We start from the raw sequence: 57059 nt of genomic DNA, 5'->3' as shown, positions 1-57059 counted from the left end.
CTCCTCACGCGGGGCCTGGTGAGTGTGCTCGAGCACCGCGTGGACGAGCGTGCCTTTGACCTGTGCCTCGGTCTTGAGCTCCGGCAGGCGGTCGATGGCGCGGAAGCGGTAGAGCAGCGGGCACTGCTTGTAGTCGCTCGCGCGCGAGGGGGACAGGGCCAGGGGGCGGGGTGTCGAAGAAGTCATGGTGGATCTCTACTCTAATGCGCTGCCAAACGTGGCAAGCTAGAGGGCATGAGTTACGCAGAGGATTTTATTGATTTCATTGCCGCCTCGCCGTCGAGCTACCACGCCGCCCACGAGGTCGCGCGCCAGCTCGTCGAGGCAGGCTTTACCCAACAGGACGAGGCCGCCGAGTGGTCCGCCGCACCCGGCGGGCACTTCCTCATCCGGGGCGGCGCCGTGATGGCGTGGTTCGTCCCGTCCCATGCCTCCCAAGACAGCGCCTTCAAAATCGTCGGATCCCACACCGACTCGCCGGGCCTGGCGCTCAAGCCCACCCCGGACTTCCAGAACGCCGGTTGGTCCCAGGTCGCCGTGGAGGTCTACGGCGGCGCGCTACTGCACACCTGGTTCGACCGCGAGCTCACCGCCGCGGGCCAGGTCGTCACCAAGGACGGGACGCAGCACCTCGTCACCACCGGCCCGGTCCTGCGCCTGCCCTCGCTGGCCATCCACCTCTACCGCTCCGACGAGTTCAAGCCGGACCGCCAGGCCCACATGCAGCCGGTGCTCACAACGGCTGAGGGGTCCATCCTCGACGTCGTCGCTGCCCAGGCGGGCATCCAGCGCGAGGATATCGCCGCGTTCAACCTCATTACTGCCGATGCCGCCCGCGGCGCCGTCTTCGGTCCCCGCAACGAGTTCATCGCTGCAGGCCGCATGGATAACTTGAGCTCGGTTTACGCCTCGCTCGTCGCGCTGCTGAACGCCGCGACGTCCTATGACGGCACCGACGTGCTCGTCATGGCCGCCTTCGACCACGAGGAGGTTGGCTCGTCGTCGCGCTTCGGTGCGGCGGGCCCCATCCTCGCCGACGTCCTCGACCGCACGGGCCGCGCTTTAGGGGCAGATGAGGAGGCGCTCCACCAGATGTACGCGCGTTCCTCGTGCGTGTCTGCCGATGCCGCCCACTCCGTCCACCCCAACTACGCGGGCAAGCATGACCCGGGCCACCATCCCATCATCGGCGGCGGCCCCGTGACCAAGGTCAACGGCAACCAGCGCTATGCTTCCGATGCCACCACGGTCGCCTTGTGGGAGTCCGCCTGCGCCCGGGCCGGGGTTCCGGTCCAGCGGTTTGTGGGCAATAACGATGTGCCGTGCGGCTCGACCATTGGCCCGATCACGGCGACGCGCCTGGGCATCGACACCGTGGACGTGGGCGTGCCCATGCTGTCCATGCACTCGGCGCGCGAGATGGTCGGCGTCGACGACCAAGTGTGGCTCTCCCAGGGCCTTGAGGCATACTGGGTAGGTTAGTTTCACCCATCTCGAGGAGAGAACCGCCCATGCCTTATTCCGGCCCGTTCCACTACGGCGACCGCGTCCAGCTCACGGACGCCAAGCGCCGCCACTACACCCAGGTCCTGGAAGAGGGCGGGGAGTTCCACTCGCACAAGGGCCTTATCAAGCACTCCGACATCGTCGGATTGGACGAAGGTTCCGTGGTCCGTTCCACGCTGGGCTCGGACTTCCTGCTCTTCCGCCACCTCCTCGTCGACCACGTGCTGTCCATGCCCCGCGGCGCGGCCGTCATCTACCCGAAGGACGCGGCGCAGATCCTCGTCGAGGGCGACATCTTTATGGGCGCCCGCGTCTTCGAGGCTGGCGCTGGCTCCGGCGCGCTGTCGATGTCGCTGCTGCGTGCCGTAGGTCCTGAGGGCCACGTCTACTCCTACGAGATTCGCGAAGACCACCTCGAGTTCGCCGTGAACAACGTGCAGGAATACTTCGGCGAGCAGCCCGAATGGTGGACCCCGCGCTTGGGCGACCTCGGCGACGTGAAGGTCGAAGACTTGGGCGGCCCCGTCGACCGCGTCATCCTCGACATGGTCGAGCCGTGGCACTACCTGGACACCGTGCGCGACATCCTCATCCCGGGCGGCGTGTTCATGACCTACGTGGCGACGGTGCCGCAGCTCATGAACGTCATGGAGGGCATCCGCGAGCTCAAGTGCTTCACCGAGCCGAAGGCGTGGGAGTCCCTCGTGCGCGAGTGGAAGGTCGAGGGCCTGGCCACCCGCCCGGAGCACCGCATGAACGCACACACTGCGTTCCTCGTGTGGACCCGCCGCCTGGCCGACGGCGTCACGCCGCCGCGCCCGCAGCGCCGCGCCCGCAAGTAGTCCGGCACGCCGGACGACGCAGAACCCGTAGAACCGCCGCCTGGTCTGCGGGTTTCGCGATCCTGGGCCGCCGGTCCGCCACGATAGGGGTGCCTTACCAGGGTGACGCAGCCGCGCGCTAGGGTGGAGATATGAATGACGCCACTTCCTCGCATCAGAGTAGACACGTCAGAGAGGCACGCACGGCGACCAACCTGCGCGAGTCCGCCGAGCTTAAGCGCCACATCGAGCAGTTATCCACCCGCAACACCAAACTCGCGGGCCTGCTCCACGAGGCCCGCACGAAACTGGGCGAGCTCGCCGCGGACTTGAACGCGCTGGCCGAGCCCGCTTCCACGTACGGCACGTTCCTGCGTTATTCCAGCGCACCGCGTGGCGAGGACGGCCGCCAGGACGCCGAGGTCTACACCAACGGCCGGCGGATGCGTCTTAAGGTCGCGCCCCAGGTCGAGCCGGGCAGCCTCCAGCCGGGGGAGTCCGTACGCCTGGGCGACGGCTTCATCGTCGTGGAAGCTTGCGGCATCGAGCCGACGGGCACGCTCGTGAGCCTCGTCGAGGTCCTCGACACCGAGCACGCTGTCATCGCCACCCCCTCGGGCGACGAGCACGTCGTGCTGCTTGCCCAGCCACTGCGCGGCGCCGCCCGCGCTGGGGACAACGTCCTCGTGGATCTCAAGGCTGGCGTCGCGTTCCAGGCCATTGAGAAAACCGAGGTCTCCCAGCTCTCGCTGGAGGAAGTCCCGGACGTCCACTTCGAGGACATCGGCGGCCTTGACGCCCAGATTTCCCAGATCCGTGACGCCGTCGAGCTGCCTTTCCTCCACCCGGACCTCTACCGCGAGTTCGACCTCCACCCGCCCAAGGGCGTGCTGCTTTACGGCCCGCCGGGCTGCGGTAAAACGCTCATCGCAAAGGCTGTCGCGAATTCGCTCTCGGCGTCGCTCGGCGCGTCCGCTCCGAGTTATTTCATTAACGTCAAGGGCCCCGAGCTGCTCAACAAGTATGTGGGCGAGACCGAGCGCCGCATTCGCCTCATCTTCGAGCGCGCCCGCGAGCTCGCCAGCGGGGGCGACCGCCCGGTCATCGTCTTCTTCGACGAGATGGAGTCCATCTTCCGCACCCGCGGCACGGGCGTGTCCTCGGACATGGAGACCACCGTCGTCCCGCAGCTGCTCACGGAGCTCGACGGCGTGGAAGACCTGCGCAACGTCATCGTCATCGGCGCGACCAACCGCGAAGAGCTCATTGATCCGGCGATCATGCGCCCGGGCCGTCTCGACATCAAGATTCGCGTCAGCCGCCCGACGCGGCAGGGCGCCCGCGAGATCTTCGCGCGCCACTTCCCGGACACCGTGCCGCATGCCCAGCCCGTGGACGATCTCATCGACGCCGCGGTGGGAGAGCTCTACGCCGACCGTCCCTTCGTCGCCCTGCACTTCGTGGGCGTCGACGAGCCGGGCGTGCTGCACTACCGCGACTTCGTCTCTGGCGCGATGATCGCCAATATCATTTCGCGCGCGAAGAAGCTCGCCATCAAGGAGGCCCTCGGCGCTGGCACGCCCGCCGCCATGTCCAGCGCGCACTTGCACCAGGCCATCGCCGCCGAGCAGGCCGAAAGCGAGCACCTGCCCACCTCCACGAACCCGGACGAGTGGGCGCGCATCGCGGGCAACGGCTCGCGCAGCGGCCGGTCCATTGAACGCGTCGAACTACTCGGATTCAGGAGCCCGACATGGCACAGCAACTAGAGAGCACGCGCGTCCCGCGTTTTATGGGCACGGAGACCGAATACGGCATCTCGTGCACCACGAACCCGGCGCTGTCACCCATCGTCACCTCAACGCACGCCGTCGTCGCCTACGGCGCGCTGCACACCACCGCGCGCTCGCGCTGGGATTTTGCCGAGGAACACCCGCTGCGCGATCAGCGCGGCTTTGATCTCAAGCGCTACCAGACCGTGCCCGTGGTCGATCCCAACGCCATCGGCGTCGCCAACGTCGTGCCCAGCAATGGCGCACGTTTTTACGTCGATCACGCTCACCCGGAGTATTCCTCGCCGGAATGCCTCGGCGCGTGGGACGCGATGGTCTACGACGCGGCTGGAGACGTGCTTGCGCGGCGCGCGTTGGCCGGAGTGGCCGAGCTCTACGAAGAAAACAACTCCATCCTCCAGGGCCACGAGCCCTGCCCGCCGCTGCGCTTCTACAAGAACAACGTCGATGGCAAGGGCGCCTCGTACGGCGCGCACGAGAACTACCTCTATAACCGGGACACCGACTTTGACCGGCTCGCGCACGCACTCATCCCATTTTTCGTCGCGCGCCAGGTGCTCACCGGCGCCGGCCGCGTGGGCCTAGGCCACGATGGCGACAGGCCGGGTTTCCAGATTTCCCAGCGCGCGGACTACATCGAGCAAGAGATTTCGCTGGAGACGACGCTTAACCGCGGCATCATCAACACCCGCGACGAGCCCCACGCCGAGGCCGGCCGCTTCGGCCGCCTCCACGTCATCATTGGCGACGCGAACTGCTCGCAGACCTCGGCGCTGCTCAAGCTCGGCACGACCTCGCTCGTCCTCGACGCCATCGAGGACGGCGTGGACTTTTCCGACCTTCAGCTTGCCGATGCCGTCTCCGAGGTCGCCGCAGTCTCCCACGACGTCTCCTTGACGCACCGTCTCGTGCTGGGGGATGGCCGCGAACTCACGGCGCTGGAGCTGCTGGGGGAGTACCGCGCCCGCATCACCCCGCGTACCGCGGCGGACGAGAAGGTCATCGCCGCCTGGGACGAGGCAGCGGGCCTACTCGCCGAGGACCCGCTTAAAGCTGCGCACTTGCTCGACTGGGTCGCCAAGTGGCGACTCATCAAGGCTTTCCTCGACCGCGGCATGGACCCGGAAAACCCGAAGCTCGCGGCCATCGACATCCAGTACGCGGATATCGACCCGGCGAAGTCGCTCTACCACGCGCTCGTGCGCAAAGGCCAGATGCGCACGCTCGTCACCGACGCCGAACTCGAGCGCGCCTCGGTGACCCCTCCGCGCGAGACTCGCGCCTACTTCCGGGGTCGCGTAACCGAGAAGTTCGGTGACGCCGTCGTCGCGGCCAGCTGGCAAAACGTCACGCTGCGCGCGAAGGACAGCTACGCCCTGTTCCACCTCGACGAGGTCGACGCCGCGACGGGACCTGACATCATCGCGGCCCTCGAGGACACACCCGCCGGCGATGTCCACGCCCTTCTGGGGGCGCTCGCCAAGGCTGGCCTCAACCCCGAGTATCGTCATCTATAACCCAACCTCAAGGAGAAATCATGGCTGACAAGCAATCCCAGATCTCTGGCGGCGGTGCCGGCGAGGACGACGCCCTGGAGGGGGCATCGGCAAGCCAGGCGCAGATTAATACGGCAGGCACGGACGACTTGCTCGACGAGATCGACGGCCTGCTCGAGTCCAACGCCGAGGAATTCGTGCGCTCCTACGTGCAAAAGGGCGGCCAGTAAGCCTCATGAGCGTGCATTACCGCCGGATTATGGGCGTGGAGACGGAGTACGGCATCACGGCGCGCACACCTGCGGGAAGCCGCCAACTTCACCCGGATGAGATCGCGCGCGAGCTCTTTCGCCCGGTCATCGACGAGTATTCTTCGTCGAACGTCTTCGTGCCCAACGCCTCGCGTCTCTACCTCGACGTGGGCTCGCACCCTGAGGTCGCCACGGCCGAGTGCGACTCGCTGAGCCAGCTGCTCGCCTACGAGCGCGCCGGGGACGTCATGGTCGACCGCCTCGCGCGTCAGGCCGAGGACGCCACCGGCGCGCAGGTCTACCTGTTTAAGAACAACGTGGACTCCGCGGGCAATTCCTACGGCTGCCACGAGAATTACCTCGTGGGCCGCGACCTCGTTCTGCGCGACCTGGGTCGTGCGCTCCTGCCGTTTATGATTACCCGCCAGCTCATCTGCGGCGCCGGGCTTATCCAGCCGGCCAAGGGCGACCAGCCTGCGCAGTTCCTGCTCTCGCAGCGCGCGGACCAGGTCTGGGAGGGCGTGTCCTCCGCGACGACACGTTCGCGGCCGATCATCAATACGCGCGACGAGCCCCACGGCGACTCCGCACGCTTCCGCCGCATGCACGTCATCGTTGGTGACTCGAACATGGCCGAGCCCACGTTCGCGCTGAAAGTCGGCACGACGCTGCTCATGCTTGAGATGATCGAGGCCGGCTTCGAGCTGCCTAACCTGGAAATCGTCGAGCCTATCGCCCGGATCCGCGACATTGCGCGCGACACCACGGGCCGCACGGTCCTGGAGCTCGCGTCCGGCGGCACCATCACCGCGCTCGAGGTCCAGCAGGCGCTTCACGCCCGCGCCGTCGAGTGGCTCGCGCAGCGCCCAGACGAGGGCACTCCGCGCACCGAACTCGAGCGCGTGGTTAAGCTGTGGGGCCGCGTCCTCGACGCGCTGGAATCCGGCGACCTGTCCGACGTTGCACAGGACGTCGACTGGATCATCAAACTCCAGCTCCTCGAGCGCTACCGCGATCGCCTGGGCGGGGACTGGGGCCATCCCAAGCTCGCGCAGGTCGACCTCACGTACCACGACATCCGCCCGGGCCGCGGGCTGTACTCCGTCCTGGAATCCCGCGGGCTCATTAACCGCTGGACCACCGATGCCGCCATCACCCGCGCCGTCGACACCGCCCCGCCCACCACGCGCGCGTGGATGCGCGGGCAATTCCTCGCCAAGGCGAAGGAGACCGGCGCGAACTACACCGTGGACTGGACGCGCATGAAGGTCAACCGGCCCGAAGCGCGGGTGGAGGAATTTAGCGATCCCTTCATTTCGGCGGACGCGCGCCTCGACGCGCTGCTAGAGTACATGGACGTACACGCCCGTTAACTTGCCGAATAACGGATAACCGACGCTCCCCACCACCACTTTTCTTGGAAGGCACTCCATGTCGCGGTACGACGACGCAGTAGAACGCATGACCCGGCTCACCTTCGTGCTTCTTGGCGCGGCTGAGCATAGCCGCAACCCGGAGCGCTCCGCCGCGTGGATTATCGAACACGTCGAAGGCTATAGCGAGTCCAAAGAACCCAGCACCATGCTCAAGCGTGATGCTAAGGACCTGCACCGCGTGGGCGTGCCTATCCATCGCCGTTCTGGCGGCGGCGACGAGAACACGCTCTACCGCATCGACCGGGACAGCTACCGCCTGCCGGAAATTTCGTTTACGGCGGAGGAGGCCCTCGCGCTCTCGCTCATCCGCGGCTTCAACCAGTTTGGCGAGTTGTCCCGCTACTCCGATACCGGCTGGGCCAAGATGGCCGCCGCCGGCGTGACCTCAGCTCCTGGCGCCGAGGAGCACCCGCTTCAGCACGTCCTCGCCACCAACGACCTCAATCGTCTACGCGCCGAAGACTTCTACATGCTCGTCAACGCCGTCGAGCGTTCCTACCGCATCAGCTTCCACTACCGCGCCACGCCCACCACGCCGCTCACCAAGCGCCGGATGGATCTGTGGGGCATGGTGACCCAGGGCGGCCGCGTCTATCTCGTCGGCTTCGACATCGACCGTCAGGCCCCGCGCGCATTCCGCATCACCCGCCTGCGCGAGGTCGCCCTCCAGCGCAAGAGCCCCGAATTTACCCAGCCCACAGCGCCGCTCGACGATATCGTTGCGGACATCTTGCAGCCGCACGACCTCATCGATGCCGTCCTCGAGATCCCCGAAGGCACCGCCCAGGAGCTCGCCGTGCGCGGCACCCGCCGCCCCGACGGCCGCTACGCGCTCACGGGCGTTTCGCTCGACTGGCTTACCCGCACCGCCGTCGGTTTTGCGCCCGAAGTCGATATCCTCGAGCCCGCCGCCGCGCGCGAGCGCGTGCGCGAACTGCTCCAGGCCGCCCCAACCACTACCGAGGAGGACTAATCGCCATGTCCACGAATCTCGATAAGAACCAAACCCTGGTGCGGTGGCTCAACCTCGTGCCGTACTTCCGCAATAAGCCGGAGGCGTCCATCTTCGAAGCAGCCCAAGACCTCAACATGGATGCCAAAGAGGTCAAGAGCGCCCTCGACGCGCTCACGACCACCGGCGTTGGCTCGTACACGGAAGAGATGCTCGACCTCATCGTCGACTACCGCGGCGTCAATATCCTCAATGATCAGGGTCTGGACAAGCCGCTGCGCTTGACCCCCACGGAGGCCGGTACGTTCCTCCTTAGCCTCGAGGCCCTCGAGGCCATCCCGGGCCTCGTCGACGCCGACGCCGTGCGCTCCGCCGCGGCCAAGCTGCGTGCCGTCCTCGACGAGCGCGGCGTGGGCATCTACGACTCCGCCGCGGAGCCCGACCCTGTCGAGTCGCCCCTGCAAGCCCAGCTTGCCGATGCCCTCCGCGACGGCGTCCAAGTTGCCTTCACGTACTGGGCCGCCTCGAGCGATACCACTTCGCACCGCACCGTCTCGCCCGCCCAAATCTATGTCCGGGAGGGGGAGAGCTACCTCATCGCGTGGCAAGAGGACCGCGGCGCTCACCGCACGTTCCGTCTCGACCGCATGCGCGACCTGCAGGTGCTCGACACGCCCGCCACGCCGCACAAGGACGAGCTCAAGTTCGATGCCGAGGATCCTTTCGGCTATGACCGCTACGAAGAGGCTGTCCTCGACATCCACCCGGATGCCACGTGGCTGGCCGAACACTATGACATTGAGTTCCACATCGTCGACTCGGATGACCGCGTTGTCGAGGGTGAGTTCGCACGCGTCGTGGATTCGGCTGCCCTCGATGCCGAGCTCTCCGGCGCTGACGATGACGGTTACGACCCGGACGATCCGGATGACGCGCCCATCGATGACCCGCTGCCGCAGCTGGCTACCGCCTCCGACGGCTGGGTGCGCGCCACGATGCCCGTCGCCTCCGAGGAATGGATGGTGCGTTTTTGCTTGGGGCAAGCTGACAGATTGCGGGTAATTGGCCCCCAAAAGTTGGTTGATGCTGTTGCTCGCGCCGCGTCTGCGGCCCGCGCCCGTTATACTCAATAAACGTTTCACCCCGGTCGTCGACACCGTCATGACGCCGCCGGATTAACTACCACTGAAAGAGGTCTTGCAATGGGCAGGATTGGCGCTCCCGAGATTATCATCATCGTCCTCATCATCGTTTTGCTCTTCGGTGCGAAGAAGCTGCCGGACTTGGCCCGCTCGCTGGGTCGCTCCATGCGCATCATCAAGTCTGAGGTCAACGAGATGAACAACGACAATGATCGTCCCTCGAGCGACCTCGAGCAGAACCAGCTCCCGCAGGGCCAACAGCAGTTCCAGCAGACCGCGCAGCAGAACTTCACGCAGCAGCCCCAGGCCCAGCAACCACTGCCGCCGCAGCAGCCCAACTACGGCTCTACTGGCAATTACCAGGGCGGCGACTACGGCCAGGCGCCGCAGCAACAGCAGAACCCGAACGCCTAAGGCAGGCGTGCTCCAGTTCTCTCGCCTAGAGCTTCAGGCCTAGGCATGCTTAACGGCGCTCATCGTCACCGCGACTCCCGGTGACCGTGGGCGCCTCCTGTGTTGAAGATAAAGGTTGCCCTCCATGACCACAGCCCCGAACCCCGGTTCCGACCCGCAGCGTCCGCAGAGCCCCCGTGGCGCGAAACGCGCGGGTGCCCTCGCGCGTCTGCGCGCGGCGCGTAAGCCGAAGAACCCGACGGGGGACATGACGCTCGTCGAGCATCTCCAGGAACTGCGGCGCCGCCTCTTCTTCGCCGTGCTCTTCATCGGCATCGGCACCATCGTGGGCTTCTACTGGTATGCCCAGGCCCCGTTCGGCTGGCCAAGCCTCGGCGACTTCCTGCGCGGACCCTACTGCGACCTGCCGGCGAACCTTCGCGCCTCGTTTACCAACGACAACGAGTGCCGCCTGCTGGCCACCAAGCCCTTTGAGATGTTCATGCTGCGTCTCAAGGTCGGCGCGCTCGCGGGCCTCGTCATCTCCTCGCCGTTCTGGCTCTACCAGGTTTGGGCCTTCGTCGTGCCCGGCCTGCACAAGAACGAACGCCGCTGGACCTATATCTTCGTCTTCTTCGCCGTCCTGCTCTTCCTCGCCGGCGCCTTCTTGTCCTATTTCGTCATGAGCCAGGGCCTCGAGTTCCTCCTCTCCGTCGGCGACGAATTCCAGACCACCGCGCTCTCCGGCGGCGACTACTACAACTACTTCCTTGCGATGCTGGTCATCTTTGGCATCAGCTTCGAAGTACCGCTCGTCATCGTCATGCTCAACATCCTGGGCATCCTCGCGTACACCGCCATCCAGGGCAAGCGTCGCCTCATCATCGTCATCGTCATGATCTTCGCGGCGGTACTCACCCCGGGCGGCGAACCCATCGCGATGGTCACCATGGGCACCGCCGTGTGCCTCCTCGTCGAAATCGCCTTCCAGTTCTGCCGCATCAACGACAAGCGCCGCAACCGCGAGCGCCCCGAGTGGATGGACCTCGACGACGAGCAGGCTTCCGGCCCCATCAGCGCATCGGGCCCCATTGGCTCCGCGGGACTTGAAGCACCCCAGCCCGTCGATGCCCCCGCGCCTGTCGCTCCCTCCAGCTCCGGCTACTCCCGCGCCCAGGTCCGCCGCGAGCAGGGCCTGCCGCCCCAGTCTCCTCAGCAGATGCAGCAACCGCCGGTACCCGCGCGCCAAGCCAGCACCCAGCGACGCCCGCAGCCCGGCATGATGCCGCCGGCACCGCAGCAGCAAGCGCCGAACCAACAGGCTCCCCACCAGCAGACGCCGCAGGGGAGACAAACGCCGGACGGGGGCGCATCGGCAGGCCCGAGCATCTTTGACGACGTACTCTAAGCCCGCGCGGCGCGGGGCTGCCGTGTAGGGTGAGCAGATATGACTACCACCCACCTTGAGGCTTTCGCCGCTGGACTTTCCCATCCGCTCGATCCGTTCCAGGTGGAGGGCTGCCGCGCCATCGAGGAGGGCCATGGCGTCCTCGTCTGTGCGCCTACCGGCGCTGGCAAGACCATCGTCGGCGAGTTCGCCGTCTCGTTGGCGCTCTCGCAGGGCACGAAGTGCTTCTACACCACGCCGATTAAGGCGCTGAGCAACCAGAAGTATCACGACCTCGTCGCGGAGCACGGCGAGGACGCCGTGGGCCTGCTCACCGGCGATGTCTCCATCAACGGCAGCGCGGAGATCGTCGTCATGACCACCGAGGTTTTGCGCAATATGATTTACGCGGAGTCACCGGCGCTCGATCGACTCACGCACGTGGTCATGGACGAAATCCACTTCCTCGCAGACGCTTCACGCGGCGTCGTGTGGGAGGAGGTCATCCTCAACCTGCACCCCGCGGTCAACGTCGTGGGCTTGTCCGCTACCGTGTCCAACTCTGAGGAATTCGGTGAGTGGCTCTCCGCCGTCCGTGGAGACACGAAGGTCATCGTCTCCGAGCACCGTCCCGTTCCGTTGGATCAGTGGATGCTCGTGGGCCGCAAGATCTACCCGCTCTTCGAGCCCGAGTCCGGCGGCCAGGTCAACCGCGAGCTCGCACACCGCATCCAGCGCCTTGAGGCGGGCGACACGGATGACGGCCGCGCAGATTATCGCTCCGGCGCGTCCTTCCGTTCACGCTCCAAGCACGGCGAGGACCATGCGCCGCGGCGCTCCGGAGCCTCCCGCCAGCAGGACCGTTATCGCCCGCTAGGACGCCCGGAAGTCCTCAAGGTACTCCAAGCACAGAACATGCTGCCGGCGATTACGTTCATCTTCTCCCGCGCGGGCTGCGACGGTGCGCTATATCAGTGCCTACGCTCGCGCATGGTGCTCACCAGCCCGGAGGAGACTGAGGAAATCAAGGCCATCGTCAACTCAGGCGTCGAAGGCATCCCGGAAGAAGACCTCCAGGTCCTCGACTTCAAGCGCTGGCGGGAGGCCCTCTCGCGCGGCTTCGCCGCCCACCACGCCGGCATGCTCCCGGCGTTCCGCCACATCGTGGAAGAGCTCTTCGTCAAGGGGCTCGTCCGCGCCGTCTTCGCTACGGAAACGCTTGCACTGGGCATCAATATGCCGGCGCGCACGGTCGTGCTGGAGAAACTCATTAAGTACAACGGCGAGGCTCACGTCGACCTTACGCCAGGCCAGTACACGCAGCTCACAGGACGCGCGGGCCGCCGCGGCATCGACACACTGGGCAACGCCGTCGTCCAGTGGACCCCAGCCATGGACCCGCACGCCGTCGCCGGCCTGGCCTCCACGCGCACGTACCCGCTCGACTCGACGTTCACGCCCGGCTACAACATGGCCATCAATCTGCTGGGGCTCATGGGCTTCGACGACTCGCTGCGCCTTATCGAGCGCTCCTTCGCCCAGTTCCAGGCAGATGGTTCCGTCGTCGAGGAGGCCGCAGAAATCGAGCGCGCCGAGCAGCGCGTGCGCGAACTCCGTACGGAGCTTGCCAGTGCCGTCTCCGCCCTCGCCCCGCCCACCCGCGACGACGAGGACCCCGCGGAATTACTGGGCGAATACACGGACCTGCGCCATAAACTTACAGGCGAGGAGCGCAAGGCCGCCAAGGATTCCACGGCGCAGCGCAACGTCGAGGTAGTTAAGGTGCTCGCGCGCCTGCAGCTCGGCGACGTCATTGCGATGGCTGGGCGCAAGCACCCCATCCTCGCCGTGGTCAACACGCCAGCGAACCAGGCGCAGGACCCGCGCCCGTGGGTGACGACGGAGCAGGGCTGGTCGGGGCGCATCGATGCCTCTGGCATTGGCAATCCGCCCATCGTCGTGGGCCACATGCGCATTCCGCGCGGCATGAATAAGAACCCGCGCCGCCACACAAAGTTCTTCCAAGACCAGTTCCGCCGCAACCACTACGATCGGCCGCGCAAAATGAAAATGACAACGCGCAACCGGCCCAGCAAAAAGGTGGGGGAGTTGCGCGACGCCATCCGCCAGCACCCCGTGCACGCGTGGCCAGCGGCCGACCGCGAGCAGCTCGCGCGCCTCGCGGCGAAGCTCACCCGCCGCGAGTCCGAGCTCGCCAAGCTCAAGGGCGTTGTCTCCACGGCGCGCGACACCCTAGGCACGACGTTTACGCGCATCGTGGAGCTGCTTGCAGAGATGGACTACGTCGAGTTCGAAGGCTTCGGCGACGACCGCCGCCCGCTCGTCACGGACGAGGGCGACCGCCTGGCACACATCCACTCCGACGCCGACCTCCTCGTCGCGCAGTGTCTCAAGCGCGGCATCTGGAACGACCTGGACCCTGCGGAACTCGCTGGCGTGGCCTCGATGTGCATCTTTGAAAACCGCAAGGCCACCTCCGGCGAGCCCGAGGCCGCCACGGAGCCCATGGCCGACGCCATGAACGCCACTGTGCGCATCTACACCGAGCTCATCGCCGACGAGGAGCGCCACCGCCTGCCGCTCACGCGCCAGCCGGACGCGGGTTTCTCGCTCGCCATCCACCAGTGGACCGCGGGCGCCCCGCTGGGCTACTGCATGGCCGCGGCCAACGAGTCCGGCGCCGAACTCACGCCGGGCGACTTCGTGCGCTGGTGCCGCCAGGTCGTTGATCTTCTCCAGCAGATCGCCAAGACTGGCTACGAGGACGAAATCCGCGCCAACGCCCGGCGCGCCATCGACGCCATCCAGCGCGGCGTCGTCGCCATCGGCGCCTAAGCCGCCGGAAATCCCTCCCACACGGATAAGCCCCTCGCAGCGCTCGACCACGGTCTGAACGGATTTCTTAGGCGTCCTCGCCGGCGATGCCAATCTGGCACGTCACGCCGAAGGGGTCGACCATCCAGCCATGCTGGCCGCGCGCTGGGTCGGCGCTGAGGCACTCGTGCCACGACGCGGCCGCTTGGGCGGCATCGGCAGCCGTGGCGAAGAACGAGGCACCCGGCCGGGCTGTGCAAAGGAACGGGTCACCACGCGAGAGTCGGGGAAGGTCTCCAGGTAATAGTCGAGCGCTGCGGCGGCCTCGTCGACGGTGCGGTTCATCCAGAAGGTGGGAGTAATGATCGGCGTCAGGCATGGGCGCCTTTCATAAGGAGGAGTGCCCGGGCTGCGCGGCGCAGCGACGGAAGATGGGGTGCGACAAGACTCACGGTCGCCAGGCCGAGGTTCGTGCCGAACGGATCGAGGACGAGCGACTGCACGCCCGCCACCGTGTCGCCGAGGAGGACGGGGCCGCCGCTATCGCCTTTGACCGCGCCATGCGCCACGAGCGCGCCGTGGCGCACGCGTGTGAGCCCGTCCCGGGACACGGCCCAAGGCAGCGTCGCGACGAGCAGGCCGCGGTAGTCGTGCACGTCGAGTGCGCGCCCGCCAAAGCCGCGGGTACACGTGGTCTGGCCCAGCCGCACCCGGTCGCGCAGCAGGCCCGGCACCGCGCGCGGACCGGCGGGACGGTCAAGGAGGGCGAGCGCCAGATCCGTGCCGTTGATGACGCGCACGGCGGAAACGCGGGCAGAGACCCCGGCGCGTGTGACGCGGTACGGCCCAGGTTCCCGGAAGAAGTGTGCGCACGTGAGCACAAGCCGCGGCGCCACGTACGCGTGCGGCTGCAGGTCCGGGGCAACCAGGGTGCCCGAGCAGTAGCTCCCGGCGCGCGTGAGCCGCACGACGGGCAGGGGAGAGGTGTTCATTCCCACGACAGTACCGCGATTAAACTAACCAGCATGTCGCATGAGATTAAACCTTTTGCCCCGTCCGTCTACGCCGCGCGCGTGGCACGTGCCCAGGAGGTCCTGCGCGCGCAGGGGCTCGACGCGCTACTTGCTGCGACGGGCCCGGATTTCGCGTACCTCACTGGCTCGTGGATGACCTCCAATGAGCGCCTCACCGCGCTGGTCATCCCGGCCGAGGGGACGCCGCGTCTCGTCGCGCCGCAGACGGATGTGCTCGAGCTGCAGTCCACGGCCGTGCCTGAGATGGGCGTGGAGCTTTCCGGGTGGGCCGATGGCGAGGACCCGTACGGGCTCGCGCTGGGCGAGGCCGGCTACGCGCGGCTCGCGGTCTCGGCGTCGCTCACCGCGGACCACCTCTTTAAGCTCCAGGAACACGCGCCGGACGCGAAGCTCTCACTGGCGTCGACGGCGCTTTCAGAACTATTCATGCGCAAGGATGACGCGGAGCTCAAGCAGCTGCGCGGGGCGGCGGCCGCCATCGACCGCGTCCATGAAGCCGTTCCGGAGTTGCTGCGCGCTGGCCGCACGGAGCGCGAGGTCGCCGCGGATATCGAGGAGCGCATCCTCGCTGAGCACGTCTCCGTCGACTTCATCATCGTCGGCTCTGGGCCCAACGGCGCGAATCCGCACCACAGCTTCTCGGACCGCGTGCTGGCCGAGGGCGAGCCGGTCGTCGTCGACATCGGAGGCACGTTCGGCGCGGGCTACCACTCGGACTGCACCCGCACCTACGTCGTGGGTGGGCCCGAGCTTGCCGATGCCCCCTTCCGCGACGCCTACGCCATCCTCGCCGAGGCACAAGCAGCGGCGCGGGCGCTTGCCGCGCCGGGCGTGCGCGCCCAGGACGTCGATGCCGCCGCACGCTCCGTGATAGCCGAGGCGGGCTTCGGCGACGCCTTCTTTCACCGCACGGGCCACGGCATTGGTCTCTCGGTCCACGAGGAGCCGTTCCTTCTCGCGGGCAATGAGCTCGTGCTTGAGGAGGGCATGACCTTCTCCATCGAGCCAGGCATCTACCTCGAGGGTACGTGGGGCATGCGCCTGGAAGACATCGTGGTGACGACGGCGGACGGCTGTGAGTCGCTTAACGCCTGCCCGCGGGAGCTGCGCTAATGGGAGCGGTGCTGATCCTCGGCGGGCGCAGCGACATTGGCGGGGAGATCGCCCGGCTGCTCGCACTAGGGCGCCCGGTGGTGCTGGCTGCGCGCGGCTCGCATGGACTCGAGGCGCTGCAGCGCGAACTCACGGCGCGCGGCGCCACGGCCGTGTACATTATCGACTTCGATGCAGCGGACCTTGCCGCGCACCGTCGTGTGGTGGAGCAGGCCGTCGAGCTCGCCGGTCCCGTGACGACTGCGGTGGTAGCGTTCGGCATCCTGGGCGACCAGGAGCGGGCGGAACACGACGAGGCGCATGCGGCGGAGATAGCGACCATCGACTACGCAGCGCAGGTATCCATGCTCACGGTGCTCGCCGACATCATGGAGTCGGGCCACATCGCGGCGTTTTCGTCGATTGCAGGCTGGCGCGCCCGACGGGCGAATTACGTCTACGGCTCGACGAAGGCAGGCCTCGACGCGTTCTGTCAGGGGCTCGCGGACCGGCTGCATGGCGGGCCGCTGGCACTCATCACGGCGCGTCCGGGCTTCGTCATCGGCTCGATGACCACGGGCATGAAGCCGGCGCCGCTCTCGGTCACGCCGGACGTCGTGGCACGCGCGGTCGTGCGGGCGATGGATTCGGGGCGCAGCCGCACGCTGTGGATTCCGGGCGCGCTGCGGCTGCTGGCCTGGGTCATGCGCTGCGTTCCGCGCCCACTCTGGCGGCACATGCCCCGCTAGCCGGACCAAACCCCACCGACTCTCGCGAAATTTGTACACGATCGGCGAGTGTGGGTGGGGTTTCGTTCGCTGGGATGGCGAGGAACCTAGAGCAGCGGCGAGTTGATGTCGAAGACGAAGCCGCGTGGGGCGAGGAAGCGGACCACGACGTCTGCGTCAGCGACGGGCAGGTCAGGGAAGACGACGCCGCCCCACGGCGTGAGCACCGTGTCGACGTCCATGCGGCCGATCATCTCGGCGTACTCGGCAGGCATCGAGCCCTCGGGAAGCGCGGCGCCGAGGGCCGCATGACCGTCGGGGAGATGCTCCTCGAACCAGCCGATGGGCGGGTTCTTCGCCTCCTGCACCGGCGGGGTGGCAGGCCCCTGTCCCGCGTCGGCGTCGCCTGCGAGCAACGCGAGGGCTTCCTCGACGAGGTTGTCGAGGAGCATGCGCGCGGTAGCGCCCTGCATCTCCACCGGGGTGCGGTGCTCGCCGCGCGGGGTATAGACCGTCTGGTCCTTCGCCGGTGCGACGAGCAGGTGCGGGCGGTGACGATGCACATCACCTGTGGGGGAGCCGACGCCTACAACGAACGGGTCCGCGGCATCGCGACGTGCCAGCGCGCGGCGTGCCGGGCTGATGAGCGCGATGAGGTCCGCGTACTCAGCGGCGTCCTCATCGTCGGGGTCGGGGCGGACCTTCGGATCGAGGACAAAGCCCGGGGAGGAACCAAAGGCACCACCGTCCGGCTCGAAGTCGATGGCGTAGCGGCCGGCGAAGAGATCGTCCAGCGCCGCGCCAACGTGCTCGGCCATCTCCACGGCGGCGAGATCGAGCGAGTCAAGGAGAACGGGGACTGGGGCCTGGAGGGTCTGCGGGGCGGCGGCGCGGGCGGCATCGGGCTCCTGCACGCCGCGCAGTTCCACGGTGCCACGCGTGCCGAGATAAACCTGGCCGTCGCCATGCGTGCGGGCGAGCTCGGCGAGGGCCAGCCACTCCGGCGAGTGGAGAGCAGCGCCGGTGGGCACGAGGCGGACGGTCGATGGGGTAGAAGTGCTCATAGCGTCCCAGTCTAAGGCGCAGCCGCGCGGGGACGGTATCGGCTCGGGTGCTCGGCCGCACGCTGACAGCGAACGCGCGGGTTGCTATGCGAATTCTCTCGCCTCCAGACGCTAGGCTGGTGGGCACTATGCCAGCACTGTTCTTCTTCGCCTACTTCGTCTTCGAGACGCTCGCCTTCTACGGCGTGGCCAAGCTCCTCGGCGTCGGCTGGGCGCTCATCGCATTGTTCGTCACCATGTTCTTCGGCATGGCCGTGGCCATGTGGGAGGTGCGCCGCCTCATGGCGCGCCAAATCGTCCAGGACAAGGCCTCCGGCGCGCTGTATATGAAGCAAGAAGGCGCGGGTAAGCTCGCGGGCAACGTGGGCCTCACCATCGCCGGAGGCATCCTCCTGTCCATTCCTGGCTTCCTCACGGCCATCGTGGGCATCCTGCTGCTCCTGCCGCCGACGCGTGCACTCACGCGCAAGCTCATGGGCTTTTCTTTCATGCGCGGCGTCGAGCGCATGGGCATGCGTATCTACGAGGCATCGCCCATTCCGGACGCGCAGCACAACTCGTACGGAACGTTCGGCTCCGGCGGCTACGAGGTCATCGACGAAGAAGAAATCCATCGCTGGAGCGAGTCCGTCAATCCCGAGGACTTCGGACGTCCGCAGGATCCTGGCAACTCCAAGGGCACCGCCCAGTGAGACTCCGCGCGGCCCTCTCGGCCACGGCGACGCTGCTCCCGCGCCTGCTGCTTGCGGCGTTGGCCGGCGTCGCCGTCTATTTTTCCTACGAACCGCACGGATTATGGTGGGCGGGGCTAGGGGGCATCGGCATGCTCTGGCTCTCGTGCGTGCCTTGGCGCGGCGTGCCTGTGCGCGCCGGCCGAGCCGCCCTCATCGGCTTTGTCCATGCGCTCACGCAATACCTGCTCATGCTGCCCTGGATTGGCGAGCTGGTGGGCACAATGCCGTACGTCGCGCTCGCGCTGTGGCTGTCCGTCTACGCGCTGCTGCTCACGCCCGGCGCCGTACTGCTCGCGCGCTGGCGCTGGGGCTGGCTCGGCTTCCCGTTCTTCTATCTGGCGATTGAGCTGCTGCGTTCCTCGGTGCCTTTCGGCGGTTTTGCGTGGGTGCGGCTGGCCTGGGGCCAGATGAATGGCCCGCTGGCGAACCTCGCGGCATGGGGCGGCACAGCGCTCGTCTCGCTCGCGGCGGCACTCGTGGGTACGGGCGTAGCGGCGCTCTACCTGGCAGTGCTACGGCACGCCTGGCGCGAGTCGTGGGCTGCGGCGGCCGTCGTCCTGCCGGTGGTGCTGGGGCTCGTGGCGGGGCTGGGTGTCAACGACCCAGGACGCACAGTGGGGACGACGAAGGTCGCGGCCATCCAAGGCAATGTGCCGCGGCTGGGGCTCGACTTCAACGCGCAGCGCCGCGCGGTGCTCGCGAACCATGTTCAGGCCACGGCGAAGGCGGCGAAGGCTGACCCTGACGTGGACCTGTATATTTGGCCCGAGAATTCCTCGGACGTCAATCCTTTCCGCGACGCCGAGGCCATGGCGCTCATCCAATCCGCGGTGCAGGCCGCGGGGGCACCGATTGTGGTGGGCACGCTCACCGTGGACGAGGTAGGCGAGCGCAACACCATGCAGGTCTTCAACGCAGACGGCTCCGTGGGCGAGCACCACTATAAGAAGTACCTCCAGCCCTTCGGCGAGACCATGCCGTGGCGCAGCTTCTTCCGCACAATCACGGACCTGGTGGACCTGGCGGGAGATTTCAAGCCGGGCAACGGGCCGGGTGTCGTGCACATGGGCGGCATCGCCGTGGGACTGGCCACGTGCTACGAGGTGGCGTTCGACGCGGCGTACCGCACGTCGGTGCGTAACGGTGCGCAGATTCTCGCCACGCCGACCAATAACGCGACGTTCGGGTTCTCGGATATGACGTTCCAGCAGCTCGCCATGAGCCGCCTGCGCGCCATCGAGACGGACCGCGCGGTGGTCGTTGCGGCAACCTCGGGCGTATCCGCCATCGTCCATCCAGACGGTCGGGTCTCGCAGGAGTCCGGTATTTTCGAGCAACAATATCTCATTGAGGAACTCCCACTGCGAGAAGGAATCACGCCTGCGGTAAAATATGGCGCGTTACTGCAAGCCGTGGCCGTTCTCATCGGCCTCGCCGCGGTCGCCGCCGCGTGGCGGTCCAACCGCCTCCCGCGCACGCAGAAAACTAACGAGGAGAATTCATGACCACCATTGCACCGGAGCGCCTGGAGAAGACGCTCGTCATCATCCCGACGTACAACGAGCTCGAGAACCTGCCGCTCATTACGGGCCGTGTCCGTAAGGCCCTGCAGCAGGTCCACATCCTCATTGTCGATGACAACTCACCGGACGGCACGGGCAAGGCCGCAGACCAGCTCGCCGCCGAGGACGCGCGCCTGCACGTCCTCCACCGTGAGGGAAAGGGCGGCCTGCTGGGTGCCTACCTCGCCGGTTTCGAGTGGGGTCTCGAGCGCGACTACCAGGTGCTGTGCGAGATGGATGCCGATGGCTCCCACGCGCCGGAGGAACTCCACCTGCTCCTCGAGGAGATCGAGAAGGGCGCCGACCTCGTCATTGGCTCGCGCTACGTGCCGGGCGGCAAGACCGTCAACTGGCCGGTCAACCGCCAGCTACTCTCGCGCCTGGGCAACGTCTACATCTCGATGGCGCTCGGCGCTGGCCTGTCCGATATGACGGCAGGCTACCGCGCCTTCCGCCGTGAGCTGCTTGAGTTCCTCGACTTCGATGATCTGTCCCGCAAGGGCTACATCTTCCAGGTCGACGTCGCCAACCGCGCCATCCGCGCTGGCTACGACGTGCGCGAGGTGCCGATTACCTTCACCGAGCGCGAGCTGGGCGAGTCCAAGCTCGACGGCTCTTTTGTCAAGGATTCCCTCGCCGAGGTCACCAAGTGGGGAGTCGCGCACCGCCGCGACCAGGTCGAGGGCTACGTCAACGATTTCGGCGCCGTGGGCAAGCGCATGATCCAGGACCTGGATCTGGGTACCAAGGTGGGCAAGAAGAAGGACTACCTCGTCGGCTTCTTTGGCGAGATGCGCAAGCTCGTCGAGCACGAACTCAACAAGAAGTAACAGCGCACTGCGCAGAATTCCCCGGGCACTCGTTCGGGGATTTTTTATACCGCCAGGACGGTGAGATATGTGACACCGCGCGATATTCAGGTTGAGCGAGTCACAGTGCTAGGCTCGAGGATAGGTCGTACATCAATCGGAGTGCGACGCCACCCACACTACGGATCGTTCGGCACGTACCTGCCGATGGAGGGACAGAAAACTCATGGCAACCGTTTCATTCAAGAAGGCCTCGCTCACCTACCCGGGGGCCGCGGAGCCCACGGTCAAGGAATTTGACCTGGAAATCGCAGACGGGGAGTTCCTCGTCCTCGTCGGCCCGTCCGGCTGCGGTAAGTCGACCACGCTGCGCATGCTCGCCGGCTTGGAGCAGGTCACCAGCGGCAATATCTACATCGGCGACAAGGACGTCACGAACGTCGCGCCCCGCGACCGCGACATCGCCATGGTCTTCCAGAACTACGCGCTCTACCCGCACATGACGGTCCGCGACAACATGGGCTTCGCCCTGAAGATCGCAGGAAAGTCCAAGGAGGAAATCAACGCCCGCGTCGACGAGGCCGCGAAGACCCTGGGCCTTACGGAGTTCCTCGAGCGCAAGCCCAAGGCCCTGTCCGGTGGTCAGCGCCAGCGTGTGGCCATGGGCCGTGCCATCGTGCGTAACCCGCAAGTCTTCCTCATGGATGAACCGCTGTCCAACCTGGACGCGAAGCTGCGTGTCCAGACCCGTACTCAGATTGCAGCCCTCCAACACAAGCTGGGCGTGACGACGGTCTACGTCACCCACGACCAGACCGAGGCCCTCACCATGGGCGACCGTATCGCGGTGCTCAAGGACGGCTACCTCCAGCAGGTGGGCAGCCCGCGGGAACTCTACGACCGCCCGGACAACGTCTTCGTCGCCGGCTTCATCGGTTCGCCGGCTATGAACCTGGGCACCTTCACCGTGGGCGCCGACGGCGTGGCAACCTCGGGCGAGGCGCACATTAAGCTCTCGCGCGAGACGCTCGATGCCATGGTGCCGGAGGACAACAACAAGATCACCATCGGCTTCCGTCCGGAGGCTCTCCAGATTATCGGCGGGGGCGAGTCCACCGAGCACTCTATTCCGATCCAGCTCGACTTCGTCGAGGAGCTCGGCTCGGACTCGTACCTCTACGGCAAGCTCGTGGGCGATGGCGACCTAGGCTCCAGCGCCGAAGACGTCGCCGAGTCCGGCCAGATCGTCGTGCGCTCGGCACCGAACACCGCGCCGGCGCCGGGCAGCGTCTTCCATGCGCGCATCGTCGAGGGCGGCCAGCACAACTTCTCCGCCTCGACGGGTCGCCGCCTACCGTAAGCAACCCCTGCCCTGAAGCGCAAAGGAGGGCGCCGTGCGCGAATCCATGAATATTACGTCGTCGACCTATGCGGCGGCGCTACTTACCCTGCCCTGGGGCGTGCCGCTGGAGCAGTGGCCAGCCGAGCTCATCACGGCCCTGCCACGCGGCATTTCGCGCCACGTGGTGCGGTTTATCGAGCTCGGCGCCGCGCCGACGCAGGGGGTCGACGCGCGCACCGGCGTCGTGGCTGTTAAGGAGATTGGCGTGCGCACGGCTCACCACGAGTACAAGATGCTGCGCGAACTCCAGCGCGTGGGCGCCCCGGCAGTGGCACCGGTCGCCGTCATCACCGGCCGCCAGCCCGTTAACCCGCGCGATGGCGAGCTCACGGCGGCGCTCATTACGGAACACCTTGAATTCTCGTTGCCCTACCGCGAGCTCTTCTCGCAGGACATGGTGCCGGGCCAGCCGGAGAAACTCATTCAGGCGCTCGCCGTCCTGCTCGTGCGCCTGCACCTCCTGGGGTTCTACTGGGGCGACGTCTCCCTGTCCAACACGCTTTTCCGGCGCGACGCAGACACCTACTCGGCCTACCTCGTCGACGCCGAGACCGGGGAGTTCCAGGCCCAGCTTTCTGATGCCCGCCGTGCCTACGACCTCGACATCGCGCGCGTCAACATCATCGGCGAAATGATGGACCTCCAGGCAGGCGGGTACCTCGCCGAGGACATCGACGTCATCGCGTTGGGCACGCTTGTGGAGTCGTCCTACGAGGACTTGTGGCGTGAGCTCACGGCGGAAGAAGCCATTGACGCGGGCGAACCGTGGCGGATTACCGAACGTGTCGAAAGGCTGGCGAGCCTCGGCTTCGACGTGGGGGAGTTGCGCGTCGAGACCGAGGCCGACCGCGCGAACGTCACACTCCGGCCCGTTGTCGTATCGCCTGGGCACCACCATCGCCTGCTCCTCGAGCTCACCGGCCTGTCGGCGGAGGAACACCAGGCACAGCGCCTGCTGGGGGCCATCCGCACCTTCCGCGCCTTGGAATGCGCCGAAACGGCGAGCCTCGAGCAGGCGGCGCACCGTTGGCTCACGGAGGAATACGAGCCGACCATCGCCGCCGTGCCGGAAGACGCACGCTTCAAGCTCGAGCCTGCGCAGCTCTTCCACGAAATTTCGGACCACAGGTGGTTCATGGCCGAGCATCGCGGCGCCGCCGTGCCCTTGGCCGAGGCCACGCAGTCCTATCTCATGACGGTCCTACCCAGCCGCCGTGATGAGGCGCGGCTTCTCCAGCCACCCCTCTCGGAGTGACCCGGAGTGACGACGCCGCCTTAGGATATAGCCTGCAGGAAAGTGGACACTACCGCAGGACGGTGGGATTTGTTCCGGATGGGACCGTTCCGCTCCGTATAAAAGATTTCAGACGCGAATTTACACCGAGCATTGACCGTTTATGCCCGTTCACCCCCCTATATGAGGGGCAGTTAACTGTGTTAACCTATGCAACATGTCACAAAATACCGCGCATGTTACATTCATGTTTGGCCCAGCTCAATAGAATCACTAAGCTGATTGTTGAGGTCAGTAGCACCTTGGACACCAGAAAAGTCCACACTCACGGACACAAGGCTGGGCATCGTCACCATTGGACATGTCCACACCGCGGCAAGGTACTACGACGCCACCCCGGTGGTTAGGACCAGTGACGAGCTTGACTCAGGCTCCCGCGCGACCACCAGGGGATAACTCCACAGGCATTCCGTAGCCTTGCCCGCCGAACATCGGCACCATCAGGGTAGGGCTTCACACCTAGAAAGAGGACCCGATGAAGCGTCTTACTCGCATCGCATCTATCTCCCTGAGCGCTCTGCTCGCCACCACCACCCTCGTTGCCTGCTCGTCGGGCGATTCGGGGGATGACTCCGGCTCCGTCTACTTCCTGAACTTCAAGCCGGAGCAGGACGCCGCCTACCAGGAGATCGCCAAGGAGTACACCGAGAGCACCGGAGTGCCCGTCAAGGTCGTCACGGCGGCATCGGGAAGCTACGAGCAAACGCTCAAGGCAGAAATCGGCAAGGATGAAGCCCCGACTCTCTTCCAGGTCAACGGCCCCGCCGGCTTCATCACGTGGCAGGACTACATGGCTGACATGTCTGACACCAAGATTGCCCAGGAGCTCACCGAGGACGTCCCGGCGCTTCAGGATGACGAGGGCACCACGAAGGGCGTGCCGTTCGCCGTCGAGGGCTTCGGCATCATCATCAACCAGGAGATCTTCGACAAGTACATCGCGCTGCCCGGCGCGAAGATCAAGTCCACGGACGAAATCACGAGCTTCGACAAGCTCAAGGAAGTCGCGGACGACATGCAGGCCAAGAAGGGCGAGCTCGGCATCGAGGGCGCCTTCGCTTCCACCTCGCTTACCCCGGGCGAGGACTGGCGCTGGCAGACCCACCTGGCCAACGCACCGATCTGGCAGGAGTTCCAGGACGACGGCGTCGAGGATAAGACGGAGGTCGAGTTCAAGTACTCCAACGAGTACAAGAACCTCTTCGACCTGTACCTCACCGACTCCACCGTGGAGAAGACCCTGGCCCCGGCGAAGACCGTCTCCGACTCCATGGCCGAGTTCGCACAGGGTAAGGCCGCGATGGTCCAGAACGGTAACTGGGCATGGTCCCAGATTTCCGAGACCAAGGGCAACGTGGTCAAGGAAGACAAGATCAAGTTCCTGCCCATGTACATGGGCCTGCCGAATGAGCAGGACTTCGGACTCAACGTGGGCACGGAGAACTACCTCGGCGTAAACGCCAATGCTTCCGATGCCGACCAGCAGGCCACCAAGGATTTCGTCGATTGGCTGTTTACTTCTGATGAGGGCAAGCAGCACGTCATCAACGACCTGGGCTTCGTCGCGCCGTTCAACTCCTACAGCGAGACCGACACCCCGAATGACCCGCTGGCCAAGCAGATCCAGGAGTCCATCTCCAACAAGGACATTACGACCATCCCGTGGGCATTCCAGTACTTCCCGTCCCAGCAGTTCAAGGACGACTTCGGCCAGGCGCTGAGCCAGTACGCCTCCGGCACCATGAAGTGGGAGGACGTCGTCACCCAGTTCAAGGATGACTGGAAGGCCGAGAAGGAAGCCAACTGGACTGAGTAGGCGAGCAGGCTCACCCGCCCGCATACCTAATACGCCGCGGCCCAAAACCCTACCGGGCCGCCTCCTCGGAACCTACCCGCGTCGCTGACCCCCATTGCCGGCTGGTGGCGCGGCGCAGGGGCGTGTGCTGGTTCCTTCCCGCCACCTACGGCAGGAAAGCACCAGCACATTCTCCTGCGAATGACTCCAGGCTCGCCGCAGAGCCCCTCACATACCAACCAAATTAGGTGAGATATTCATGCAAGCAACACTGAAGAAGTACTTTCCAGTCTTCGTCTTGCCCACCCTCCTCGCGTTCCTCATCGCATTCCTCGTGCCCTTCGTCATCGGCTTCTTCCTGTCGTTCACGAAGTTCACCACCATCACCAACGCCAAGTGGGTCGGCCTGAGCAATTACACCAAGGCCTTCTCTGAACGCGAGGGCTTCATCGACGCGTTCCTCTTCACGGTCCTCGTCGTCATCGTCTCCGTCATCACGGTCAACTTCTTCTCCTTCATGCTCGCGTGGATGCTCACACGCAAGCTCAAGGGCACCAACTTCTTCCGCACGGTCTTCTTCATGCCGAACCTCATCGGCGGCATCGTGCTGGGCTACACCTGGCAGACCATGATTAACGCGGTGCTCTCGCATTACGCCACGACGATCAGCGCGGACTGGAAGTTCGGCTACGCCGGCCTTATCATGCTTCTCAACTGGCAGCTCGTGGGCTACATGATGATCATCTACATCGCGGGCTTGCAGAACGTTCCGCCAGAGCTCATCGAGGCCGCCGAGCTCGACGGCGTGAGCAAATGGGAGATGCTGCGCCACGTCACCATCCCCATGGTCATGCCCTCGATTACCATCTGCCTCTTCCTTACCCTGGCGAACTCCTTCAAACTCTTCGACCAGAACCTGGCGCTCACCAACGGCGCGCCGGGCGGGCAGACCGAGATGGTCGCCCTCAATATCGTCAATACCCTCTTTAACCGCATGAACGTCGAAGGAGTGGGCCAGGCCAAGGCCGTCATCTTCGTCGTCGTCGTGGTCGTCATCGCGTACTTCCAGCTACGCGCGACCCGAAGCAAGGAAGTCGAGGCCTAAACCATGACTGCCCCCGTCACCAACAACCCGCACGAGGCCAAGAAGCCCGCGGCCAAGGTCCACAAGCTGCCCACGGACAACGCAACCAAGATGTCCGGCGGCGCGAAGACCATCATCTACTTTGTCCTCGCGTTCTTCACCGTCGTCTTCCTCGGCCCCATCCTGTTCATCATCATCAACTCGTTTAAGTCGAAGTTCGCCATTTCCTCGGACCCGTTTTCCATTCCGGTAGGAGAGACCTTCGTCGGGTTTGAGAACTTCGCAGTAGGCCTGATGAAGCAGGGCTTCCTCGAAGCCACCCTGTGGTCGTTTGTCATCACCATCCTGTCCGTCGCCGTCATCGTGTTCTTCTCCGCGATGACCGCGTACTACATCACCCGCGTGAAGACGTGGTGGACGAACCTTCTGTACTACCTCTTCGTCGTGTCCATGATTATTCCGTTCCAGATGGTCATGTTCCCCACGGTGAAGATCGCAGATATGCTCCACCTCAACAACCCGCTGGGCATCGTCGTACTTTACTTGGGCTTCGGCTCGGGCCTGTCGGTGTTTATGTTCGCTGGCTTCGTCAAATCCATCCCGGTGGAGATCGAGGAAGCCGCCATGATCGACGGCTGCGGCCCCATCCAGAACTACTTCAAGGTAGTCCTGCCCATGCTCAAGCCCACCGCCGTCACGGTGGCCATCCTCAACGCCATGTGGGTCTGGAACGACTACCTTCTGCCGTACCTCGTCATCGGCCTTTCCACCCGGTACAAGACCATCCCGGTCGTCGTCCAATCCTTCGTCGGCTCCAACGGTAACCGCGACATGGGCGCCATGATGGCCATGCTCGTGCTCGCCATCATCCCCATCGTCATTTTCTACTTCGTGACGCAGAAGCACATCATCGAGGGTGTCGCCGCCGGCGCCGTCAAGGGTTAAACGCCACGCACTCCGCCCCGCACGGCCTGTGCGGGGCGTTTCCATGTCCATCGAATAGGGTAGAGGCTTATGAATAGATTCCTGGGACCCGAATCCAAGTTCTACGAGGTGCTCTCCCTCTTCGCTGATTTGGTCATCGTCAACGTGTTGCTCGTGGTCTCCAGCTTCCCCATCTTCACGGCGGGCATGAGCCTGCGCACCGCGCACGACGTCATCGGGGACATGGTCCGCGAGGAAGGCACCAGCCGCGGCCGGACATTCCTGCGCCGCTTGCTCGTGCGCCCAGGCATCAATTCGGCATGGTGGCTCATCGTCCTCGCCGTAGGTGCATTGGCCGCCTATGAGTTCGCCATCATCGCCCGCGCTGAGCTCGGCACCGCGGGCCTCGTTCTCCGCGCGGGCCTACTCTCAGGCCTCATCGTACTCGCCGGCATTACCGTCTGGTTCTTCCATCTGGACCCCCAGCTTGCCGATGCCCCCTTCGCCCACCGTCTCGCTGCCGCCGCAACGTCCGCCGTGCGCTTCCTTCCGCGCACGCTTCTCGCGCTGGTGCCGTGGGCGCTGCTCCTCGGCTTTCCTTTCTTCGTGCCGAGCGCGTGGGGCGGCTGGCTCTTCTTCGTCGTCGCGGTGGGGCCTGCGCTGGCCATCTACCTGGGCGAGCTCGCGCTGCAGTGGCCGGCGCTGTCCATCAAAGACGACGCGGGGAGCTAGCCCGGAGTCGAGTGCAGCGTAGGGGGAGTATCCAGCAGGAAACTGTCAGGAATTGCCAGCCGACGCGAAGTTGCGCGGAAGCGTCCAAGCAGCTCCGTGCCCCATAATGAATTCATGCGTTTGAGAGAGCGCATACCTTGAGAGAGTTGAGAGCCCCTGGTTCCGGGGCGGCGGCGTAAGACACCGCCGAGAGGGACCGCTTGCGAGAGATAGAGACGCCGCGAGCCCCAACCTTCGGGTTGGGGCTTGCGGTGTTTTCGGCGGCGGACGGGCGCACCGGCACAACACGGAAGCACCCCGCCACCAGCAGCGTGCTGGGACGGGGTGCTTCGGGGAAGTCTCGCGGGGGACTTACTTGGACTGCGCCTCTTCCTGCTCCTTGAGCAAGCGAGCGGCAGTGCGGCGGCGACTGCGCAGGTTCTCGATGCGCTGCTGCAGCAGCTCCTCAAGCTCGTCGATGGAACGACGCTCGAGCAGCATGTCCCAGTGGGTGCGCGGCGGCTTGGCCGGCTTGGACTCGACGCCCTCGCCCTCGACGAGGGTGCCCCACTTGCCGTTCTTGCACAGCCATTCCTCGGGGATTTCGGCCTCGTCCGCGAAGGGAACCTCGAATACGTCGCCATCTTCGGTGCGGTACTTCACCATCTGACGCGGCGCGAGATCGTGGTCGCGGTCGGTTTCATAGCTTACGGCGCCCATACGGCTGCCGCGCAGTACGCGATCTGCCATTGCCTCATCATCCTTTTTCTGCTTCTAGTCCGGCCGTGAACGCACTCGTTCGGCTCTGCCGCGCCGCAGGGGCGAAACAGGGGAGAGCGAGACCGTCCACACAAGGTATATAAGTATAACGGACCACCGGGTGCGTTTGTTCCCAAAGCACGCAAAGTGGGCTAAGATCGCCTAAGTGACTCAAACTTTTGGCCAGCGACAGCGCCCCGCAACGTGCCAATGGTGCGGTCGCGAACTGCACTCAACTGGTCGCGGACGGCCCCGCAAGTTCTGCAGTCCCGCATGCAAGCAACGCGCCTACGAGCAGCGTCATAACGTCTCCGGAACCACCATTCCTTCAGACGCAGTCATCATGACGCGAGCCCGGGCAGACAGCCTGCGCGATGGGCTTTTTGAACTGCGGTGTTCGGCCGAGGACATCGCCACGGCAACGAGCGAGGGCGCCGACGCTCACGAGGTTAAACAACTGTGCGACGAGCTGGTAGAACTCGCTCGCCGTTTGGAGGAATTGAAATAGCAATGAAGAATCTTTTGGCGAACCGCAAGCTCGTTATCACCTTTTTCATCGTGATCATCGTGCTGCTCACGCTCGTTGCGTTCGTGCCGCTGGTTATCTCTCTCGTGTCCGGCCGCGGCGTCCAGACCGAGGGAGTCAACGCGAGCCACGCGAAGGCCGCTGAAGTCGAGCTCGATGGCGACTGGACGGTCACGAAGGGCAAGCCGGACAACCACACGTCCGTGGGCTTTACCTTCCACGAGGTGCTGCCTGCCGAGAAGAAAGATACGTCCGGTTCGACCACGGCCGTGAGCGGCGACGCCACAATTGAAAATAATGTCCTTGAGCAGGGCACCATCACGGTGGACATGAACGAGCTGACCACGGACAAGAAGGTCCGCGATCAGAACATGAAGTCCAAGCTCTTTGAGACCACAACGTACCCGGAGGCCACCTTCATGGTCACCAAGCCGGTCGATCTCTCCGCCGTCCCGGACGATGGCACCATTGGCAAGGTCAGCCTCACCGGCGACCTCACCATCAAGGACCAGACGCACGAGGTCACCGAGGACTTCGACGTCCTGCGCGATGGCAAGGAGCTCGTCGTCGGCGGCGATATTCCCATCAACCGCACGGACTACGACGTCAATACGCCGGAACTCATCGCCGCTAAGATCGACGAGGACGGCTTCATCAACATCCGTATCTCGTTCAAGCACGCCAACTAAGCACGCGCCACGCACGCAGCGTCCAAGGGAAACACTCGTATGAACTCTCGCGTCATGATTCCGGTTATCTGGTTCCGGCTCATCATTGTCATCGCGTTTACGATTTTCGTCGCCACGCAAAAGATGTGGATCGTCGCGGGCATCGCGGCGCTGTTGGCGTTGCTCAGCGTCTGGCAGCTCGTCGCCGCGTATCGAAACCGCGACTAAACCCACGATCGCGGCACGCAGACCACCGAACCAACGTCCGGCGCTATAGCGCTAGTTTCGTAACTGTTACGTTAATGGGGTTGCATCGAGGACACGGGGAGAAGGGGAATTTCGCCCCAGCAGCGCAATCGGAACACAGCGACACAACAGTGCCGAAAGACTCGTTCTATACACGCGCCAGACATAAGGGACTGAATAGTTCTGCGGCGGTTTCGAAGTCACGATGAGCCCGGACGTGCCGAAGGAATTTCTGGCGACAGGCTCAGCGAAGGACGCTGAAGCCTAGGCGAGCACAACGGTGCGCCAGCGGACGGTGGACGGGAATGCGGCGGGCGATATTGGGGGCATCGGCAAGCACTGCACGATAACATGCAGATCGTGATAGATGTCCGATAATGCACATTATGTCAAAACAGCGATGAGGAGACTTCCCCACGTTTGGGCCTGTCTGCCAGATTACTGCGCGCAATCCCCGTGGCACAGACGCCGAAGCCTTACTATTGAGTCCATGACTATTCAGCACATCGTTGACAAGCCGTCGCGCGCCGCCCTGTTCCTCGTTCTCGACGTCACTCCGGGCGGCGAAGTTGCCGTCCGCGACTTCATCGGCGGATTCAAGGGTCTGGTCAAGTCACTGAATTTCCGTTATAGCGCCGAGGATCTTTTCGCGGTCATCGGCATTGGCGCGAAGCTCTGGCCGCGGCTCACGTCCGCACCCGTGCCGGCGGGGCTTAAGGAGTTTGAGGAAATCTCCCAAGGCAAGTACACAGCCCCGTCGACGCCGGGTGATCTCCTCTTCCATTTCCGCGCGGAGTCCTATGACGTATGTCACGAGCTGGCGTCGCAGATTCTCACGAAACTCGGTGACGCGGTGCGCGTGCTCGATGAGACGCAGGGTTTCAAGTACCTGGACGGCCGCGACCTGTTGGGCTTCGTGGATGGCTCGGCTAACCCGACGGATAACGAGGCGCTCGAGACTGTCCTCCTGCCCGAGGACGCGGATTACCCGCGCGGTTCCTATGTCACCGTGCAGAAATACACGCATGACCTCAAGGCGTGGGCGCAGCTCACCGTCGAGGAACAAGAAGACGTCATTGGCCGATCCAAGGTCGACGACATCGAGATGGACGACGACGTCAAGCCGTCTAACTCCCACGTAGCACTCAACGACCTGGACGAGGATATCTACCGCGAGAACATGGCGTTTGGTTCTTTCGCCTCGGGCGAAATGGGCACGTACTTCATCGGCTACGCGCGCGACCCGGAGTTCGTCAACGAGCGCCTGCGCAATATGTTCATCGGCGATCCGGTGGGCAATTACGACCGTATCCTGGACTTTTCCACGGCCGTGACGGGCACGAACTTTTTCGTGCCGAGCCTCACCCTCATGGGCGAGTTCAGTGAGCTGCCACTTCCCTAGCCTGCTGTATTAAATAGTAAAGCGCGGTGCCAGGACGGTCCCGCGCTTTTAGCGTTAGTTAAGCGCGCGGCGATGGATGAGTGCCGCGACGACCGCGCCGGTGATATGGGCGTCCACCCGACATGCTCGATGCACCACATGGGTATCAGTGACTCGCTGCTAGCCCTGGCCAACGCGAGCGGCGAGGCCAAGGTGCCAGAGGGTGCGACGTGCTGTGGCACCGCCGACGACCGCGGGCTGTTCCACCCGGAGCTCGTCGAATCCGCGACCCGCGAGGAGCGCGCCTCCCTCAACGCAGAGCACTTCGACGCGTTTGTCTCGGACAACCGCACGTGCGAGATGGGCTTGGAGATGATGACCGGCCGCACGTACGACTCCATTGCTGTGCTGCTCGAGCGCGCGTCTCGCCCAGTGGTCACACCCTAGCCTGTGCCACATTGCCCACCGCGCCTAAACGCGCGCGTTTCATTCCGTGGAACGATGCGACACGCCGTGGAACCGCTGCCCGCCTTCGTTGTGACGAGGGCGGGCAGTTGCCGTTTTTCGGGTTGACCTCGGAGTCTTGGAGTGCCAACGAAACGCGCGTGAGAAATCGATGGACTAGTTCAAAGAATTCCGTAGAATGGTCTTGCAATTTCATGACATGAGATATTATGCTTGGGCACATTCACCAATTGGGTGATAGAAACTTCATTTCTCTTAATGCACAAGGAGGGTTTTGCCGTGACGACGACCGCACCTGCCACAGCACCCGCCGCCACTACCACGACGGCACAATTGACTAAGCGCGATCGTCGACGCATCGCTTTCGCGTCGACCATCGGCACCACCATCGAGTTCTACGATTTCTATATTTATGCCACGGCTGCCGTCGCCGTGTTCCCCTACCTCTTCTTCCCGAAGACGGAAGACCCCACGATTGCACTGCTCCAGTCCTTCGCCACCTTTGGCCTCGCGTTCGTTGCCCGCCCGCTGGGCTCGGTCGTCTTCGGCCACTTCGGTGACCGCATCGGCCGCAAGGCCACCCTGGTGGGCGCGCTGCTCACCATGGGTATCGCCACCTTCATCATCGGCATCCTTCCCACCTACGCCACCGCGGGCATCCTTGCACCAGCGCTGCTGGCGCTCATGCGCTTCTGCCAGGGCCTGGGCCTGGGCGGCGAGTGGTCCGGAGCGGCCCTGCTGGCCTCCGAGACCGCCGAAGACGGCAAGCGTGCGAAGGCCGCCATGTGGCCGCAGTTCGGCGCCCCGTTCGGCTTCTTTCTCGCTAATGGCTTCTTCCTCACCTTGGTCGCCACCATGGACTACCACCGTGGCGACACGACGGGCACGTTCATGGAGTGGGGCTGGCGCCTGCCGTTCCTGAGCTCTGCGGTGATGGTCCTCATCGGCCTCTACGTCCGCCTGAAGCTGGAAGAAACTCCGGTCTTCCAGCAGGCTGTGGACTCCGGCAAGAAGGCCAAGTCCCCCATCCTCGAGGTTTTCAAGACTGCATGGCTCCCCACCCTCATCGGCACCTTCGTCATGGTGTCCTGCTACACGCTGTTCTACCTGGTCACCACCTGGATCCTGTCCTACGGCATCGGCGATAGCTCCAAAGGCCTGGGCCTGAACATCCCGTACATCCAGTTCCTGGAAATCCAGCTGATCTCCATCTTCGCCTTCATAGTCGGCATCCCTGTCGCCTCGCTGCTGGCTGATAAGTATGGCCGCAAGCCGGTCCTCACGGTGACCTCCGCCATCATGATAGCCTTCGGCTTCACGTTCCCGTTCTTCCTAGACATCGAAACGGCGACCACCGGTTCCGTCCTGGCCTTCCTCACGCTCGGCATGTTCATCATGGGCCTCATCTTCGGTCCGATGTCTGCGGTCCTGCCTGAGCTGTTCCCGACCAACGTCCGCTACACCGGCTCCGGTATCGCGTACAACGTCTCCTCCATCCTGGGCGCTGCGGTTGCGCCATTCATCGCCACCTGGCTGGTGAAGACGCAGGGTGTCGCCGCCGTCGGCTACTACCTCATCATCGTCTCCGCCCTCTCCCTGGTCGCTATCATCGCGATGCGCGAGATGAGCAAGGTCGACCTCACCGAGGTCTAAACCCCACACTCCGCACAGACCAATCCCCCGCGAACAGGAGCGCGGGGGATTTCTCGTGTGCGAGCTCGGCTGGCCTAACGGCGGCCGCCGCGATTGCGGTGGACGAGCGTGAACTGGACGGAGTCCGCCATGCTGAGCGCGAAGAGCGCCTCGCGCAGCGCGAATTGATAGGTCCACAGGCGGCGGTAGACCGGGTCGAAGCCGGCGGCGGCGGCCTCGCGGAGGTGGCCCACGAAGAAGGAGCGCTCCTGCTCGAGAGACTCTCGGTAGTGCGGTCCGGTGTGGGTCTGGGCCACAATGCGCAGGCCGGTGCTACGCTCGACCAACTTGTTGATCTCGGGGACGGTGAGCAGGCCAAGACCGGGCCACACGTAGGCCTTGAGCGCCTGCAGCGCGTCGCGACCGGGGCCGGTCATCTGCTCCGTGGCGACGGTCGCTTGGATCACGGCGCGGCCGCTGGCATCGAGAAGCCGGTCGATGGCCTGCACGTAGCGTCCACGCTCCCGACTGCCCAGGGATTCCAGGGCCTCGATGGAGATGATCGCGTCATACCGACCGCGCCATTCCTGCGGGCTCGGCACGAGGTGCTCGATATCTTGGCAGGCCACGTTGTCAGAGACGCCAGCGAGCACGAGATGCTCGCGGACGGCCTCGGCACGCTCGGGGTCAGCCGTAAGAATATCGACGACAGCGCGGCGCTCGGCCGCCTGAACGGCGGCCTGGAGACCCGTCGCCGGGAAAACCAGGACGTGGGAGCCGGCGCCGACACGGGTGGCATCGGCAAGCCAGGCTGCGGCGCGCTCTTGGGCGGAGCGCAAATCCTCGCGGTCGACGGCGGTGGGCTCCGACAGATGGGTGACGTCGACGAAGTGCTCCTTGGCGCCGGAGCGCTCATAGGCCGGCACTGACTCGCGAACCGTCGTCGGCACGCCCGTGGAAAAAATTCCGCCCTGGTGGCTCACGCGATCCCCGGCGTAGAGCTTTACCAGCTCTGTGGGCAGCTCCCCGCCCGTCGCGGGCGATTCGGGCACTGCGGGGGTCTTGGGTGCGTACCCAGCACCGAGCAGGCGCTTGAGGACACGCACGAGATGCGCGGAGTCCGGCGTCGTCCACTCTCCGGCGAGATAGGACTCCGCGAAGCCTACCCAGCCGCCGTGCGCGAGGCGGTCGAAGAGCGCGTCATGCGCGACCCGCAGGTCAGCGTCAGCGCCCTCTAGTACCAGTCCCGCCGCGTCGCAGGCCTGCGCAAACTGAGCCTCCGCGCGCCGGGCACGCCACGCGCCAAAGCGAGGAACGGGCACCTCCGCCACGCCTGGCCACAGCTGCGCATCAATGGCGTCAAGATGGGAATGGCTCACGGTGCCCCTTACTCATTAGAACCGGCGAACGACGGACAATACCCGCCAGTTTAAGCGGCGCAGAGCGCCACAGCGCCCAGGCGGGGCCGCGCGCCCGGAGTATTTTGTGACCTAAACTATGCCGACCAAGGAGCAACCTATTACACTAGCCGGGTAGCTAAAAACACGGCTGTATATCTTTACAAGAGAGGTTTTACTCACACATGGCTGAGAACGCTTTCCGTCCCAACGGCGGCCGCCACCACGTCGTCGTTATTGGTGCAGGCTTCGGCGGCTTAAACGCCGTCAAGTCCTTGAAGAACGCTGATGTTGACGTCACGCTCATCGACAAGAAGAACCACCACCTGTTCCAGCCGATGCTCTACCAGGTAGCCACCGGCCTCGTCTCCTCCGGCGAGATCGCTCCGTCCACCCGCCAGATTCTGCGCGACCAGGATAACGCCCACTTCGTCAACGGCAACGTGACGGACATCGACATCAAAGCCCAGACCGTCACCGCGGCTCTGGACGACACCGAGCGCACCTTCGAGTACGACTCCCTCATCGTCGCCGCTGGCGCTGGCCAGTCCTACTTCGGCAACGACCACTTCGCCGAGTTCGCGCCGGGCATGAAGACCCTGGATGACGCGCTCGAGCTGCGCGCCAACATCATTGCCGCCTTCGAGAAGGCAGAGCTGACCGATGACCCGGCTGAGCGCGAGAAGCTCCTCACCTTCGTCATCGTCGGTGCTGGCCCGACCGGCGTCGAGCTCACCGGCCAGATCGCAGAGATGGCCAAGCGCTCCTTCAACGGCCAGTTCTCCAACTTCTCGCCGTCGTCTGCGAAGATTTACCTCCTCGACGGTGCACCGCAGGTCCTGCCGCCGTTCGGCAAGCGCTTGGGCCGCAAAGCACAGCGCACGCTGGAGAAGCTGGGCGTCGACGTACGCCTCAACGCCATGGTCACCAACGTGGACGAGAAGTCCGTGACCTACAAGGACATGAAGACCGAACAGGAGACCACCATCGAGGCTGGCGTCAAGATCTGGTCCGCCGGTGTTGCCGCTTCCCCGCTGGGCAAGATGGTTGCCGAACAAGCTGGCGTCGAGACCGACCGCGCAGGCCGCGTCCCGGTTAACGAGGACCTCACCCTGGGCGAGTACTCCAACGTCTACGTCATCGGCGACATGATGGGTCTTAACCGTCTGCCGGGCCTGGCACAGGTCGCCATGCAGGGTGGCGCACACGCTGCCAAGCTCATCGAGGCCAAGCTGGATGAGGAGTCCACTGCGAACGAAAAGGAGGCCTTCGACTACTTCGATAAGGGCTCCATGGCCGTCATCTCCCGCTTCAACGCTGTGGTGAAGATGGGCAAGACCGAAATGACCGGCTTCCCGGCATGGATCGCCTGGCTGGCTCTCCACGTCGCATACCTCGTCGGCTTCCGTTCCCGCGCCATCGTGGCCCTGAACTGGCTCATCAATGCCGTGTCCCCGGTCCGCGGCAACCTCGCAATCACGGACCAGCAGCGTTTGGCCCGCAACAAGATGGGCAAGGACGCGTAAGTCTTCTCTTCCCCATCATTCCCCCGTCTCGCTGTATCGCGAACGGGGGATTTTTATGCCCAAAACCGCGCACACACCTACGGTCCTTTGTTAGTGTCGAGAGCGCAACATGGGGTGCCAAGGCTCGAAGCCGCGGCTGAGATAACACCCATCGAACCTGCACTGAGTTAGAACTAGCGAAGGGATCGTTGTGAACGACGCCGTTATTGGCGCGCCTGCTTCGGCGCGCATTCCTGCAGTACCCCGCGTACTCTCCATCGCCGGAACGGACCCCACGGGCGGGGCCGGCATCCAGGCAGACCTCAAATCCATCGCCGCGGCAGGCGGCTACGGCATGTCCGCCGTGACCGCCCTCGTCGCACAGAATACCCAGGGCGTGCGCGAGGTCCACACCCCGCCGGTCGAGTTCCTCCGCGCGCAGCTTACCGCCGTGGCCTCAGACGTCACCATTGACGCGGTGAAGATTGGCATGTTGGGCAGCGCCGCCATCGTGGCGGAGGTCTCACGCTTTCTCGCCCAACTCTCGGACGTGCCCGTGGTCCTCGACCCCGTCATGGTGGCCACGAGCGGCGACCGCCTCCTCGACCGCGACGCGGAGGCCGCCGTGCGCGAGCTGTGCGCACGTGCCACCGTAGTCACGCCCAACCTCAAGGAGCTCGCCGTGCTCACGCAGACGGCCGAGGCCACCACGCTCGAGGAAGCCATCGCCCACGCCACCGCATGGTCCGCCGACACCCGCACCACGGTCATCGTCAAGGGCGGGCACCTGCGCGGCGACCTCGCCGATAACGCCGTCGTCACCCCGGACGGCGCCGTCCACCGCGTCTCCTGTCCGCGCGTGGACACCCCGCACACCCACGGCACGGGGTGTTCCCTCTCCTCGGCGTTGGCCACCCGGCTCGGCGCCGGCGCCTCGCTTTCCGATGCCCTCTCCTGGTCCACCCGCTGGCTCCACGAGGCCATCTCCCACGCGGCCGCCCTTGAGGTCGGCCAGGGCCACGGCCCCGTCGACCATGGGCACCGCGCCCGCCGCCTCGCGGCGGCAGCTTCCACCGTCCCGGCGCGCTTCTACAGCGATGTCACGAGCACTGCGGCCGCCCCCGCGCCCCACGTTTCCGCTGCGGGCCCGGAGACGGCCCGTCTCTGGGAACTCACCGGCGACGCCTGGCAGTCCATTACGCAGCTGCCTTTCATCCAGGCGCTAGGTACCGGCACGCTGCGCGAAGAGGACTTCGCCTTTTACCTGGCGCAGGACGCGCAGTACCTCAACCAGTATTCGAAGGCGCTGGCGCGCTTAGCCGCCCTCGCACCGGACGCCGGCGCGCAGCTTCATTGGGCCTCGGGTGCCGCCGAGTGCCTCGCCGTTGAGATGTCCCTTCACAAGGATTGGATTGCGCACCACACCACAACGGTCCCCTCCACAGCGCTCACCGCCCCTTCACGGGTGACAAGCGCCTACACCGACTTCCTTGTCTCCACGACGCACACCGACGACTACGTCGTCGCTGCTGCCGCGGTCCTGCCCTGCTACTGGCTTTACGCTGAGGTCGGCCTCCACCTTGCGGCCCAGAACTCGCCCGAGCATCCCTACAACGCCTGGATCACGCAATACGGCGGCGAGGAATTCCTCACCGGCGTGCGTGCCGCCATCGCGCTCGTCGAAGAAGCGCTCACTGCCGCAGACCCCGCCACGCGCTCGCGTGCCACCCGCGCCTACCTTGCGGCATGTTGGCACGAGGTGGACTTCTTCGACCAGGCTGACCGCCGCTGGTAGCTTCGTGCGGCGGCGTGAGCGTGCCGGTGACACTGAGGTGCCCGTGAGAAGCATTATTCTCTGTGGATAACTGGGCCGATTTTGCCCACTGCATGTGGAAACCGGCGCAGGTTGTCCAGAACAAAATATGTTCCCCTAGCTTCTTTTGGCGCGTGCCTTGAGCTTCTGGGGCATGACAATTTCTCTCTTCGCAGCTCTTAGCATAGGCGTCTCCTCGCTTCCCGAAGCCGCCGGCACGTCGCTTACTGACATCCTCACCCGCGGTGTCTCCCGCCCCGACGCGCCCACACGAAAACCCCATCGACAGGGCCGATGGGGCTAGACGTCGTGGGCTCCTCGCAGTTCTATGCGAGCAAGCTGCTCGCGTTGGGGCGACGGAAGACGACCACGAGGAACGTCGAATTGGGTCCGAAGGGCTTGAGGTCCCACGACGAGAACGTGTAGTCGGTAACGAAGCCCACGGCCTCGGCGAGTGCAATCATGTCATCGAATTCCCAACCGCGTCCCGCACCCAACGCGACGACGAAGCGGCCGCCTGGCTTGAGCGCGTTGTAGATATTGCGGTACGCGGCCTCGCGGCCGTCCGGCGCGAAGAAGCCCACCACATTGCCAGCGGCTACCGCGATATCAAAGTCATGCTCGTCGATCGCGTCCTCAGAGAGGTCACCCACACGCCAATCCCCCTCCGGGAAGTCATGCACAGCGTGTTCAATGAGGATGGGGTCGACGTCGACGCCCACCACGTCGTGGCCGAGCGCCGCCAGACGCCCGCCAAGGCGGCCGGTGCCGCAGCCAGCGTCGAGGACGCGCGAACCGCGCTCCGCCATCGCGTCGATGAGGCGCGACTCGCCGTGGATGTCTTGGCCCTGCGCCTCTAGCATCTTCCACTTGCGTGCAAAATTATGGGAATGTGCAGGGTTAGCGGCGGTGACTTCTTTCCAGGTAGGCATGCCGTTCAGTATAGGTCGCAAAACGCGCTACTATTAAGCCCGCACTGCGGTGCGTCCGTGTCAGATTGACCACGGCGTGTAGCCCGCACCGTCCAGGCCCCGCCGCGGACGGCCACACCTTACTGCGCAAGGGAGGCAGATTATGGCAGGAGTACCATCTCCGTTCAGGTCGCGTAAGCCGAAGGACCCTGCACCTGCGCACGCCCGCATTCGTGTCCCCGTCGAGCGCGCCATTGAACACTGCCGCGTCTTCGTCGACGGCGAGTCCCTCCCCGGCGAATTCACGCCTGCCACTGCGCAGGACACCGTGGATGAGTACGGCCGCGGCTTTATTTGGGTCGGTCTCCACGAGCCGGACGAGCACCAGATGACCTCCGTCGCCGAGGAATTCCGCATCCACGAACTCATCGTGGAAGACGCCGTCCAGGCACACCAGCGCCCCAAGCTGGAGCGCTACGATGATCAGCTCTTCGTCGTCGCCCGCTCCGTCAACTACCGCGACCACGACGAGGTTATCGATAAGCGCCAAATCATTTCCACCGGTGAGGTGCAGATGATTATCGGCCATAACTTCATCATCACCGTCCGCCACCGCGCGAAGCTGCCCAACCTTGCCTACACTATCGGCGACGACCAGGACCTCGTGGAGCTGGGTCCCGTCGCCATGGCGTGGAAGGTGCTCGATATGCTCGTGGACCGCTATGGCGAGATTGGCAAGCTGCTGGCCATCGAGGTCGACGAACTCGAAGAGATGGTCTTTACGCCCGGCTCCAACTTTGAGATCGACCGTATCTACATGTTCAAGCGCGAGGTCCTCGAGATGAAGCACGCCATCGCGCCGCTCTCCGACGCATTGAGCGCCATGATCAGCAACCACAAGGACCTCATCTCAAAGCAGCTGCGCTCCTACCTGCGCGACGTCAACGATCACGAGCTCGTGGTCAAGGACGAGGTCGCACACTTCGACGAGCGCCTTACCTCGCTTATCGATGCCTCCGTTGCCAAGGTCTCCATGCAGCAAAACGCCGATATGCGCACCATCTCCGCCATCGTTGGCATGTGGGCCGCACCCACCATGATCGCTGGCATCTACGGCATGAACTTCGACAAGATGCCGGAGCTCCACTGGGCGTGGGGCTACCCCTTCGCCGTCTTCCTCATGGTGCTCGTCGTCGCCGTGCTGTGGTTCTGGTTCCGCAAGAATAAGTGGCTCTAAGCCGCCCAACTCCCCCAGCGACTACGCGCCCACAACGATGGTGCGCAGCGTCGACTTCGCCACGAGCTCTCCGCCGTGCGACATCTCGGCTTCCCACAGCTGGGTCCGGCGTCCTGTCTGCAGCGGGCGCGCCACGCCCTCGATCGGCCCTTGTTCAACCGAGCGGATGAAGTCGGTCGAGTTGTTCACGCCCACCACGGGTCCGCCGGCCACGATGACGCCGGCGATGGACCCAAGCGACTCCGCAAAAGAAGCGTACACGCCGCCGTTGACGAGCCCCCACGGCTGATGGTGCTGCGGCCCCGCATGAATGACGCCGCGGACCTCGCCGCGGGAAAGGTGCGTATAAAGAATGCCGACCTGGGCATCGAAACCGGTATTCAACTCATTGAGCTCCGCGAGTTCCTCCTGCGTGAGTGGGCGCTGCGCGGCCGTAACAATGAGTCGGTTGAGCAAGTCCTGGCGCGCGTCGGCCGAGGAGTCCTGGTTGGTGTGGTGGCGTGTCATAAGCGTCAAGCTTAGCGCCCAACCTGCCCGACCTCGCCCACTGTGGCTGGCAACGGGCTCCCCGCCCGCGACTCCACACACTCCTACGACAGCACGCACGCAGCCACTACAGATATTCACCACACAATCCCACGCAGACGGGCATCGGCACCGCTCGGTGACGTAGGATAGACCCCATGACTGAAACGAAGAATCTCGCATCGATCGGCGTTGTGGGCCTGGCCGTGATGGGCTCCAACCTGGCACGAAACTTTGCACACAACGGCAACACCGTCGCCGTGTACAACCGCAGCCCGGAAAAGACCCGCGCACTCATCGCGGACCACGGTGATGAGGGCTCGTTCATCCCTTCCGAGACCATCGAAGACTTCGTTGCGTCCCTCGAGCGCCCGCGCAAGGCCATCATCATGGTCCAGGCTGGCAAGGCCACCGATGCCGTCATCAGCCAGCTCGTCGAGGCCATGGACGAGGGCGACATCATCATCGACGGCGGCAACTCGCTCTACACGGACACCATCCGTCGTGAGAAGGAAGTCGCCGCCAAGGGCCGCCACTTCGTCGGCGCCGGCATCTCCGGCGGCGAGGAGGGCGCGCTCAACGGCCCGTCCATCATGCCGGGCGGCCCGAAGGAGTCCTGGGAGACCCTCGGCCCCATCCTCGAGTCCATCGCCGCGAACGTGGATGGCACCCCGTGCGTGACCCACATCGGACCCGACGGTGCCGGCCACTTCGTGAAGATGGTCCACAACGGCATCGAGTACGCAGACATGCAGGTTATCGGCGAGGCCTACCAGCTCCTGCGCTACGGTTTGAACCTTGAGCCCGCCGCCATCGCGGACATCTTCCGCGAGTGGAACCAGGGTGACCTCGACTCCTACCTCATCGAAATCACCGCTGAGGTTCTCGCACAGAAGGATCCGGCCACCGGCGCCCCGCTCGTCGACGTCATCCTCGACGCCGCGGGCCAGAAGGGCACAGGCCGTTGGACCGCCATCAACGGCCTGGAGCTGGGCACCCCGGTTACCGCCATCGCCGAGGCCGTCTTCGCCCGTGGCCTCTCCTCCGCCACCGCGCAGCGCGCCGCCGCTCAGGAAGGCGGCCTGCCCGCGGGCATCATCGACGACGGCGGAGTCGACCCGGACGAGTTCGTTGAGGACGTACGCCGCGCTCTCTATGCTTCCAAGCTCATCGCCTACTCCCAGGGCTTCGACGAAATCAAGGCTGGCTCAGACCAGTACGGCTGGGACGTCGACCCGCGCGATCTCGCCACCATCTGGCGTGGCGGCTGCATCATCCGCGCGAAGTTCTTGAACCGCATCCGCGAGGCCTACGACACCAACCCGGAGCTTCCGGCCCTCATTCTCGACCCGTACTTCAAGGGCGAGCTGGAGGACCTCATTCAGCCCTGGCGTCGCGTAGTCGCTGCTGCCACGCACATGGGCCTGCCGGTGCCGGTGTTCGCCTCGTCGCTGTCCTACTACGATTCCCTGCGCGCCGAGCGCCTGCCCGCCGCCCTCATCCAGGGCCAGCGCGACTTCTTCGGTGCCCACACCTTCAAGCGCACGGACCGTGAAGGCACGTTCCACATCGAGTGGTCCACGGACCGCTCCCTGACGCAGACCGACGCCTAAGCCTACTAACTGCCTAGGCGCAACCAGCGCACAGGCCAACGCCCCGACCACCTCTTTCAATGAGGCGGCTGGGGCGTTTCCTGTGTCCGCGATCCACTGCTAGAAAGTGGCTTAAACCAAGCCCATCCACTTCCAGTACGTCGCGGAGAAGAGAAGCACAAGCAGGTAGCCCACGATGGTGAGCGGAACACCCGTCTTGAGGAACTGCTTGGTGGAAAACGCGCCGGTACCGTAGGCCAGCATGTTCTGCGGTGCGGAAACCGGCAGCAGGAAGCCGAAGCAGATAACGAACTGCTGGATGACGACGAAGCCAATGCCGTCGTTGGGCAGAGACAGCGTCGAGGCGAGCGCAATGAAGACCGGGATAAGGGCCGAAGCCAACGAGGTCGCGGACGCGAAGCCTAGGTGGATGAAGATATTGAACAGTGCCACGAGCGCAATCGTTGCGAGGATGGGCAGGGAGTCAAGGCCCATGAGACCGAAAGTCTTCTCCGACAGCCAGGTCGCAGCACCCGTGTCCAAAAGGAAGGAGCCGAGCGAGATACCGATGGCGAAGACGATGAGCGTACCCCAGCTCACCTTGGCCTGAGCTTCCTTCCAGGTAAATACGCCCACGCCCGGAAGCAGCATGATGGCCACAGCCACGGCTGTGACGACAGCGGAGCTGATCGGGTGGAGAAGATCCTCCGTCGCCCAGAAGCACAGCAGCAGAACGGAGATGACCACGAGTCGTTTCTCAGCACCGGACATGGGACCCAAGTCACGAAGCTGCTTGGCGACGAGTTCTTTGCCACCCTCAATCCGGTCGGTCTCGGGCTTGATAACTGCGCGCATGATGAAGTACAACGCAACGGACATGAGCACTGACCACGGTGCGGCCCAGAGGAACCACTGGCCCCAGCTCACGGACTGGTCCATCTGCTTTTCAATGAAGCCAACCGCTACGAGATTCTGCGCAGCTGCGGTCTTAATGCCCACGTTCCAGATGGACACGGCCTGCGCCGCAGTGATGACCAGGAGCGCACCAAGCTTCGAATTATTCGACAAGCCGAAGGCCGCGACCATGCCCAGCAGAATCGGGACCACTGCACCAGCACGCGCAGTTGCGGACGGTACGAAGAAAGCCAGGATAATGGCGATGACGATGGCGCCGGCCACGATATGCGACGTCTTCTCCCCCGCTACTTTGAGCACGACGAGCGCAATGCGCTTGTGCAAGCCCGTGACCTGCATGGCACCGGCAAGGATAAGCGCCGCCGCGACGAGCGCGACCGCCGAGGACGAAAAGCCGTCCATGGCCACGCCGAGCGCCTTCGAGGTACCGATGATCTCACCGGGATTTTCAGGATCGGGCGTGAGTCCCAGGATCACCGAAATAAGGCCCACGAAAAGGAGGGCACTCACCGGATACGACACGGCTTCCGTCACCCACATGATGACAGCGAACGCAAGCATCGCCAAGGCCACTTGACCCGGCTGGTTCAAGGACTCGATGGGAAGCACAAGCACGGTGACCAACGCCGCGACAGCGACGAAGAACCAGGCCGCGTTAATATCGAACGCACGCTTCTTCACAGGGGCTGCTGCGCTGTCCGCTCGCTTTTCGTGCACGGCAGCGGCGCCGCCTGACGTGTTTTCTTGAGACATTCGTCTCACTCCTTTAGTGCTCTCACCGCACGGTGCCACACATGCCCCGGCGGCCGCAGGAACTCCCACGGGGTGATGCGCGCCAGCCCCCCGCGGGACCACCTCATAGGCCCACTTTGGCGAATACTCGCCCATGCATGCCATATAGTCGCGCCCTTTTCCTCTGGGCTTTCGCGCCGTACCCCTTTAGGTTATAACCTCTTGTGGATATCTTCTAACCAAGCAGTCCCTCACGCCTATGGGATTTCTCACGTCACGGTCACAAAAGCGAATAAAACACCCATTTCACCGGCGATCCGTGTTTTCATCCATCCCGGCTATAGACTGGATAAACAATGACTACTTTCGCCGATCTTGGCCTGCCTCGCGACATCGTTTACATCCTCTCCCGCCAAGGGATCGAGTCCCCCTTCCCCATCCAAGAAGCCGCCATTCCGGACGCGCTCGCGGGCAAGGACGTCCTCGGCCGCGGCCCCACGGGCTCCGGCAAGACCTTTACTTTTGGTCTGCCCATCATCACCCGCCTGGCGGACTCCGGCGCGTCCAAGCCACAGCGCCCGCGCGGCCTCATCCTCGCGCCCACCCGCGAGCTCGCCATCCAAATCCAGGAACGCCTCGACGAGCCCGCTAATGCGCTGGGCCTGCGCACCCTCGCCGTCGTCGGCGGCGTCAACATCAACCACCACATCCGCGCACTCGCCCGCCCCGTCGACATCCTCGTCGCCACCCCAGGCCGCGCACAGGACCTCATCAACCAGAAGAAGCTCTCCCTCGCCGACGTGCAGATCACAGCCCTCGACGAGGCCGACCACATGGCTGACATGGGCTTCCTACCTCAGGTGCGCAAGCTCCTCGACCTCACGTCGAACACTGGCCAGCGCCTGCTCTTCTCCGCCACGCTTGATGGCGACGTCAACAAGCTGGTCAAGCAGTACATGCACAACCCGGTGACGCACTCCACCGCGCCGGTCGAGGCCGCCGTGGGCACCATGGAGCACTTCGTCGCCTTCGTCGGCGACCGCGACACCCGCAACGACGTCGTGCTCACCCTCGGCGCACGCGAGGGCAAGACCATCATGTTTATGCGCACCAAGCACGGCGTCGATCGCCAGGCGAAGAAACTGCGTCGCGCCGGCATCAACGCGATGCCGCTGCACGGTGATAAGGGTCAGGGTGCACGCACCCGCGCCATCGAGGGCTTTGGCGACGGCTCCGTGCCGGTCCTCGTCGCCACCGATATCGCTGCTCGCGGCATCGACATCGACGATGTCTCGCTCGTCGTCCACGTCGATCCGCCCGCGGAACACAAGGCTTACCTCCACCGTGCGGGACGTACGGCCCGCGGTGGCCACTCCGGCACCGTGCTCACTCTCGTCATGGACCAGCAGCGCGACGAGGTCGCCGCGCTGCTGAAGAAGGCCGGCGTCGAGGCCCGCAAGCTCGAGCTTGCCGATGCCCCCTCGCCCGCCCTCGACCCCGAGCTCGTCCGCATCACGGGGGCGCGCAAGCCTACCGGCGCTCCGTTGCCGCCTCCGGGCCAGGCCGTGCAGGGCGGCCAGTCCTCGGCGAAGAAGTCAGGCGCACCGAAGTCGTCGGGCGAGGGCCGCAGGTCCCGCTCACGTCGCGGAAAGTCCTCGAACGGCGGCGCACGCGAGGACTCCGCAGGCGGCTCACGTTCTGGCTCGCGCCGTCGTTCCACACGTCGCAGCAATGGCGGTCAGAATGGCCAAGGCGGCGGCAACTCCCACAGGGGTGGCCAAGGACGAGGTGGTCAAGGTCGCGGCGGACGACAGGGTCGCCAGGGGCGCTCGTGATGGCGAGCTTGTCCGCACTCACATACCTCACCCCGGAGGAGTGGAAGCCGCGCCATGCGGCTCACGTCGTCGCGGCCGAGGAACGCCTTGCGCGGTTCCGGCACCCCGGCGGCTATCACCCGGTCTACGACTTCCTCTTCGAGTACTACCCGGTCCGCCCGTCCCACCTCACGCGCTGGCACCCGGGCTTCGGCACGGCGCTGCTCGGCGAGCCGACGGATATACCGCAGGCGGAATATCGCGACTATCGCGTCGTCGACACCCCGCGCGGTCCGGCCGTCACCGTAGACCTCGACGCATTGTGGGCACGCCGCGGCGAGTCTTTTACGTATATACGCGACCTCATGGCGAAATCGACGGTCAACCCCACGAGCTTCGATTGCTTTGGCTTGCACGAGTGGGCGATGGTCTACAAAACGGACACTCCGCGCCACGACCTTCCGCTGCGCCTTGGCGCGGAGGGAACGAATACCGTGGTCGAAGCCAATCGCATCAAGTGCACACACTATGACGCGTTTCGCTTCTTCACCGAACCGGCCCGGCCGCTCAACCTCACAGTCTTGACGCGCGAGAGTCAGCCCGACCACGACCAGGCCGGCTGCGTCCACGCGACGATGGACCTCTACAAGTGGGCCTGGAAACTCGGCCCGCTCGTCCCCGGCGAACTCTTCCTTGAGGCGTTCGACCTCGCGGTGAAGGCACGTACGCTCGACATGGAGGCATCGCCCTACGATTGCCGTGAGTGGGGCTTTGGCGTCGTGCCCATCGAGACCTCTGAAGGCAAGGCAGAATACGTCCATCGCCAGCGTGCACTCGCGGCGGAGGGGAATCCGCTTTGTCAACGGCTTGTCGCACTCGTTGACGCCGCGCGCGCCGCTACACTTTAGCCATTGTGTAATGGGTCGCACATGCGGCCAGACCTCAGGCGGGAAGGACAGCACTCACTCATGGCACGTCATTCAAACGGTAAAGGTACGTATTCGGTGGCCTGGTGGATCATTGTGCTGGCCATCCTCATCGTCGCCGCCCTCGTCTTCGGCATCGGTTGGCTGCTGCGCGGGGGCTCCGATGAAGGGTCCACCTCCGCCGCACCCGCCGCAGCTTCCTCCAGCGCAGGGCCCGCAGACGACAACGCTTCTCAAGCACCTGCCAGCGAGAAGGAAGCACAGGACTCCCCTGCTTCTTCGTCTGCGGCGGAGTCCAAGGACGCCTCCGAGTCCTCGGCAGCTCCTTCCAGCGCCGCCCCGGCGAGTGAGAAGCCCAGCGCCGCACACGCACCTGCAGCGCCGGCCGACACGCTCTTCCTCCTCGACACGTCCGACCAGATGGCACCGAACTATGGTGCCGTCGCTGGCGCACTCGCCGACACCGCGCAAGCGCTCGGCGCCGCTGGCCAATCCGTCGCGTTGTGGAACTACTCCTCGCCGCTCTCGCCCACCGCAACAGTTGGCTACCGCGACAATGTCGGATTCGGTGCCGCTGGTGACGTAGCTGCCGCCGCAACACAGTTCGGAACCGGTGGCGTCCCGCAAACGCGAAGCGCTGTCCTCGCGGCACTCGCCACCGCCCGCGATCAAGCCAACGCCACTGGCAAGGGCGCCCGCGTCGTCCTGGTCACCACCGGCACCGCCCAGGACATGGACGACGCCGCCTTCACCGCGGCACTCGACGACGTCCGCAGCGACAATGTGAAGCTCTCCGTAGTCCAGATCAGCGGTGACAAGGATGAGGCCTTGGCTAAGGCAGCAGCCTCCTACGCCACAGCATCCCCGAACGACGCCGCCAAGGCTCTCGCCACCGCCTCCGGCGTTTAACCACGTGCCTACGTGGCTTCCCAGCCTCCGTTCCTTTCACCGGCCCCGCTCACGCGGGGCCGGTGCCCTTCTTGGTCGTCGATGAATCGACGTTGCCGAACGCACGCGCTGGCGGCGCGCGTCGATCACACTGTTGCCCTCTACCTTCCTGCGACGTGGAGCGGGTTCCCGATTCATGCCCATGCACGAACGAGACCGCTGTACACAACACCGTCGCACAAGACAGCACAAACCCCGTCGTCTATCCCGTGAGCGTGGATAGACGGCGGGGTTACGCTTGAAGCGCTGCCTTAGGAGGTCTTGCGCTGGCGGCGAGCAGCGAGCTCGTCGAGACCAACAACCTCGGCCACTGGGGCATCGACAGGCTCGACGCGCTCGGACGGGAAGTTGGAGATGGTACCGGTAAGTTCCTTGACAATGCCCGGCACGGCAATGCCGAAGACGCCCTGGCCACCGGCGAGAAGGTCGATGACCTCTTCGTTGGAGCGGCACTCGTAAACGGTCGTGCCGTCGGAGACGAGGGTGAGTTCAGCGAGGTCGTTCACGCCGCGGTCACGCAGGCCCTCGACGGCCAAACGGATATTCTGCAGCGAAATACCAGTGTCAAGCAGGCGCTTGACGATCTTGAGGACGAGGACGTCCTTGAAAGAGTACAGACGCTGCGAACCGGAGCCGCGTGCGGTGCGGATGGACGGGTTGACCAGGTCCGTGCGTGCCCAGTAATCAAGCTGACGGTAGGTGATGCCGGCGACCTGGCAGGCGATCGGGACGCGGTAGCCCACTTCCTCGTCCGGGCCGAGGTCGAAGAGGGACTCTTGCACTGCCCGTTCCTTCAGCTGATTGTCTTCGGTATTGCTCACGGTATTCTCCACTGGTCTAGGCCTAGCGATCCTTGTCTCAGCCAGAATTGCAGCTGGCGAGTCAAGTCCTAGGACTTATTAAATTCCACTCACGCCGCCTAGTCAACCGTTCTTCGTCGACTGGGCGGCGTCTAACTCTTAAGTAGAACTTTAGACCTTGGAATAAACCTCTGCACCACGAGTCACAGGCGTGTCATTACATCGGCGAAATTTCTTTCACAGATTACCCCCAGGTGTTACCCCCGTGGCGCGTGTGACTGGTGTGAATAGTGTGCGCGTCGGCATCCTGACGCGATTCGGACCAGTGCTTTCGCCCTTTGATTGGCCTTCGGCGCGTTTAGTCGGTCTCGCCGAAGTCCTCGTCTTCCATGCCGAGGGAGCGCATCATCGCTTCGAAGTCGGCGTCGGCTTGCGGGTCCCCCGAAGCCGAGGTGCTCTTGGCGTCCCCCTGCGTCGCAGGCTGGTCCGCTTGAATCTCGAGTGGGTAGGACGAGCTTAAGTATTCATCGAGTGCCTCAGGCGTGGTAAAGATAGCGACCTGAGCCAAGTCCTCCTCGTCCATGGTGAGGTCGACGCCAAAGCGGTCCGCCAGGATAATGGCGTCGCAGGCTGACACCTCGACGCTGCTGCCGCTGGCAGAGACGACATCGAAGAGGAAGACTCCCTCGTTATATGTCGACAGGGAGATAGCCTCGACGCCGCCCTGGTCGTCGAAGACGTCAATGAGAGCATCGATGGCGCGGCGGCGCTGACCTTCATAGCCCTTGACATACGCGGCGGCGAGACGCGGCTCCTGGCCCGTGGTCCAGATGGGCACGACACGCTGCTGGCCTTCAGGCTGCAGAGCGATGCAGCTGAAGTCCTCGGTGACGTCCAACACGATGTCGATGAGCGCAAGTGCGACGGTGGCCATGATTCCTCCCTAAAGGAAAGCGGGTACGACGAACAGCGGCGAGAGCGAGCGTTTAGGCGTTGAACTCGTTGCGCAGGTCCGTCTTCACCAGCGTGCCGTGCAGAGACACCACGAGCGCGGTCATCTGCTGAGAGAGTTCTTCGGCCTTCTGGCGCGCGGTATCCGACTTGCCGTTGGCGACGGGAGTGGCGGCCTGGGCGATGAGGTCAGCCTGACGACGTGCGTTGTTGCGCAGCGTCTTGAGCGAACGCTCATCAAAACCGAAAGCCTTGAGTGCGAGCGCCGTGGATACGACGGCGGCGTCATCCGCGGTGAAGAAGCCGGACTCGTCCGGCGTGATGAGGCCCAGTTTGGCGAGGGAGGCGACCTCTTCTTCGGTGCAGCCGGCCTGCGCGGCGACATCGGCGTCGGTAAGCCGCGTCAGGGCCGGGGCGCGGAACTGGTCGGCGCGCACGAGGGTCTCGCCGAGGCTGGCGCCCACGATGGCGGTCACCTGGCCGGAATCCATAGCTTCGAGCTGCTCACGGATGACCTTGAGCGGCGTGTAGTTGTCACGCTGGGTCTGCAGAATAAAGCGCAGACGGTCAACGTCGGACTCCGTGAAGCGGCGGTAACCCGAGGCCGTGCGCTGCGGTGTGATAAGCCCCTCGGACTCCAGGAAGCGGATCTTAGACACGGTGACGTCAGGGAACTGCTGATTAAGTGTCTGCAACACCACGCCAATAGACATGGTCTTAGCCTTCTTCACTCCTGCCTTGGGCTGCGTGCGGAATGCCGCGGAGCCTTGGTCGCGTGCTACTGCGTTCACTGGTTTATAACTCGCCGTATCTCTCGGGATTGTCTACTTCACTAAGGGGTATGACTTCGCGCCGCTACTATGCGGTGGCGCTACGCCGAGCCGGTGGTACAAGCACGGGCGACGCAGTGCGCGGGAAGCCGAATACGCCGCGCGACGGCCAAGTGTGCCGGACCGCCGCGTTACGCGTTTTTGTCTAGATTAGTTCTTGCCGGCGATGAAGACCAGACGGAACTTACCAATCTGGATTTCGTCACCCACCTCGAGAACCTGTGAGTTGCGCGGCTCGCGGTTCACGTAGGTGCCGTTGAGGGATCCCACGTCGACGACCTCGAACTGGCCGTCTTTGATGCGGAACTCCGCGTGGCGGCGGGAAACGGTGACATCGTCGAGGAAGATGTCTGCCTCCGGGTGGCGGCCCACGGTGGTGGTCTCCTGGTCCAAGAGGAAGCGCGCACCCGCGTTGGGACCACGCTTGACAACAAGCAGGCCCTGGCCGGCGGGCAGGTTGTCCGCACCCGTCACGGTGTTATCGGTGGCGGCGCCGGATTCCATCTCCTTTAGAAGGTCTGCGCGGAAGACAGAAGTGGTTTCCACCTGCGGTTCCGGGGTTCCAGTATGTTCGCTCATTATTACCTCCGATGTTTCGGACCAAAAGTTAACTGCTCTCAATCATAGCGATCCGCCTCGCTCGGCGGCGCCGTTGGAGCTATTTAATTTAACGGAAGATGTTTCCGATGCTGCTCATGACGGAGTTTCCAGAACCGGACAGCGGGTTATCGGAAACCATGTACGTCCACGTCGCACTCGGACGCGACAAACCCAAATCGTTAAGGTGTGCGCCGTCCTCGTCGATGAGGACGTCGTTAAAGGTCTCCACCGCCTGATCCACCGCGCGTTGAGCCAGCTGCTTGAACTCGCGCACAGCAATGCGGTGATACTCGTCGATGGGCGTCTGGCGCGCGATGGCACGCAGGTGGATGGACTCGCGGACATCGTCCATGAGCTCGAGGTGGTCGGCCCACGCGAGGTCGAGGTGATAGAGCATGATCTCGCGCGCGGCAGCGCCGCGGGTTTCCTCCGGCAGGGCTTCCAGCGCGGCGGCCTTCTGCGGCGCGCGCTGCTGGAATTCTTTCCACGCTTGGTCCGTGTCGAGAAGCACGGCGCGGCGCTCATCGATGATGATGCGCTGATCCGCGAGCAGCTGGTTGTACTTCCACGTCTGGGCGTGGATTTCCAGCAACTGGCCTTCCGTCACGCGCTGGCAATGAGCGATGAAGTCGGAGACGCGCTTGGACTCGATGCGCCCGTCCGGCCCGGGCTGCGCGGATAGCGACTCATCCTCGCTGCCCTGACGGACCACGTCATCCTCGAGGGAGACGAAGAAGATGCTCAAACCGGGATCGCCCTGGCGCCCGGCACGGCCACGCAGCTGGTTGTCGAGACGCGCCGTGCGGTGGCGGGTCGTGCCAATGACGGCGAGGCCGCCGAGGTCCGCGACCGTGTCGTGATCGCCCTCATCCGCGCCGCCGAGCTTGATGTCGGTGCCGCGGCCTGCCATCTGCGTGGAGACCGTCACGCGGCCGATATCGCCGGCTTCGGCGACGATGCGCGCTTCCTCCGCGTCGTTCTTTGCGTTGAGGACACTGACGTCGATTCCGCGCTCGCGCAGGACCTCGGCCAAATCCTCAGACTCGGCGACATCGTGGGTGCCCACGAGCACCGGCTGGCCAGTGGAGTGGATGGCGATGATCTCTTCGACGATCGCCTTGTTCTTCTCCTCGGCTGTGGCGTAGATGCGGTCCGCCTCGTCGAAGCGGCGCAGCTCCTTGTTGCGGTCGATGACGGAGACGTGAAGGTCATAGAACTGACGCAGCTGGTCGGTCGCCTCGACGGCGGTACCAGTCATGCCGCACACGAGCGGGTAACGGCGCATCAGCTCCTGGAGCGTGACAGTGTCGAGGATGCGGCCGCCCTCGGAGACCTCAAGGCCTTCTTTGGCCTCGACGGCGGCCTGCAGGCCGTCTGGCCACCGTTGGAGGTCTGCGACGCGGCCGCGGGAGGCATCGATAAGCTGCAGCTTGCCGTCGGTGACGATGTAGTGAATGTCGCGGATGAGCAGGGCCTTGGCGTGGAGCGCCAAGTTGACCTTGACCAGGATCGTGCCGATGTTCTCCTCCGAGTAGAGGGAGTCGATGCCCAGCTCGCGCTCGACTCGCGCGGCACCGTCGTCGGTGAGCGCCACGGTGCGGCCATCCTCGGCGATGGTGTAGTCCAGGTCCTCGCGCAAGCGAGAGACGACATTCGTGATGTGGCCTGTGGGGGCCTCGCCCGGGCGGTTACCGGCGAGCACGAGCGGGACGAGAGCCTCGTCGACGAGCACGGAGTCTGCCTCGTCGACGAGCGCGACATCCGCGCGCGCTTGGACGGTCTGGGAGCGGTCCGTGATTTGGTTATCGCGCAGCACGTCGAAGCCCAGCTCGTTGACCGGGGCGTAGATAATGTCGCTGCGGTAGGCCGCGCGGCGGGAGTCCTGGTCCAACTTCTCGGTAACCGAGGCAACTGTGAGGCCAAAGAATTCGACGAGCGGGCGCATCCACTCCGCGTCGCGCTCGGCCAAGTAGTTGTTCACGGTGACGAGGTGAACGCGCTTGCCTGTAAGTGCGAACCCGGTGGCGGCCATGGCACCCACGAGGGTCTTGCCCTCACCTGTGGCCATCTGGATGACGTCGCCCTCGAGCAGACGCAGCACGGCCTGGGACTGGACGTTGAAGGGGTGCATGCCCAGGCGGCGCTCGCTCGCGACGGCAAGCGCGGCGAGGAAGGCTGACTTATCGGCTATCGCGCCGTCACGCACGGCGTCGCGCGCGTGCTGCGCGACCTCGGCGTCGCTGAGCTGCGCCAGAGACTGCGTCGCCGCAGCCGAATCGTTGACGATGGCTTTGGATTTCTTATCGTTGCGCTCGGATTGCGCACCCATCGCTTTCCAGAACCAGCCAAATGCACCCATGCGGGGCCTCCTTCATGCTTGACGTCGCCGCTCACCGCGCGGCCGCTGCGATCGCACGGGCGGCCCATTCACGGGAAAGATGAATTAGTATCTCTCCTACTCTAGCCGCCGCAGCCCACGGCTTGGTCGGAAGCATGGGGCGAGCGTGCTATGAGTTACATCTACGCGCACACTTCGTGTGCCGCACGCTCGCTCGCACGAGTTCGCTCGTGCCCGCTATTGTGGAATCCATGCAATCCGTGAATGTGACTGTCCCTTCGAGTGCCGGCACCGCGATGGCGGGAACCATCGACTTCCCTGATTCAGCGCCCAAGGCTTTCGCCATCTTCGCGCACTGCTTTGCAGGCTCGCGCCACACCCCGGGTGCGGCGCGCACAGCCAAGCAGCTCACCAACTTCGGCATCGCCACGCTGCGCTTCGACTTCCCGGGTCTCGGCCAGTCCGAGGGCAACTTCGCAGAGACGAGCTTTAGTCAAAATGTCGCGGATATCGTCGCGGCCGCCGAGTGGCTCACGGAGAACTACCGCGCCCCGCAGCTACTCATGGGTCACTCCCTCGGCGGCACCGCATCCCTGGCCGCCGGCAGCAAGATCGACTCGCTACGTGCCATCGCCACGCTCGGCGCACCGTTTGACCCGGCACACTCGGTGCTTCACTATGCAGACAAGATCGGCGAAGTCGACGCCAACGGTGAAGTCGAGGTCACTCTCGGCGGCCGCGCGCTTACCATTTCCCGCCACTTCCTCGAGGACCTCGCAGATACCAACCCGGTGACCTACCTCTCGCGACTACGCAAGCCTCTCATGGTGCTGCACTCGCCCATCGACCAGACCGTGGGCATTGATAACGCGCAGAACATCTTCCTGTCCACGCGCTACCCCAAGTCCCTCGTGGCGCTCGATAAGGCGGACCACCTGCTCACCAAGCAAGACGCCGCCGCGCGCGCTGCCGATCTCATTGGCGGCTGGGCCGAGCAGTTCATCATCCCGGACAGCGAGCCCGAAGACGTCTCCCCGGACTCCGCCGTCACGCACACCGCGATCGGCACCAAGGTGGGCGTGGTCGTGCGTTCCAATAACCAGTCCGTCTTTGCAGACCGTTCGCGCAAGAACGGCGGCAAGGGCAAGGGCATCACGGCTGAGGGCCTGCTCATGTCCGCCATCGCCACAGGCACCCACCAGTCGCTCATCGACGCGGCCAAGGCAGCCAAGGTCGACAAGGCGATCGAAGATATCTCGGTGACGGTCACGCACGTGCACGACTCAACCTTCGAGCGCCGCATTGAGATCACCGGCGATATCAGCGAAGGACAGTGCGCCCAGCTGCGCTCCACTGCCCGTGGCGCCGGGATTGACACCCTCATTGGCCATACTCATATCGTCGACGTGGAGCCCTAAACCACTCCGCGTCCCCACGCCCCTGTCCCGCACCACATGTCGGCGCGCCGGGCAGGGGCGTCTACTATTTTCCTCATGGCTTCCACTCCCCTCGTCCTGCACCCGCTTGCCGATGCCGCCCGCTGCCCCTGCGGCACAGGCCTCACCTTCGGCGAGTGTTGCGGCAAGTACCACAAGGGCGCCGACGCCCCCACGGCTGAGACCCTCATGCGTTCACGCTTTAGCGCCTTCGTCACCGGCGACGAGGAGTACCTGTTACGCACGTGGGACCCGGACACGCGCCCTTATGATCTCCAGCTCAAGGAGACCACCATCCGCTTCTACCGCCTTGACGTCCTCGACACGGAGGGCGGCGGACTCCTTGACGACACCGGCGTCGTCGAGTTCGAGGCCTTCTACAAGGGCTCCGCCAAGGGCTCGCAGCGGGAGCGCTCGCGCTTTTTTAAGCGCGATGGCCAGTGGTTCTACTCCACCGGCGAGGTATCCTAGCGGCACTTTTGTGTCAGCGAACTACCGTGGTGTAATCTAGACCAGTCGCTAACACCAGCGACGGACGGGCTATGGCGCAGTTTGGTAGCGCACTACACTGGGGGTGTAGGGGTCGCAGGTTCAAATCCTGTTAGCCCGACAGCACTAGACGACGGTTTTGCGAATCTAGCTTAAATCATTTGTGAAACCGTCTCCGACAGATAAACCCACCGCTTAGATGCGGTGGGTTTAGTCGTTTTCGCTCTGTTCCAGTCGTTGACTAATAAGGAACACAACATGGTTCGTCCCCTCTAAAACGACTTCTAGCCCGGAACCCTTTATCGGTTTTCCGAGCTAGATGGATAAAAGTATTCAGTTGGTCTTAAGCCGCCTCGCGCGCAGGCGGTGCGTTCGGGCTTGCCTTCTCGCGCGCCGGATCGCGCGGCGGTACAGGTTTACCAGAGTCAGGAGGCGGAGTCTTTTCATCCCGATCCACCCGGCCAAGAAAACGCCGAATCATAGATACATTGGCCGCGACCACATCAAGAGCTGTATAGAAGAAGGCCGCAGCAAAACCGCGTACAGGTCTTCTCGTATGGTCACCAATAGCAGCACCACCACGATTGTTCTTTACATAGTCGTTGCGGGTTTCAATCACATTGCGCCACGTGCCATACACCTTCTTCCATTCCGGTGTCTTAAAAGCAGGGCCAGTTTGGCGGTAGCGCATTCCCTCCTTATTCGGGATGGTTACCGAGACCTTATTGGTACAGCACTTTCCTTTTGCCTTGCGCGCGGTAGATAGATTTGGCCCGGAGATGGAGGGTAGTCCTCTGTCTCTCGCGTCCTGGCGCTGACTCTTTTCCACCAAGGGACATGCCAGTGTCTTTCCTTTACCTCGTCCCGGACACATAAACATCTGGCTCTCACCGGAGAGCTTCTTGCCTTTTCTCCGCATGGCAAAGGCGCGGCGCTCGTTGATCCGCTGGTTGTAGGTGGCCTCATCAACACGTCCGGCATAGAAGTCTTCGGTGGCTTCCACCAGAGGTTTCGGCATGGCAGGACAATACCAGTGGCCTTCAACTAACCCCATGGTTTCATAGGATCCGCGCTTTCCCAGCTGATTGGTTCTGTAGTCTCCCACCAGGGTATAGCCGAGTTTGCGCAGTGGTTCATGGAAGTCTTTGGTCTTAGCCACCGCGAAGTAAGCACGATCGCCCACCACTGTGCCCTTAGGTGTCTCAGGATCATCCGTTAAATGCCGCATGGCTTCCAACCCACGGATCGCAGGGTTGTGGCTGGGCCGGTCGAAGGCCATGCCCATAATCAGGTGTGGCTGTGCATATGGGCCTTGGTCGCGGATGACTCCGGCAACAAGTGTGGTGAAGCGTCCTGGGTTTAGTTCCGCTTCTTTTAC

General features: G+C 64.3%; 51 protein-coding genes, 1 tRNA gene, 1 pseudogene and 1 riboswitch (1 of these 54 running past the window's edge). Of the genes and pseudogenes, 38 read left to right on the top strand and 15 right to left on the bottom strand.

What is annotated here, in order from left to right:
• Positions 1 to 186 carry the start of a RecB family exonuclease gene (locus tag HMPREF0307_RS04585; RefSeq protein ID WP_066488188.1) on the bottom strand. Its footprint begins 630 nt before the window's first position, so only the first 186 of its 816 coding nucleotides appear in the window; it begins with the start codon at positions 184 to 186; its stop codon lies beyond the left edge, outside the window.
• A 48-nt stretch (positions 187 to 234) separates the two neighbouring features.
• Between HMPREF0307_RS04585 and HMPREF0307_RS04580 the strand changes: the two genes are divergently transcribed.
• The 11 genes from HMPREF0307_RS04580 to HMPREF0307_RS04530 all read left to right on the top strand — a co-directional run bounded on the left by HMPREF0307_RS04580 (position 235) and on the right by HMPREF0307_RS04530 (position 14033).
• Positions 235 to 1482 carry a M18 family aminopeptidase gene (locus HMPREF0307_RS04580; RefSeq protein ID WP_066488186.1) on the top strand — a complete coding sequence of 416 codons (1248 nt, stop codon included), beginning with the start codon at positions 235 to 237 and terminating at the stop codon, positions 1480 to 1482.
• Positions 1483 to 1511: 29 nt separating this feature from the next.
• Entirely contained in the window at positions 1512 to 2348 is an 837-nt protein-coding gene (locus HMPREF0307_RS04575) for a tRNA (adenine-N1)-methyltransferase (protein ID WP_066488184.1), read from the top strand.
• Positions 2349 to 2479: 131 nt separating this feature from the next.
• Positions 2480 to 4096 (top strand): proteasome ATPase, encoded by a 1617-nt coding sequence (gene arc / locus HMPREF0307_RS04570; RefSeq protein ID WP_082723231.1) that lies wholly within the window; start codon positions 2480 to 2482, stop codon positions 4094 to 4096.
• Positions 4081 to 5637: a depupylase/deamidase Dop gene (gene dop / locus HMPREF0307_RS04565; protein WP_066488176.1), complete on the top strand. Its 1557-nt coding sequence runs from the start codon at positions 4081 to 4083 to the stop codon at positions 5635 to 5637. The genes arc and dop overlap by 16 nt, the downstream gene beginning before the upstream one ends.
• Before the next feature lie 20 nt (positions 5638 to 5657).
• Positions 5658 to 5846, top strand: coding sequence for a ubiquitin-like protein Pup (locus tag HMPREF0307_RS04560; protein WP_066488174.1), 189 nt, complete (start codon positions 5658 to 5660; stop codon positions 5844 to 5846).
• A 5-nt stretch (positions 5847 to 5851) separates the two neighbouring features.
• Complete coding sequence (gene pafA, locus HMPREF0307_RS04555; RefSeq protein WP_066488172.1) at positions 5852 to 7240, top strand: Pup--protein ligase; 1389 nt, start codon at positions 5852 to 5854, stop codon at positions 7238 to 7240.
• Positions 7241 to 7298: 58 nt separating this feature from the next.
• Positions 7299 to 8276, top strand: coding sequence for a helix-turn-helix transcriptional regulator (locus HMPREF0307_RS04550; RefSeq protein WP_066488171.1), 978 nt, complete (start codon positions 7299 to 7301; stop codon positions 8274 to 8276).
• A gap of 5 nt (positions 8277 to 8281) precedes the next feature.
• Positions 8282 to 9388: a helix-turn-helix transcriptional regulator gene (locus tag HMPREF0307_RS04545; protein ID WP_066488168.1), complete on the top strand. Its 1107-nt coding sequence runs from the start codon at positions 8282 to 8284 to the stop codon at positions 9386 to 9388.
• A 69-nt stretch (positions 9389 to 9457) separates the two neighbouring features.
• Positions 9458 to 9811 carry a Sec-independent protein translocase subunit TatA gene (tatA, locus tag HMPREF0307_RS04540; RefSeq protein WP_066488161.1) on the top strand — a complete coding sequence of 118 codons (354 nt, stop codon included), beginning with the start codon at positions 9458 to 9460 and terminating at the stop codon, positions 9809 to 9811.
• Positions 9812 to 10058: 247 nt separating this feature from the next.
• Positions 10059 to 11198 carry a twin-arginine translocase subunit TatC gene (gene tatC, locus HMPREF0307_RS04535; RefSeq protein ID WP_082723233.1) on the top strand — a complete coding sequence of 380 codons (1140 nt, stop codon included), beginning with the start codon at positions 10059 to 10061 and terminating at the stop codon, positions 11196 to 11198.
• Between the two features lie 39 nt (positions 11199 to 11237).
• Positions 11238 to 14033, top strand: coding sequence for a DEAD/DEAH box helicase (locus HMPREF0307_RS04530; RefSeq protein WP_066488155.1), 2796 nt, complete (start codon positions 11238 to 11240; stop codon positions 14031 to 14033).
• 67 nt (positions 14034 to 14100) lie between these two features.
• On the opposite strand, the gene HMPREF0307_RS04525 is transcribed toward HMPREF0307_RS04530, so the two are convergent.
• Together HMPREF0307_RS04525 and HMPREF0307_RS04520 are read right to left on the bottom strand one after the other, a co-directional pair.
• On the bottom strand, positions 14101 to 14391 hold the full coding sequence (locus HMPREF0307_RS04525; RefSeq protein WP_066488152.1) for a VOC family protein: 291 nt from the start codon (positions 14389 to 14391) through the stop codon (positions 14101 to 14103).
• Complete coding sequence (locus HMPREF0307_RS04520; RefSeq protein ID WP_066488149.1) at positions 14384 to 15004, bottom strand: trypsin-like peptidase domain-containing protein; 621 nt, start codon at positions 15002 to 15004, stop codon at positions 14384 to 14386. Before HMPREF0307_RS04520 ends, HMPREF0307_RS04525 begins: the two co-directional genes overlap by 8 nt.
• Positions 15005 to 15037: 33 nt before the next feature.
• Here HMPREF0307_RS04520 and HMPREF0307_RS04515 point away from each other — a divergent pair, with 33 nt between their 5' ends.
• Together HMPREF0307_RS04515 and HMPREF0307_RS04510 are read left to right on the top strand one after the other, a co-directional pair.
• Complete coding sequence (locus HMPREF0307_RS04515) at positions 15038 to 16159, top strand: M24 family metallopeptidase (RefSeq protein ID WP_066488146.1); 1122 nt, start codon at positions 15038 to 15040, stop codon at positions 16157 to 16159.
• Entirely contained in the window at positions 16159 to 16887 is a 729-nt protein-coding gene (locus tag HMPREF0307_RS04510) for an SDR family oxidoreductase (RefSeq protein ID WP_066488143.1), read from the top strand. Before HMPREF0307_RS04515 ends, HMPREF0307_RS04510 begins: the two co-directional genes overlap by 1 nt.
• 86 nt (positions 16888 to 16973) lie before the next feature.
• Here the strand turns inward: HMPREF0307_RS04510 and HMPREF0307_RS04505 are convergent, their stop codons facing one another.
• Positions 16974 to 17930, bottom strand: a complete 957-nt coding sequence (locus tag HMPREF0307_RS04505; protein WP_066488137.1) for a hypothetical protein — start codon at positions 17928 to 17930, stop codon at positions 16974 to 16976.
• Positions 17931 to 18058: 128 nt separating this feature from the next.
• Between HMPREF0307_RS04505 and HMPREF0307_RS04500 the strand changes: the two genes are divergently transcribed.
• The 9 genes from HMPREF0307_RS04500 to HMPREF0307_RS04460 all read left to right on the top strand — a co-directional run bounded on the left by HMPREF0307_RS04500 (position 18059) and on the right by HMPREF0307_RS04460 (position 28266).
• Positions 18059 to 18622: an FxsA family protein gene (locus HMPREF0307_RS04500; protein ID WP_066488127.1), complete on the top strand. Its 564-nt coding sequence runs from the start codon at positions 18059 to 18061 to the stop codon at positions 18620 to 18622.
• A complete protein-coding gene (gene lnt, locus HMPREF0307_RS04495) occupies positions 18619 to 20169 on the top strand; it encodes an apolipoprotein N-acyltransferase (RefSeq protein ID WP_231725049.1) in 1551 nt (516 codons plus the stop codon). Before HMPREF0307_RS04500 ends, lnt begins: the two co-directional genes overlap by 4 nt.
• Positions 20166 to 21056, top strand: a complete 891-nt coding sequence (locus tag HMPREF0307_RS04490) for a polyprenol monophosphomannose synthase (RefSeq protein WP_066488120.1) — start codon at positions 20166 to 20168, stop codon at positions 21054 to 21056. The genes lnt and HMPREF0307_RS04490 overlap by 4 nt, the downstream gene beginning before the upstream one ends.
• A 205-nt stretch (positions 21057 to 21261) precedes the next feature.
• The gene (locus tag HMPREF0307_RS04485; RefSeq protein WP_066488109.1) at positions 21262 to 22395 is read left to right on the top strand and encodes an ABC transporter ATP-binding protein; all 1134 of its coding nucleotides are present in this window, start codon (positions 21262 to 21264) and stop codon (positions 22393 to 22395) included.
• A gap of 34 nt (positions 22396 to 22429) precedes the next feature.
• Positions 22430 to 23692 carry a DUF4032 domain-containing protein gene (locus HMPREF0307_RS04480; protein WP_066488093.1) on the top strand — a complete coding sequence of 421 codons (1263 nt, stop codon included), beginning with the start codon at positions 22430 to 22432 and terminating at the stop codon, positions 23690 to 23692.
• Positions 23693 to 24206: 514 nt separating this feature from the next.
• Positions 24207 to 25547 carry an ABC transporter substrate-binding protein gene (locus HMPREF0307_RS04475; protein ID WP_066488091.1) on the top strand — a complete coding sequence of 447 codons (1341 nt, stop codon included), beginning with the start codon at positions 24207 to 24209 and terminating at the stop codon, positions 25545 to 25547.
• Between the two features lie 238 nt (positions 25548 to 25785).
• Positions 25786 to 26631 carry a carbohydrate ABC transporter permease gene (locus HMPREF0307_RS04470; RefSeq protein WP_066488087.1) on the top strand — a complete coding sequence of 282 codons (846 nt, stop codon included), beginning with the start codon at positions 25786 to 25788 and terminating at the stop codon, positions 26629 to 26631.
• A gap of 3 nt (positions 26632 to 26634) precedes the next feature.
• Positions 26635 to 27555, top strand: coding sequence for a carbohydrate ABC transporter permease (locus HMPREF0307_RS04465; RefSeq protein WP_066488082.1), 921 nt, complete (start codon positions 26635 to 26637; stop codon positions 27553 to 27555).
• A gap of 69 nt (positions 27556 to 27624) precedes the next feature.
• Entirely contained in the window at positions 27625 to 28266 is a 642-nt protein-coding gene (locus HMPREF0307_RS04460; RefSeq protein ID WP_066488079.1) for a MusI family membrane protein, read from the top strand.
• A gap of 351 nt (positions 28267 to 28617) precedes the next feature.
• Here HMPREF0307_RS04460 and HMPREF0307_RS04455 read toward each other — a convergent pair whose 3' ends face one another.
• Positions 28618 to 28995, bottom strand: a complete 378-nt coding sequence (locus HMPREF0307_RS04455) for an RNA polymerase-binding protein RbpA (RefSeq protein ID WP_066488077.1) — start codon at positions 28993 to 28995, stop codon at positions 28618 to 28620.
• Positions 28996 to 29170: 175 nt separating this feature from the next.
• Here HMPREF0307_RS04455 and HMPREF0307_RS13275 point away from each other — a divergent pair, with 175 nt between their 5' ends.
• From HMPREF0307_RS13275 to HMPREF0307_RS04435, 6 genes are all read left to right on the top strand, one after another.
• On the top strand, positions 29171 to 29512 hold the full coding sequence (locus HMPREF0307_RS13275; protein WP_077210065.1) for a hypothetical protein: 342 nt from the start codon (positions 29171 to 29173) through the stop codon (positions 29510 to 29512).
• A gap of 2 nt (positions 29513 to 29514) precedes the next feature.
• Positions 29515 to 30219, top strand: coding sequence for a YceI family protein (locus tag HMPREF0307_RS04450; protein ID WP_066488069.1), 705 nt, complete (start codon positions 29515 to 29517; stop codon positions 30217 to 30219).
• Between the two features lie 39 nt (positions 30220 to 30258).
• Positions 30259 to 30426, top strand: a complete 168-nt coding sequence (locus HMPREF0307_RS13140; protein ID WP_168162224.1) for a hypothetical protein — start codon at positions 30259 to 30261, stop codon at positions 30424 to 30426.
• 508 nt (positions 30427 to 30934) lie between these two features.
• Positions 30935 to 31846, top strand: coding sequence for a Dyp-type peroxidase (locus HMPREF0307_RS04445; protein WP_066488056.1), 912 nt, complete (start codon positions 30935 to 30937; stop codon positions 31844 to 31846).
• Between the two features lie 72 nt (positions 31847 to 31918).
• Entirely contained in the window at positions 31919 to 32272 is a 354-nt protein-coding gene (locus tag HMPREF0307_RS04440) for a heterodisulfide reductase-related iron-sulfur binding cluster (protein WP_066488053.1), read from the top strand.
• A gap of 276 nt (positions 32273 to 32548) precedes the next feature.
• A complete protein-coding gene (locus HMPREF0307_RS04435; protein ID WP_066488050.1) occupies positions 32549 to 33943 on the top strand; it encodes an MFS transporter in 1395 nt (464 codons plus the stop codon).
• Between the two features lie 74 nt (positions 33944 to 34017).
• On the opposite strand, the gene HMPREF0307_RS04430 is transcribed toward HMPREF0307_RS04435, so the two are convergent.
• Positions 34018 to 35301: an SAM-dependent methyltransferase gene (locus tag HMPREF0307_RS04430; protein ID WP_066488047.1), complete on the bottom strand. Its 1284-nt coding sequence runs from the start codon at positions 35299 to 35301 to the stop codon at positions 34018 to 34020.
• 203 nt (positions 35302 to 35504) lie between these two features.
• Between HMPREF0307_RS04430 and HMPREF0307_RS04425 the strand changes: the two genes are divergently transcribed.
• Both HMPREF0307_RS04425 and HMPREF0307_RS04420 read left to right on the top strand, forming a co-directional pair.
• Positions 35505 to 36845, top strand: a complete 1341-nt coding sequence (locus tag HMPREF0307_RS04425; protein ID WP_066488045.1) for an NAD(P)/FAD-dependent oxidoreductase — start codon at positions 35505 to 35507, stop codon at positions 36843 to 36845.
• Between the two features lie 100 nt (positions 36846 to 36945).
• Positions 36946 to 37048, top strand: a riboswitch (TPP riboswitch).
• Positions 37036 to 38619, top strand: coding sequence for a bifunctional hydroxymethylpyrimidine kinase/phosphomethylpyrimidine kinase (locus HMPREF0307_RS04420; protein WP_231725046.1), 1584 nt, complete (start codon positions 37036 to 37038; stop codon positions 38617 to 38619). (Overlaps the previous riboswitch by 13 nt.)
• A 344-nt stretch (positions 38620 to 38963) precedes the next feature.
• Here the strand turns inward: HMPREF0307_RS04420 and HMPREF0307_RS04415 are convergent, their stop codons facing one another.
• Positions 38964 to 39569, bottom strand: a complete 606-nt coding sequence (locus HMPREF0307_RS04415) for a class I SAM-dependent methyltransferase (RefSeq protein WP_066488044.1) — start codon at positions 39567 to 39569, stop codon at positions 38964 to 38966.
• A gap of 142 nt (positions 39570 to 39711) precedes the next feature.
• Between HMPREF0307_RS04415 and corA the strand changes: the two genes are divergently transcribed.
• Positions 39712 to 40785 carry a magnesium/cobalt transporter CorA gene (gene corA, locus HMPREF0307_RS04410; protein WP_066488042.1) on the top strand — a complete coding sequence of 358 codons (1074 nt, stop codon included), beginning with the start codon at positions 39712 to 39714 and terminating at the stop codon, positions 40783 to 40785.
• Between the two features lie 21 nt (positions 40786 to 40806).
• Here the strand turns inward: corA and HMPREF0307_RS04405 are convergent, their stop codons facing one another.
• Complete coding sequence (locus HMPREF0307_RS04405; RefSeq protein ID WP_066488040.1) at positions 40807 to 41292, bottom strand: PaaI family thioesterase; 486 nt, start codon at positions 41290 to 41292, stop codon at positions 40807 to 40809.
• Positions 41293 to 41468: 176 nt separating this feature from the next.
• On the opposite strand from HMPREF0307_RS04405, the gene gndA reads away from it, so the two are divergent.
• Positions 41469 to 42923: an NADP-dependent phosphogluconate dehydrogenase gene (gene gndA / locus HMPREF0307_RS04400; RefSeq protein WP_066488038.1), complete on the top strand. Its 1455-nt coding sequence runs from the start codon at positions 41469 to 41471 to the stop codon at positions 42921 to 42923.
• Positions 42924 to 43034: 111 nt separating this feature from the next.
• Here the strand turns inward: gndA and HMPREF0307_RS04395 are convergent, their stop codons facing one another.
• Positions 43035 to 44570 carry an SLC13 family permease gene (locus HMPREF0307_RS04395; RefSeq protein ID WP_066488036.1) on the bottom strand — a complete coding sequence of 512 codons (1536 nt, stop codon included), beginning with the start codon at positions 44568 to 44570 and terminating at the stop codon, positions 43035 to 43037.
• 335 nt (positions 44571 to 44905) lie between these two features.
• Here HMPREF0307_RS04395 and HMPREF0307_RS04390 point away from each other — a divergent pair, with 335 nt between their 5' ends.
• Genes HMPREF0307_RS04390 through HMPREF0307_RS04380 form a run of 3 tightly spaced genes read left to right on the top strand, consistent with a single transcriptional unit; the run spans position 44906 to position 48198 of the window.
• Entirely contained in the window at positions 44906 to 46384 is a 1479-nt protein-coding gene (locus HMPREF0307_RS04390) for a DEAD/DEAH box helicase (RefSeq protein WP_066488034.1), read from the top strand.
• Positions 46384 to 47271 (top strand): 3-methyladenine DNA glycosylase, encoded by an 888-nt coding sequence (locus HMPREF0307_RS04385; protein ID WP_066488032.1) that lies wholly within the window; start codon positions 46384 to 46386, stop codon positions 47269 to 47271. The genes HMPREF0307_RS04390 and HMPREF0307_RS04385 overlap by 1 nt, the downstream gene beginning before the upstream one ends.
• A gap of 60 nt (positions 47272 to 47331) precedes the next feature.
• Positions 47332 to 48198: a vWA domain-containing protein gene (locus HMPREF0307_RS04380; protein WP_066488030.1), complete on the top strand. Its 867-nt coding sequence runs from the start codon at positions 47332 to 47334 to the stop codon at positions 48196 to 48198.
• A gap of 290 nt (positions 48199 to 48488) precedes the next feature.
• On the opposite strand, the gene HMPREF0307_RS04375 is transcribed toward HMPREF0307_RS04380, so the two are convergent.
• The 5 genes from HMPREF0307_RS04375 to secA2 all read right to left on the bottom strand — a co-directional run bounded on the left by HMPREF0307_RS04375 (position 48489) and on the right by secA2 (position 53777).
• Complete coding sequence (locus HMPREF0307_RS04375; protein WP_066488192.1) at positions 48489 to 49058, bottom strand: MerR family transcriptional regulator; 570 nt, start codon at positions 49056 to 49058, stop codon at positions 48489 to 48491.
• A 337-nt stretch (positions 49059 to 49395) separates the two neighbouring features.
• Positions 49396 to 49971, bottom strand: a complete 576-nt coding sequence (locus HMPREF0307_RS04370; protein WP_066488027.1) for a bifunctional nuclease domain-containing protein — start codon at positions 49969 to 49971, stop codon at positions 49396 to 49398.
• A 52-nt stretch (positions 49972 to 50023) separates the two neighbouring features.
• A complete protein-coding gene (locus HMPREF0307_RS04365; protein ID WP_082723232.1) occupies positions 50024 to 50701 on the bottom strand; it encodes a transcriptional regulator FtsR in 678 nt (225 codons plus the stop codon).
• Positions 50702 to 50968: 267 nt separating this feature from the next.
• Positions 50969 to 51397, bottom strand: coding sequence for an oxoglutarate dehydrogenase inhibitor Odhl (odhI, locus tag HMPREF0307_RS04360; RefSeq protein ID WP_066488016.1), 429 nt, complete (start codon positions 51395 to 51397; stop codon positions 50969 to 50971).
• An 88-nt stretch (positions 51398 to 51485) separates the two neighbouring features.
• Positions 51486 to 53777: an accessory Sec system translocase SecA2 gene (secA2, locus tag HMPREF0307_RS04355; protein WP_066488013.1), complete on the bottom strand. Its 2292-nt coding sequence runs from the start codon at positions 53775 to 53777 to the stop codon at positions 51486 to 51488.
• A 230-nt stretch (positions 53778 to 54007) separates the two neighbouring features.
• Here secA2 and HMPREF0307_RS04350 point away from each other — a divergent pair, with 230 nt between their 5' ends.
• From HMPREF0307_RS04350 to HMPREF0307_RS04340, 3 genes are all read left to right on the top strand, one after another.
• Positions 54008 to 55174 (top strand): alpha/beta hydrolase family protein, encoded by a 1167-nt coding sequence (locus HMPREF0307_RS04350; RefSeq protein WP_066488002.1) that lies wholly within the window; start codon positions 54008 to 54010, stop codon positions 55172 to 55174.
• A 75-nt stretch (positions 55175 to 55249) separates the two neighbouring features.
• Entirely contained in the window at positions 55250 to 55663 is a 414-nt protein-coding gene (locus HMPREF0307_RS04345; protein ID WP_066487997.1) for a YchJ family protein, read from the top strand.
• A gap of 65 nt (positions 55664 to 55728) precedes the next feature.
• Positions 55729 to 55802: transfer RNA gene (locus HMPREF0307_RS04340), tRNA-Pro, on the top strand.
• A gap of 222 nt (positions 55803 to 56024) precedes the next feature.
• Here HMPREF0307_RS04340 and HMPREF0307_RS13135 read toward each other — a convergent pair.
• Positions 56025 to 57059: pseudogene (locus HMPREF0307_RS13135) on the bottom strand (hypothetical protein); the annotation flags it as partial.

It is taken from the genome of Corynebacterium sp. DNF00584, assembly GCF_001552965.1.
Lineage (GTDB): Bacteria > Actinomycetota > Actinomycetes > Mycobacteriales > Mycobacteriaceae > Corynebacterium > Corynebacterium phoceense.
This window is presented reverse-complemented; position numbering and strand designations above follow the sequence as displayed.

Coding starts and splice junctions, on each gene's coding strand:
- HMPREF0307_RS04580 (WP_066488186.1), top strand. CDS start 235: ATGAGTTACGCAGAGGATTTTATTGATTTCATTGCCGCCTCGCCGTCG.
- HMPREF0307_RS04575 (WP_066488184.1), top strand. CDS start 1,512: ATGCCTTATTCCGGCCCGTTCCACTACGGCGACCGCGTCCAGCTCACG.
- arc (WP_082723231.1), top strand. CDS start 2,480: ATGAATGACGCCACTTCCTCGCATCAGAGTAGACACGTCAGAGAGGCA.
- dop (WP_066488176.1), top strand. CDS start 4,081: ATGGCACAGCAACTAGAGAGCACGCGCGTCCCGCGTTTTATGGGCACG.
- HMPREF0307_RS04560 (WP_066488174.1), top strand. CDS start 5,658: ATGGCTGACAAGCAATCCCAGATCTCTGGCGGCGGTGCCGGCGAGGAC.
- pafA (WP_066488172.1), top strand. CDS start 5,852: ATGAGCGTGCATTACCGCCGGATTATGGGCGTGGAGACGGAGTACGGC.
- HMPREF0307_RS04550 (WP_066488171.1), top strand. CDS start 7,299: ATGTCGCGGTACGACGACGCAGTAGAACGCATGACCCGGCTCACCTTC.
- HMPREF0307_RS04545 (WP_066488168.1), top strand. CDS start 8,282: ATGTCCACGAATCTCGATAAGAACCAAACCCTGGTGCGGTGGCTCAAC.
- tatA (WP_066488161.1), top strand. CDS start 9,458: ATGGGCAGGATTGGCGCTCCCGAGATTATCATCATCGTCCTCATCATC.
- tatC (WP_082723233.1), top strand. CDS start 10,059: ATGACGCTCGTCGAGCATCTCCAGGAACTGCGGCGCCGCCTCTTCTTC.
- HMPREF0307_RS04530 (WP_066488155.1), top strand. CDS start 11,238: ATGACTACCACCCACCTTGAGGCTTTCGCCGCTGGACTTTCCCATCCG.
- HMPREF0307_RS04525 (WP_066488152.1), bottom strand. CDS start 14,391: ATGCCTGACGCCGATCATTACTCCCACCTTCTGGATGAACCGCACCGT.
- HMPREF0307_RS04520 (WP_066488149.1), bottom strand. CDS start 15,004: ATGAACACCTCTCCCCTGCCCGTCGTGCGGCTCACGCGCGCCGGGAGC.
- HMPREF0307_RS04515 (WP_066488146.1), top strand. CDS start 15,038: ATGTCGCATGAGATTAAACCTTTTGCCCCGTCCGTCTACGCCGCGCGC.
- HMPREF0307_RS04510 (WP_066488143.1), top strand. CDS start 16,159: ATGGGAGCGGTGCTGATCCTCGGCGGGCGCAGCGACATTGGCGGGGAG.
- HMPREF0307_RS04505 (WP_066488137.1), bottom strand. CDS start 17,930: ATGAGCACTTCTACCCCATCGACCGTCCGCCTCGTGCCCACCGGCGCT.
- HMPREF0307_RS04500 (WP_066488127.1), top strand. CDS start 18,059: ATGCCAGCACTGTTCTTCTTCGCCTACTTCGTCTTCGAGACGCTCGCC.
- HMPREF0307_RS04490 (WP_066488120.1), top strand. CDS start 20,166: ATGACCACCATTGCACCGGAGCGCCTGGAGAAGACGCTCGTCATCATC.
- HMPREF0307_RS04485 (WP_066488109.1), top strand. CDS start 21,262: ATGGCAACCGTTTCATTCAAGAAGGCCTCGCTCACCTACCCGGGGGCC.
- HMPREF0307_RS04475 (WP_066488091.1), top strand. CDS start 24,207: ATGAAGCGTCTTACTCGCATCGCATCTATCTCCCTGAGCGCTCTGCTC.
- HMPREF0307_RS04470 (WP_066488087.1), top strand. CDS start 25,786: ATGCAAGCAACACTGAAGAAGTACTTTCCAGTCTTCGTCTTGCCCACC.
- HMPREF0307_RS04465 (WP_066488082.1), top strand. CDS start 26,635: ATGACTGCCCCCGTCACCAACAACCCGCACGAGGCCAAGAAGCCCGCG.
- HMPREF0307_RS04460 (WP_066488079.1), top strand. CDS start 27,625: ATGAATAGATTCCTGGGACCCGAATCCAAGTTCTACGAGGTGCTCTCC.
- HMPREF0307_RS04455 (WP_066488077.1), bottom strand. CDS start 28,995: ATGGCAGATCGCGTACTGCGCGGCAGCCGTATGGGCGCCGTAAGCTAT.
- HMPREF0307_RS04450 (WP_066488069.1), top strand. CDS start 29,515: ATGAAGAATCTTTTGGCGAACCGCAAGCTCGTTATCACCTTTTTCATC.
- HMPREF0307_RS13140 (WP_168162224.1), top strand. CDS start 30,259: ATGAACTCTCGCGTCATGATTCCGGTTATCTGGTTCCGGCTCATCATT.
- HMPREF0307_RS04445 (WP_066488056.1), top strand. CDS start 30,935: ATGACTATTCAGCACATCGTTGACAAGCCGTCGCGCGCCGCCCTGTTC.
- HMPREF0307_RS04440 (WP_066488053.1), top strand. CDS start 31,919: ATGGATGAGTGCCGCGACGACCGCGCCGGTGATATGGGCGTCCACCCG.
- HMPREF0307_RS04435 (WP_066488050.1), top strand. CDS start 32,549: ATGCACAAGGAGGGTTTTGCCGTGACGACGACCGCACCTGCCACAGCA.
- HMPREF0307_RS04425 (WP_066488045.1), top strand. CDS start 35,505: ATGGCTGAGAACGCTTTCCGTCCCAACGGCGGCCGCCACCACGTCGTC.
- HMPREF0307_RS04415 (WP_066488044.1), bottom strand. CDS start 39,569: ATGCCTACCTGGAAAGAAGTCACCGCCGCTAACCCTGCACATTCCCAT.
- corA (WP_066488042.1), top strand. CDS start 39,712: ATGGCAGGAGTACCATCTCCGTTCAGGTCGCGTAAGCCGAAGGACCCT.
- HMPREF0307_RS04405 (WP_066488040.1), bottom strand. CDS start 41,292: ATGACACGCCACCACACCAACCAGGACTCCTCGGCCGACGCGCGCCAG.
- gndA (WP_066488038.1), top strand. CDS start 41,469: ATGACTGAAACGAAGAATCTCGCATCGATCGGCGTTGTGGGCCTGGCC.
- HMPREF0307_RS04395 (WP_066488036.1), bottom strand. CDS start 44,570: ATGTCTCAAGAAAACACGTCAGGCGGCGCCGCTGCCGTGCACGAAAAG.
- HMPREF0307_RS04390 (WP_066488034.1), top strand. CDS start 44,906: ATGACTACTTTCGCCGATCTTGGCCTGCCTCGCGACATCGTTTACATC.
- HMPREF0307_RS04385 (WP_066488032.1), top strand. CDS start 46,384: ATGGCGAGCTTGTCCGCACTCACATACCTCACCCCGGAGGAGTGGAAG.
- HMPREF0307_RS04380 (WP_066488030.1), top strand. CDS start 47,332: ATGGCACGTCATTCAAACGGTAAAGGTACGTATTCGGTGGCCTGGTGG.
- HMPREF0307_RS04370 (WP_066488027.1), bottom strand. CDS start 49,971: ATGGCCACCGTCGCACTTGCGCTCATCGACATCGTGTTGGACGTCACC.
- HMPREF0307_RS04365 (WP_082723232.1), bottom strand. CDS start 50,701: ATGTCTATTGGCGTGGTGTTGCAGACACTTAATCAGCAGTTCCCTGAC.
- odhI (WP_066488016.1), bottom strand. CDS start 51,397: ATGAGCGAACATACTGGAACCCCGGAACCGCAGGTGGAAACCACTTCT.
- secA2 (WP_066488013.1), bottom strand. CDS start 53,777: ATGGGTGCATTTGGCTGGTTCTGGAAAGCGATGGGTGCGCAATCCGAG.
- HMPREF0307_RS04350 (WP_066488002.1), top strand. CDS start 54,008: ATGCAATCCGTGAATGTGACTGTCCCTTCGAGTGCCGGCACCGCGATG.
- HMPREF0307_RS04345 (WP_066487997.1), top strand. CDS start 55,250: ATGGCTTCCACTCCCCTCGTCCTGCACCCGCTTGCCGATGCCGCCCGC.